Here is a 55,359-nt window from a genome sequence, read left to right as displayed (position 1 = left end):
GATCTCGCGCAGATCGTCTACACCTCGGGCACCGAATCGCTACCCAAGGGCGCGATGCTGACCCATGAAGCCGTGATGTGGCAGTATGTCAGCTGCATCATCGATGGCGGCATGAACGTGGAGGACAAGTTTCTGCACGCCCTGCCGCTCTATCACTGCGCCCAGCTCGACGTCTTTCTGGGGCCGCAGATCTATCTCGGCGCCTCCGGCGTCATCACCGGCAAGCCGGCTGCCGACAACATTCTGGCGCTGATCCAGGCGCATAAGATCACGTCCTTCTTCGCACCGCCGACGATCTGGATCGCGATGCTGCGCTCGGCGAATTTCGACAAGACCGATCTGTCGACGCTGCAGAAGGGCTATTACGGCGCCTCGATCATGCCGGTCGAGGTGTTGCTCGAGCTTCAGCGCCGCCTGCCCAACGTCAAGTTCTGGAATTTCTACGGCCAGACCGAGATCGCGCCGCTCGCGACCGTGCTGCGTCCGGAGGACCAGCTGCGCAAGGCGGGCTCTGCGGGCAAGCCCGTGCTCAATGTCGAGACGCGCGTGGTCAATACCGCGATGGAGGACGTCAAGGTCGGCGAAGTCGGCGAGATCGTACATCGCTCGCCACATCTGCTCTCCGGCTATTACAACGATCCCGTCAAGACCGCGGCGGCGTTTGCGGGCGGCTGGTTTCACTCCGGCGATCTCGCCACGGTCGACGACGAGGGGCACATCACCGTGGTCGACCGCGTCAAGGACATGATCAAGACCGGCGGCGAGAATGTCGCCAGCCGCGAGGTCGAGGAAATGGTCTATCGCATCCCTGAGGTCTCCGAGGTCGCCGTAGTCGGCCTGCCCGATCCACGCTGGATCGAGGCGGTGACCGCCATCGTCGTGGTCAAGACCGGCGAAAAGCTGGACGAGGAAGCCGTCATCAAGCACTGCGCCGGCCAGATGGCGCATTTCAAGGTGCCTAAGCGCGTCATCTTCGTGGATGCCTTGCCGAAGAATCCGAGCGGTAAGCTGCTCAAGCGCGAGCTGCGCCAGCGCTTCGTCGGCGGCGAGACGCTGGACAAGGCGGTGCAGAAGAGCTTTGGCACCTGAGACGGAGCGCTTCCCATGAGAGCCCTGGCAGGTCGCGCGCGACACGTTGCGCCGCGGCCGCCGTACGGCGCTGCGACTTAGTATTTCTTCACCGCAGCCCCGAATGCCAGCCACAGTCCCATCGAGGCGAGGCCGAAGCCGCCGAGCAGCAGGAAGGTCGGCCCGTAGCCGATCCATTGCGCGATCCAGCCGCCGATCGCGGGGCTGAAGCTGGCGCCGACGCCCTGGACCGTGATCACGGCGCCCTGGCCGAGATTGATGCGGCCGGTGCCGTTGAGCGCGCGTGCGACCATGCCGGGAACGGCGACCGTCTGCAGCCCGGTGCCGATGCCGTCGAGCACCTGCATCGGCACCACGCCCCACCATCCCGTGACGAAAAAGGCGAGCACGCCGCGGATGGGCAGGAACATGAAGGACACCAGGATGATCGGCCAATAATTGCGCTTGCTCGCGGCCTTCATTGCGATCAGCGACGTCACGATCATCACGCCCTGCGCGATCACGACGGTGGTCGCAACGAAGCTCGGGCCGTTGGCCTGTCCCTCGGCGACCGCAGCGAGTCCGTAGAGCGGCACGATCGCGGCATTGCCGAGATGAAATACCGCGAGTGCCAACGCCAGCACCAGCAGCGCCCGGTGCTTGAGCAGCATCGTCATCGCATCCGGCGGTGCCTTGGAGTCGTCTTCCTTGCTGCCGCGCGCGGCGCGATCGTCGATCGCCTTGGCGGGGATCATCATCACGCAGGCGATCGCGATGGCGCCGAACACGGCCGCCAGAACGAAGACAGCGAAGTAGCCGTACTTGTAGCCGAGATAGCCCGACAACGCCGCGCCGACCATGTTGCCGGCGTGGTTGAACGCCTGGTTTCGCCCGTTGAGCGCGTTGAAGCCCTTCTGCTTGGCGATGCCGAGCGTGATGCCGGTGACCGCCGGCACGATGGCGGCGCTCGCCAGCGATTGCGCGACTTGCGAGAACGTCACCGCCCAGAAATTTTGCGAGATCAGGATGATCGCGGAGGCGAGAACGACGCAGATGCCGGGAATAACGACCCATAGCCGCTTGTTGCGGCTGGAATCGATGAAGCCGCCGATCGGCGTCGTGATCAGCATGCCCGCGACATTGCCGATCGTCATCGTCGTGCCGATCAGTCCGGTCGCCCAGCCGCGCTCCTGGAGGAAGACGCCGACGAACGGACCGATGCCCGACTGCATGTCGGCCATGAAGAAGTTGAGCGCGAACAGGGGCCAGAGGCGGGACGGGGAGGGGGACCGCGATGTCATCGAAACTCGAACATGCTCTTCGTGTGTCGTGATCCCTTGGGCCAATCGCTCCGGCGTTGATCTGAACGTAACGGGCGCTCGTGGCATTGGTTCCAGTCACACCCTGCGGCTCGTCGACCTTGCCGAGGGCTCGTCCGCGATGTCATCCTGCGATCTTCCCACGGAGCCCGAGCCATGCCTCTCTGGACCTGCGAAACCTGCGGCGCGCAATTCCCGAACGGTGGAAATCCGCCCGCCTCCTGCGTGATCTGTGAGGACGAGCGGCAGTTCGTGAACTGGAAAGGGCAGACCTTTCTCACGCGCGAGGAGCTTGCGCGCGCGCACCGATTGGTGAGGCGCGACGATCTCGGCCTCACCGGCATCGGCCTGGAGCCGAGCTTCGCCATCGGCCAGCGCGCGCTGCTGGTGCCGCAAGGCGATGGCTGCGTGATGTGGGATTGCGTTCCGCTGGCAACCGATGACGCTATCGAATATGTCGCGGCGCTCGGCGGACTGAAGGCGATCGCGGTCTCGCATCCGCATTATTACGGTGCGGTCGCCGACTGGAGCGACACCTTCGGCGGTGTGCCGGTCTATCTGCATGCCGACGATCGCGCTTTCGTCACGCGGCCGCATTCCTCGATCGTGCACTGGACCGGCGAAAGCCACCGCATCTCCGACGATTTGCTGCTGCTGCGCACCGGCGGTCATTTCGCCGGTGCCACCATGCTGCACTCGGCGCGGAGTGCGGAGGGCAGGGGCGCGCTGCTCGCCGGCGACATCGCACAGGTGACGATGGACCGCCGCTTCGTCAGCTTCATGTACTCCTACCCCAACTACATGCCGCTCAACGCCGCAGCGGTGCGGCGGATCGCGGCAGCCGTCGAGCCGCTCGCCTTCGATCGCATCTATGGCGCGTGGTGGGGGCGCAATATCGCCAGCGGCGCCAAGGCCGCCTTCGCGGCCTCGGTCACGCGCTATCTGGCGGCGATTGCCTGAAGCCGGATTTATCTTGCCGGCTTCGAATAATTGTACTATAAGTACAGTTATAGATCTGCTGCAACGGCGCAGCCGCGGGTCCGGCACGATCGATGCATCGTGCAGCCACGGCATTTGGCGGCCGCGTGAGCGGGAGTTGGACGCATGACGGCGCAGCGCGACTACGAGATTTTCGAGGCCGGCGACGTCACGCTGCAGTCCGGGACGGTCTTTCCCGCGATGAAGCTCGCCTACAAGACCTATGGCACGCTAAGTCCCGCGAGGGACAACGTCATCCTCTATCCGACCTCGTTCAGCGCGCAGCATTTCGACACCGAATGGCTGATCGGGCCCGACGGCGTGCTCGATCCCACGCGTTACTTCATCATCATCCCGAACCTGTTCGGCAATGGCCTGTCGTCCTCGCCGTCGAATACCGCGCCGCCGTTCCCCGAAGTGACCTATCACGATGCGATCGCGGTCCAGCACCGGCTCCTCACCGAGCGCTTCGGTATTTCGAAGCTGGCCCTGGTCTATGGCTGGTCGATGGGCGGCATGCAGGCCTATCACTGGGCGGCGCTGCATCCTGACATGGTCGAGCGCGCTGCGGTCGTCTGCGGCAGCGCGCGTTGCGCCCCCTACAACTACGTCTTCCTCGAAGGCGTAAAGGCCGCGCTCACGGCCGATCCCGCCTTCCGCGACGGCCGCTTCGCCGAGAAACCCGTCGCCGGTTATCGCGCCATGGGGCGCGTCTATGCCGGCTGGGCGATGTCGCACGGCTTCTATCGCGACGAGCTCTGGCGCGAGGCCGGCTTCACCTCGCTGGAGGATTATCTGGTCCGCACCTGGGACGCGACCTTCGCGCGGCGCGACGCCAATGATCTCCTGGCGCAGATCGGCATCTGGCAGAACGGTGATATCAGCCGCTGCACGACCTTCGCAGGCGATCTCGATCGCGCGCTGGCGGCGATCAAGGCGCACATGCTGCTGATGCCGGGCGCGACCGATCGCTATTTCGACGTCCGCGACAACGAGGACGAGCTCGGCGGGCTGGTGAACGCGAGATCGGCCGTGCTGCATCCGATCCCATCGCTACACGGCCATCGCGCCGGCAACCCCATCGGCAATCGGCCCGACCAGGCCTTCATCAAGGCCGAGATCGCGGCACTCCTCGCCAAGTGACGTCGCCAAGTGACCTCGCCAAGTAACACAGGCATCGAACATGACTGACGCGACCGTTTCCGAGCCCGGCCATCGCCTGAAGCCGCTGAGCCCGACCATGCTGCGGGAATTGTCGGTGCGCTCCAACCTCAGGGGCGCGGCGCAGAGCCTTGGCCATTATGGCATGATCGCGCTGGGCGGCGCGCTGATCTGGAAGGTCTCGTCGACATGGGGCGTGCTCTGGGCACTGCCGCTGATGGCGCTGCAGGGCTACGTCGTCGCCTTCCTGTTCATGGCGGTGCACGAGACCGCGCACAAGACCGCGTTTAGAAGCCGCGGCCTCAATCTCGCCGTGGGCCATCTCTCGGCCTTCATCATCGGATTGCCCTACGAATATTACTGCCTGTTTCACTGGGATCATCACCGCTACACCCAGGATCCGGCCAGGGATCCCGAGCTGGTCGTCGGGGTGAAGCCGACATCCGACACACAGCTCGCGCTCGCTTATAGCGGCCTGCTCCAGGTCGCCGGCCGGCTCCGGCTGATGCTTGGCCATGCGGTCAGCGGCAAGGTCACCGTGCCCTGGATTCCCGAGAGCAAGCGCGCCGTCATCGTGCGAGAGGCGCGAGTCTATGCCGTGCTCTATGCCCTGCTGCTCGCGCTGTCCCTGTGGTTCTCGTCAGCGCTGCTGCTGTGGATCTGGATCGTCCCGCTCGTCATTGGGCAATTCTTCCTGCGACCTTACCTCTATGCCGAGCACACCGGCTGCGAGCGCACCCGCAGTGCGTTCCAAAACACCCGGACCACCTACACCGCAGCGATCGTCAAATGGATCGCATGGAATATGCCCTACCACGTCGAGCACCACGCCTATCCCTCGATTCCCTTTCACGCGCTGCCGAAGCTGAACGAGATCGTCGACGGCGAGATCGTCTATCGCGGCCGCGGCTATATCAGGACGACGCGCGAGACCTGGGCCTGGTTTCGCCGAGAGCGGCGGCAAGCCGGACAGGCGGACGCGCGCCCGTGACGGGCTCCCTTTGCCAACTTCCGATAGCAAGCTTTACGACGTGTTCATCGCACTTGCGGATGGCGCCGACCATCTCCGCTGCCGTCCCGCTGCGCATTGCTGGAATGCCTTCAAAATCAATCGCTTGGGCTCCTGCGAAAACGTGCCTAATGAATTCTTCCAGATCAGGAAAGTTTTATTCGTCTTGTCTTCATAACCAAGCGAGGCCGCTGCTCTAGCGTTGCAGCCATCAACGCCACAGAGGTCTGGAGAGATTGGTGATGAATGCGACGCGAGGCCGGCTTCTGGTGGTCGACGACGATCTGGTGCAACGACTTCTGATCGCCAAGATCGGGGCGAAGCTCGGCTATGAAACGGTCGTCGCTCCCTCCTATGAGGCTGCAACCGAGCTTCTGGCGCGCGAGGCCTTCGAGATCATGGCGCTCGACCTGTCGCTCGGCGAGCGCGACGGGGTGGAGCTGCTGCGCTTCGTCGCTGAACGGGGCCTGCGCGCGATGTCGATCGTGATCATCAGCGGCTGCGATGATCGCATCATGAAGGCCACCCGGCGGGTCGCGAACGGCTTGAAGCTGCCGATCAGCGGATGCCTGACAAAGCCGCTCGATCTGAACCGCTTGCGCAGCGCGCTCGAATTGCCGCAGCGCGCGCCGCTGGCGGCGACGTCGGCCCCCCGGCAGCTGCGGATCACGCCGGAGCGAATCATGCGCGGCCTCGTCAACCGCGAATTCTTCGTGGAATTTCAGCCGAAGATCGCGCTCGAGACCGGACGGGTCGTCGGCGCCGAGGCGCTCGCACGCTGGCGCAGCGCCGAACTCGGCATCGTCTCACCCGTGATCTTCATTCCGGTCGTGGAGCAGGCCGGCCTGATGCGCGAGGTGACCGATTGCATCCTGTCATCGGCGATGTCGCAGGGCCGCAAGCTGATCGAGCGCAATCCCGGCTTCACCATCGCGGTCAACATCTCGGCCTCGTTGATGTCGGATCTGACCCTGCCCGACCGGATCGAGGAGATCCTGCGCGGTGAAGGCATCTCGCCGACATCGCTGACCGTGGAGATCACCGAAACCTCGGCGATGGCCGACATCGATCGCGCCAACGACATCCTGGTGCGGCTGCGGATCAAGAAGATTAGCACGGCGATCGACGATTTCGGCACCGGCTATTCGTCACTGGCGGCCCTGGCGCGGCTTCCGTTCAGCGAATTGAAGATCGACCAGTCCTTCGTCAAGGGCTGCGAATCCGACGACGACATGATGAAGATCGTCGATGCCTCCGTGGCGCTTGCGAAGGCGTTCAACATGAAGGTAGTCGCCGAGGGCGTCGAAAGCCCGCAAGCACTCGACATCATCCGCCGGATTGGTTGCGACGTCGCCCAGGGCTTCCTGTTTGCTCCATCGCTGCGTCGCTCGCGCGCCGAACGATGGATCACCGAGCGCAACTCTCTTGCGGACGAGCAGGCCGCTTCCATGCCGCCGACGGCTCTCGCAAGCTGAGGCGACGAACCCCGGTCGCTGAGCGGCCGGGGTTGCGCCAGTCGATGCAGACGGGCTCAGTACATCCCGTAGGCGCAGACGTTCACGACGCGCACGCGCAGGCCGTGACGGGTCTGGACCAGGCGCTCCTGGTAGCAATTGCTGACGCCGGTGTTGACGTAGATCCCGCCATAGCCCCAACCCGGGCCCCAGCCATGACCCCAATGATGGAAACCGTGAGCCGAAGCGGCGGTGGGGGCGAGAGCGGCAACGCCGAGCGAGCCGGCGGCGATCAGACCAAGAGCAAGCTTACGAAACATCTTCATTCTCCATTTTGGCACTAAGGCCATTGTTGCGTCCCTGCATTTCGGTCGAGACGAGATGCGATCGCGTTCACACGCAAGGGAGAGAATCGTGTTTCAGGATTGTTTCGTGGACTGCGGCAAATTGTGCCGCGGCCAGGCTTTTCACGCCACCCGATAGCGCGCAGCCATTGCTTGCGTCATCTCGGCCATCCTGTCGCGCAGATCGACCGGCTCCAACACTTCGGCCTCGGGGCCGAGCCGCAACAATTCGGCCGCAGCGTGCCAGGATGTCTTGCCGACCGGCACGCGCGCAATGCGCCAGCCATCGGCATCGGCGGTCTCTTCCAATCGCGTGCGCGCCTTGACGTAGGGCTGGCTCAGCGCGTCGAGCAGCTTGACACCGAACGGCGACAGCCGGACGACTGCGACATTCGGATGCATCTCCGCTTCGAGGCGAAGTGTCGCGGCCTGCCAATAGGCGGCCAGATCGAAATCGGCAGGCCGATCGAAGCGGTCGTCGAGCGCCGTGCAGTCGAGCACGCGCGCGACGCGATAGGTGCGCACGCTGCCGTCGACCTGCCCTGCGAGATACCAGCTGCCGCCCTTCAGCACGAGGCCGAGCGGGGCGAGGCGGCGCTGCTTCTCGGCGCGCCAGCTCTGGTAGCGGATCCTGATCAGCGTGCCGCGCAGCACCGCGCCGGCGATTGCGCGCAGATGCTTCGGCTCTTCCGCCTCGCCGAACCAGCCCGGCGCATCCAGGTGGAATCGCTCCTGCATCCGGCTCGCATCCTGGCGCAGATGGGCTGGCAGCGCCGCCAACAGCTTGTTCTGCGCGGCGATCATCGCCGCGTCGAGCCCGAGCGCCGCGGCGGGACCCGGGAGCCCCGCGAGGAACAGCGCGCCGGCCTCGGTCTCCGATAATCCGTTCAGCCGCACGCGATAGCCGTCGAGCAGCCGATAGCCGCCGTCGGCGCCCCGGTCGGCATAGACAGGAACGCCGGAGGCCGCGAGCGCATCGACGTCGCGATAGATCGTGCGCACCGAGACCTCGCAGGCCTCAGCGAGCTCGGGCGCGGTGACCTGCCCCCTGGCCTGGAGGGTGGTGAGGATCGACAGCATCCGGCTCGCGCGCATGCGCCCTTAAACCATACCTGACACAGGATGTCAGGTATGGCCGGGTAGAGATACCCGGCCAACCGGCCCCTTCAGGAGACCTGCCATGACCGACCCGAACCGCATCACGCTGTATTACTCGCCGCAGAGCCGCGCCACCGGCACGCGGGTGCTGCTGGAGGAGCTGGGGGCGCCCTACGATCTCCACGTCCTCAACATGAAGGCGGGCGAGCAGCGCCAGCCCGCCTATCTCGCCATCAATCCGCTCGGCAAGGTCCCTGTGATCCGCTACGGCGAGGCGCTCGTCACCGAGCAGGTCGCGATCACCATCTACCTCGCCGATCTCTTCCCGCAGGCAGGTCTGACGCCCGCGCTGACCGATCCGCTGCGCGGTCCGTACTTGCGCTGGATCGCCTATTACGGCGCCTCGTTCGAGCCGGCGCTGATCGACAAGTTCATGCAGCGCGAGCCGGCGCCGATCACGCAATCGCCCTATGCCGATTACGGCACCATGCTCGGCGCGCTCGAGGCGCAGTTGTCGAAGGGGCCATATCTGCTCGGCGAGCGGATGACGGCTGCCGATGTGCTATGGGGCGTGGCGCTCAGCTGGACCATGATGTTCGGCATCGTGCCGAAGAAGGACGTCTTCGTCCGCTATGCCGAGCGCATGACCTCGCGCCCGGCGTTCCAGCGGATCACTGCGGCGGATGAGGAGATGGCCGCGCAGCATGCCAAGTCGGCTGGGGCCTGAGCGCGCGCCTCAATCTCCGCTGTCGTTCCGGATCGGCGCGCGCTTGGGGTGCGCTTGCCCGGACGACGGCGGGGGCGATTCAAAACCTTGGCGCACGCTTCTCCGCAAATGCCTTGATGCCTTCCTTGATCTCGGTGCCGCGCATGCTGTCGCGGTGGCGCTGGTCGGCAGCCTTATCGTCGAGCTCGCCGCGGGCGAATTCGTTGATCGCGCGCTTCATGCCGCGCATGGCCTGCGGCGCGTTGCCGGCGAGAATGCCCACGAGCTTGTCGACCTCCTCGTCGAGCGTCTCTTCCGGCACCATGGCGGTGAGATAGCCGATTCGCAGCATCTCCGGCGCGCTGATCTTTTGTGCGGTCAGGAACAGTCTTTTCGCGTTGTCGACGCCGAGCCGGGTGACATAGCGCTTGATGCCGCTTGGGTAGTAATGCAGCCCGAGCCGCGCCGCCGGCATGAACATCTCGGCGCTGTCGACGCCGATGCGGAAATCGCAGGCGAGCGCGAGATCGGTCGAGCCGCCATAGACGCCTCCGTTGAGCCGGCAGATCGTCGGCAGGCCGAGATCTTCCAGCCGGTTGACGACCACTTCGAAGGCAGAGCCCGCGCTTTGCTGCTCGGTTGCGCTGACGGCACGCTCGGCAACCGAGTTGAGGTCATAGCCGGCCGAGAAGGCGCGCCCGGTGCCGGTCAGCACCAGCACGCGGATGGCTGGATCGGTCTCCACCAGATCGAACAGCCTGACCAGCTCGTCGAGATCCTCCGCCTGGAGCCGGTTGAGATGCTTGGGCCGGTTGAGGCGGATGGTGGCGCGCGCGCCGTCGATTTCGAGCACGGGGCTGGATGCCGCGTCGGCTGTGTCCGACATTCTTGTCTCCTTGTTAATTGTTTTCCAGCGCGCGGCGCCTTGCTTCCGCGTCGATGGTCTCGGCGAGATCCGGGTGCCGTGCCATCAGCACGCGGAAATCGACGAGGTCGAGCACCAGAAGCCGCGACACTTTCGTGGTCGAGACGTTGGCGCCGCGCTTGTTGTTGCCGAGCAGGGCCATCTCGCCGAAGAAGGCCCCTTCGCCAAGCTGAACCTTCTTGCCGGGCAGCTCGACCTCGACCTCGCCGGCGGCGATGAAATACATGCAATCGCCCGGCGTCCCCTTGCGGATGATCATGGTGCGCGCCGGTAGCTCCATGGTCCGCAACATGTGAGTGACGTCGGCGATCGCAGCCGGTCCAAGCGCCGCGAAGAACGGCACCTTGCTGACGGATTCCCAGGTTTTGAGGAAATTGTCGCGCCGCGTCTCGGCAGCGAATCCAGTCGCCAGGATACCAGTCCAGAGGCCGAACACGCCGAGGCCGGAGATCATCACCGCGGCCGCCACCAGGCGCCCGAGCGGCGTGACCGGTACGACGTCGCCATAACCCGTCGTCGTCAGTGTGACGACGGCCCACCACATGGCGGCGGGGACGCTGCCGAACGTCTGCGGCTGCACGTCCCGCTCCAGGAAATATTCGGCGACGGAGGCGAGGAAGACCACCATCAGGAAGATCACGAGCACGCTGACCAGCGGCCCCGATTCCAGCACCAGGACGCGGCGAAGCTGCCGCAGGCCCGGAATGCCCGGGACCACCTTCAGCACCCAGAGCACGCTGAGCAGCCAGGCCGTCCCGGGCTCGATGCCGAGGAGAAGCGCGACCGGCACGGCCAGCGCGCCGATCGCGTCGACAATGCCGGCGGAGGAGGACACATAGAGCGAGAGCCGCCCCTGTTGTCCCATGTGGCGCAGCCGGACCAGCCATTCGAACACGAAATAGCCAAGGCACGCCCAGAGCAGCGCGCTGATCCAGCTGTGCAGCTCATCGGCCCGCTTGTCCGACAGCAACACCATGCCGAGCACGCCGATACCGACCGCGACATACGCCGCCTTGGTCATGTTGCGGCCGGCCGTGGCGGCCGCGAACTGGGCCAGAGCGGAAATCAGCGGCTTGAACATGCGGGAAGGCGGCTCGGTCTGGGCACTGTTGGACAACTCTTCGGGCACCGGCTGGGCGCCGGCGCCAAAGTGCCCGCCCGGGCGAGGGCCGTCAACGACGCGGGCAGGCCGCGTGATCGGCGCCGCTGCGCCGGGCCCGCCGGTCCCTGCCGCCGTCGTTGCGGGTGATCTACTTGAAATGTGGCGGCTCGTCGTAACCGCGGCGGCTGCTGAAGAATAGCAGAACCATCAGCCCGACACCGACCAGGACGGAAAAACCTGCGCCGAGGGCCAGTGCCACGTAGCCTTCCGTCGGAATCGGCTCGCCCTCGACCGCCATTGCGGAATAGGCGAAGTAGCCGGCCGCCGCCAACATCCCCAGAAGGAGAATGATGAGCAATGCTCGCATGCTGCAGTCTCCGGTTGTAACCGCGAACCAACGGTTGCAGATCACGGCGGTTCCAGACGGCCGGCTAACGATTTGGCAGGAGCGGCCTCACTCTCGTGCCCGGGCGCAGCACCTCAACGCCTTCGCCATTGCGGCTTGTCCGGAACAAGAGATCGATGATGGCCCGACCGGTCAGGCCTCTCAGGCGCTCTGGGCGGTCTTCACCACCACGACATTGCTGTCGTCGTGCTGGGCAGGGCCGGCGTCGCGCGCCGCCTTGTCGGCCTCGCTCGCATGACGTTTGAGATAGTCGCGGCGCATGCCGATCTCGTCGCGGACGAATTCGTAGCCGAGCTTGAAGGTGTCGAGCCCGTCGGTACTGATGGTACCGTCTCTGAGGCCGATGACGGCGCCGCGCAAGATGCCCTCCAGCTCGTCCTGGAGGCATTCGAGCTGATCCAGGGAGTGGGCATGCTCGATCCGCTCGCCGATGTCGAGAATGGCGGTCGAGAGCTCGCTGGCCTTCTCCGGCGCAATGCGCGTGACCTTGGCGTAGATCGCGGCGAAGATCGAGCCGATGACGCTGAGCGCGGCGGCGCCCAGATACATCAAGTCGCTGTACTTATCCATGAACGACTTGGTGTCGTCGTTGATGTAGTCGGCCGCCCCCTGATGCGCCATGACGAAGGCGTCCTTTTCGACGGAGGCCGGCTCGATCCTGGTGGCAAAGCCGTTGTCGAGCCCGAGCGCGGATTTGTTCTCGTAAACGGTGCGTGCGAGCTCGCCTGCCGTGGTCGGAGACATCCTGGATTGTGCGACCAGCAGCCATTCGAGCCCGATCGTGTCGAGGTCGTCGTCGGGAATTTGCGGCGAGGTCGACAGCGTGCCTGCCGTCAGCGTCTCGCTGGAAATGCCGGGAAGTCTACGCGCCAGCGCCTTGGCCTCGTCGATCGCGTTGAGGGTAAAGCCGCCGCGCCTGGCGAGCTGCTCATAGGCCCTGTCCCGCACCGCCCTGGAGGCATGGACGATGGCGATCACCGCGCCAAAGCCGTTCGATGGCGCAAACAGCTTGTCCAGCGTTGCGCCCTGCGGCGCCAACTGGATCTTCGCGGCGTCCGGACCATTGGGGATGTCGAGGATGCTGCGGACGAAGGCGACGGAGGACTCACTGTCGGCGAGAACGGCGACCTTTTTCTTCTTCAGCTCGGCGATCGACTTGATCTTCTTGTTGCCGGGACCGAGCAGCAGCACGAGATCGTGTTCGAGAATCGCGAGCGCGCGGGCCCGCAGCGGCACCTTGGCGTCGGTGCGCAGGACGGCAAGGTCAGCCTGCTTACGGTCGAACTGTGCGAGCGCCCTGGCGTTGTCGACGTTGTTGACGATCTTGATCCGGAAGCGCGAGGCGTTGGCCTTCAGCACGCTGGCGAGCTTGGCCGCGAACAGGGCCTCGTCGCTGTTGGGGGCTCCGACGGCAAAAGTCAGCGTTTCCGAATTGTGCAGCAGGGTGCGGCCACCCCAGACCGTGGCGAGCGACAACAGCAGGGTCAGCACGACGTAGAGGACGACCTGCTGCTGATTGGTCTTGATCACCTTGGGGCGCCGGGGCGGCGGCTCGATCAATGGCGAGGTGGGGCCTTCAGTACTCATGGCAGCACTCTGGCCTTATTCGGTGGCGGGGCTCGCAGGCGAGATCGCGGCGAGCGTCCTGCAATTCGTAAACGTCTGAAAAAAGAACGATATTCTCTACTTCAATGATAGCGCGGCGGTTGCGGAAAGCAAATTTCGAGCCGACGGTAACCTTACGCGACGCGTCCGCGGCGATTGGTCATCCTATCACCAGTTAGCCACACTTGACGATTTTCCGGTTCCCCCCGGCTGCATTCCGCCGCGGGAGATGTCATAAATCGCTCGTCCCGGCGATTTGACCGGTCCAGAACTGGTCCAAGAAGAAGTTGCGCTGAACGCTCCAGTTATTCTTGTCACGTCAATGAGGGCGTCAGCTTTGTCGTTTCCACCCATGTCATCGGCGGTTCCGGTCGAAGCGCTCATTGGCTGGATGTTGCTGCTCACCTTCAAGCACGTCATCGCAGATTTCGTGCTCCAGACCGCCTGGATGGCGCACGGCAAGGACCAGAAGCACGGCTGGGCACTGCCGCTTCTGGTGCACTGCCTCGTTCACCTTGCGGTTGCGCTGCCGCTGATCCTGATCGTGGCGCCGAAATTCTGGTTCGTGGCGCTGATCGACTTCGTGATCCACATCACGATCGACCGTGCCAAGGGATTCGTCTCGGCGAATTTCGGTGTCGACCTCGCGCATCCCTGGTTCTGGACCTTGATCGGCGTCGACCAGGCCCTGCACCATCTCACCGGTTTCGGGCTCTCCATCTTCATGGCGACGAACTGACTGCTACGCAGTCATTCCGGGGCTCGCGAAGCGAGAACCCGGAATCTCGAGATTCCGGGTTCGGTCCCGCGGACCGCCCCGGAATGACGGAGTCACAATCTTCATGCTCCAACTCCTCCAACATAATGGACGGCGCCTCTGATTCGCGGTCCACGCGCAAGCACCCCGGGTGACTACCGGGCAGCGTGGTTAACCTTTCATTAGCGAATTGCGCTGCATTTTCTTCCCACGAGGGAGAACTGCAATGTTTTCAAGCCGCGACGTCTTTGAAAGCGATTTCTGCCCGGTCCGCGACGAGCTCCTTGGCGAGATGTATCGCGCCAGCGAGAGCGGCCTGCCGAGGCTTGTTGAGAGTGTTTCCCCTGACGTCCGCGCCAGGCTGGCGTTGTTCTGCTACCGCCGCAGCCACCTGCACTCGCTGGCGGTTGCGATCGCAGCGAGCTGCAGCGAGCGCGACCTGATCGAGAACGGTGGCCGCGTCGGCTCGACGCTCCATGCGTTGTCGCGCCAAGCCACGGCGAAATCCTCGCCGTCACTGTCGGGCGGCCGCAAGCCGATCACGCTGTCGACCAAGCCGCTCTCGGTGCTCGCACCGCTCGAGGACGAGTTCGACGACGAGATCAGCGAAGCAGTTCCCGCCTAAGCGCTCGCGATCACAGGCAGTCCGAACTTCCGCCGCGCCATCGCGCATTCGGCATCGCCCGGCATGCAGGTGCGGCACACCTCCGGCCGCATCGCATAGATACCGCACGCGGTCGCTTTCCCGATTTCCCCCTGCAGGGCCGCGCAGCGATCGCCGTCGCAGCGCATGCCGGATTGGCGTTCGTTGACCAGCGTCTCCGGAATTGCCGCCAGCTCCTCGTCGCTCTCGATCGAGAATCGCGGCCAATTGGCCGAATAGCCGCAGCACGCACCGCAGCTCTGGCAACAGCTCGACAGATCGATGGGGGAGCTCTCCTGCATCCTCGTCACGTGCCCTTCATGTATCCTTGGGCGGACCCCAGACCAGGCTCTGCCGCCATCTGGCGCGCAGCACGTCGCGTCGTTCAGGATATTTCTCGTCGAGGTAGCTCGCCTCTACCACGCGGTCGGTCCGGAAGCTGCGGAAGTCGCTGCGCAGCTCGCACCAGGCTGCAAGCAGCCGCACGGCTTCGAGATAGCCGATCGAGATCGGCCAGATCATGCGCTCGCTGGCGCGGCCCTGCTCGTCGCGATAGCGCAGCATGATCTTCTTGCCCTCGTGGATCTGGGTGCGAGTGCGCACCATGTCCAGGCGGTCCGGCTCCCTGTTCCAGCTCGGGCGCGCGCGGCTCGCCGGCTCCAGCACGAAGGGACGCAGGCGCTCGGGCACGGTGTCGGCGATCTTGGCCATCAGATCTTCGGCCGCGCGCGCCAGCGCCGAATCGGCGTGGCCGGCGACCCATTGCGCGCCCAGCACGGCCGCCTCGATCTCGTCGGGCGTCAGCATCAAGGGCGGCAGGTCGAAACCCTTTTCGAGGATGTAGCCCATGCCGGCTTCGCCGCGGATCGGCACGCGCTGGCCGATCAGCGTTGCGATGTCGCGATAGATCGTGCGCTTCGAGGTCTCGAGCTCCGCCGCGATGGCATCCGCCGTCAGCGGCTTACGCGTGCGCCTCAGCACCTGGATGATCTGAAACAGCCGGTCGGCGCGTCTCATGACAATTCTCTTATCGGTGGTCTTTCAGAAAGTGGCGCGCGGCTGCTGACAGGATGTTGGCAGCAGGGGAGTTCTATACCGGGACAACACAGCGACTGAAGAGGATTTGTCCATGATCATTCCAACCCGTTTCGGCCCGGCCGTTCCGATGCTGCGGGCACAGGCGTGGTCCGCATCGGTGGTCGGCCGCCTCGTTTCGCTCGATCTCATGGCCGTCGACCTCCGGTTTGCCCTCGCAAGCCTGGTTGAACGCTCGCTGACCCAGGCCGCGAACGCGCTGGTCCGCCACGTCATGGGCCGCGCCTGGCGAGGGGCCCGTTTCGCAGAAGATATCACGGCTGCTGCCACCATGGTGGCAGCAGCAGGTCACTAGGTTCCCAAACCTCGCAGGTCCAGGAGAGATCGCATGATCACGCTTTACGGCTTTGGCACCGGCTTCGGCCTGCCTGAAATCAGTCCCTTCGTCACCAAGACCGAGGTGCAGCTCAAGATGGCGGGACTGCCCTATCGAAAGGAACGGGCGATGCCGCCGGCCTCGCCGAAGGGGCAACTGCCGTTCATCGACGACGGCGGTGAGGCGGTGGCTGATTCCACCTTCATCCGTGCCCATATCGAGCGCCGCTACGGCTTCGATTTCGATGCCGGTCTCACGCTGGGCGAGCGTGCGCAGGCCTGGGCGTTCGAGCGGATGGTCGAGCACCATATCTACTGGGCGCTGGTCGGGGCGCGCTGGGTCGATCCGGTCAATTTCGCCAAGGGGCCTGCGCATTTCTTCGATGGCGCACCGGAGCACAACCGCGAGAAGCTGCGCGAGGACGCGCAATTCCGCGTCGCCGAGAACTATCTGCTCTCGGGCCTCGGCCGCCACGCGCCTGATGACGACGTCGACCTCGCCGTGCGCTCGCTGTTCGCGCTGTCGGTGCAGCTCGGCGACAAGGCGTACCTGATGGGCAACAAGCCCTGCGGCGTCGATGCCACCGCCTTCGGAATGCTCGCGGGGATCCTGACGCCCTTCTTCGAATCCGCCCTGCGCCAGCGCGCCGAGGGCTTTCCAAATCTCACCGCTTACGTCGACCGCATGATGGACACGTACTACCCCGAGTTCGCCTGGATCCCGCTGCGGCAGGCGGCTTGAGGCTTGCTGCGATGAATCTCCGCTCGCGCCCCGAAAGAGGTGCGTTCCCTCCCCCCTTGTGGGGGAGGGCTATCGCATATGACTTGTTGCGGTGGCCTGCGCGCACGCCTCGTCCTTCGAGACGGCGCTTACGCGCCTCCTCAGCATGAGGCTAATCGGCGTCAGTGCCCGTTGAAACTGCAGCCACGTACTCAGTCCTCATCCTGAGGAGCCCGCCTAAAGCGGGGCGTCTCGAAGGATGGCCGCAGGGAAAAGCTCTCAAATGCGATAGCCCTGCCTTGTGGGGGAGGGCTAGGAGAGGGGTAGCCCAGCAAAGGGTGCTGCTTGATGATGGTGTATGGAGGCGGGTGCGTGACGGAAGGAATCCCCGTGTGGCACCCCCTCCCTACCCTCCCCACAAGGCAGAGCAATCGCATATGGTGTGCGCGATGCGGCGGCAGTGGCAGTCGGCTCCCTCTCCCGCTTGCGGAGGAGGGCTGGGGTGGGGGCTGTCTCCGCATTGGGATTGCTAGAAATTGCGGAAGATGCCCCGAGTGGCGAAAACCCTCACCCGCCGCGCTCTGCGAGCGCGTCGGCCTCTCCCGCAAGCGGGAGAGGCGGAGCAAGCCCGCGGTCCTCGCGAAATCCATATGCGATTGCCCTGCCCCACAAGGGGGAGGGAACGGAGAGCGCGGTGTTGTTGGCCCTGCGTAGGATTTGATTTCTGCTTCGCGGCACTCGCTCTTGCTCGCCCAAACGAAAAGAGCCGGCCCATCGGGCCGGCTCTCGTCGTCTCAAGAGTCGCGCCGCCCTCACTTCACCAATGAGTACTTGCCGTCCTTCACCGTGAGCAGGATGCGGGCGCGTTCGTCGACGCCGTAGCGATCCTTTTCAGTGAAGTTGTAGACGCCCTGGCTCGCCGCGAGGTCCTTCTCCGACAGCAGCGCCTGACGGATGGCTTCGCGGAATTCCGGCGTGCCGGGCTTGGCCGTCTTCAGCGCCACGGGCACGACACGCTTCAGGATCTCGAAGGCGTCGTAGGAATGGCCGGCGAACTGGCTGCGGCTGTTCGGGCCGTACTTGGCCTCATAGGCCGAGTTGAGTGCGAGGCCCGGCTTCTTGGTGAGTGCGCTGTCCGGTTGATCCTCCGGGTCCATCACCGGGCCCGAAGCCATCAGAACGCCCTCCGCCGCTTTGCCGGCGATGCGGATGAAGTCCATGCTGGCGGCACCATGAGTCTGGTAGATCAGGCCCTTGTAGCCGCGTTCGCGCAGCTCGGTCTGCGGCAGCGCGGCCGCAGTGCCGGAGGCTCCGACCAGGATCGCGTCGGGATTGGCGGCAACCAGCTTCAGCACCTGTCCGGTCACCGACGTGTCGGGACGGGCAAAGCGCTCCTCGTCGACGATGGTCATGCCCATCGGCACGGCCTGGGCCTTGAGGTCGTTGAACCAGAGGTCGCCATAGGAGTCGGAATAGCCGATATAACCGAGCGTCTTCACGCCCTTGGCCTTCATGTGATCGTACAGCACCTTGCCGACGATCGGAATCGGCTGCGGCATCGCTACCGACCATTTCATGCGCTCGGGCGTGATCGGGAAGGGCGCCAGGCCAAAGTGCGGAATGCCGGCTTCATTGGCGACGTTGGAGACCGCGATGGTCGGCGGCGTCAGCGCCGAGCCCATGATGATGTCGGCCTTGGATTCGGTCACGAAACGGCGGGCGTTGGTGGTCGCGGTGGTGGGGTCGCCGCCGTCATCGAGCACGATCACCTTCAGCGGCACGCCGCCGATTTCCTTCGGCACGAATTCCAAGGCGTTACGCTCGGGAATGCCCAGCGCCGCGCCGGGCCCGGTCGTGGTGGTGGTGATGCCGATGGTGATTTCGCTGGTCTGGGCGAGCGCGGGCAAAGCCGGCAGGACGAGCGTCGCCGCGGCAATCGCGGCAGTCAGGTAAAAGCGTTTCATCTATTCCTCCCTTGACGTTTTCTTTGAAAGCAGAAATCCGGGGGTAATTCAGCCCCGTCTTTTGGTGATGCGGCGATTTAGCTTCCCGTAAATTTGGCTACCATTTCCGCCGGGAATGGTGCCGATTTCAGCTTGTCGGGGTTAACGGGATCGCGGCCGACCAGCACGCGGGTCTCAAAGCCTTCAATCGCCAGCGCCTCGCCCTTGTAGACGTTGTGCTTCACCTCGAAGCTCGAGCGCTTGATGCTCTCGATCTTCGTTTCGATGGTGATCCAGTCGCCATAGGTCGAGGGGATGTAGAATTTGGCCCGCGTGTCGACCATGGGGATGCCCACCAGGCCGTATTTGCGGACCAGATCCTGCTTGGAGAAACCGGCGACCTCGAACAGGATCGAGGTCGAATCGTCGAACATCGCGAAATAGCGCGGGTAGTAGACGATGTTGGCGGGGTCGCAATCGCCCCACTGGATCTGGACCTCGCGCCGGTTCACGAACATGTATCGCGCCTTACTTCGGCGCCATGCGCAGCGAGCCGTCGAGGCGCACCACTTCGCCGTTCAGATACGCGTTCTCGACCATGTGCAGCGCGAGCGCGGCGAATTCGTCGGCCTGGCCGAGCCGGCGCGGGAAGGGGATCGCGGCAGCGAGCGAATCCTGGGCTTCCTGCGGCAGGTTGGCGAGCAGCGGGGTCAGGAACAGGCCGGGTGCGATGGTCAGCACGCGGATGCCGAACTGCGCCAGCTCGCGCGCGATCGGCAGCGTCATGCCGACGATGCCGCCCTTGGACGCCGAATAGGCGGATTGGCCGATCTGGCCGTCATAGGCGGCGACGGAGGCGGTGTTGATGATGACGCCGCGCTCGCCCGTGGCCTGCGGCTCGAGCTTGGACATCTCGGTGGCGGCGAGGCGCAGCATATTGAAGGTGCCGATCAGATTGACCTTGATCACCTTGTCGAAATCGGCGAGGGCCATCGGGCCGTCGCGGCCGACCACGCGCTTGGCGACGCCGATGCCGGCGCAATTGACCAGCACGCGGGCCGGACCGTGGGCCTTGCTAGCCTGCGCGATCGCAGCTTCGGCCGAAGCGGCATCGGAGACGTCACAGGTGATCGCAACGCCCTTGATCTCGGCAGCGACCGTCTCGGCAAGCTTGGTATTGAGATCGCAGACCGCGACTTTGGCGCCCTGCGCCGCCAGCTTCCGCGCGGTGGCCGCGCCCAGTCCCGATGCGCCGCCGGTGACGATGGCTGCCTGATCCTTCAACAACATGGCGTTCTCCTATAGCGGTGATTTCTTATCCGACCGATATCACACGGTTGGACGGATTGGCAGCGTAGAGCTCCTCGATCAATTCGGCGCGATGCTCGAGCACCGCGCGCTGATTGATCGAGCCCTTGTCGGTGACCTCGCCCTTGTCGATCGAGAGCGGCTCGTCCATCAGGATGGCGCGCGTGATCCGGGTCGAGGAGCCGGTGGCCTGGCTGAGGAAGCGGGTCAGCCGCTCGCGGAAGGCTTCGCGCACCAGCCGGTCGCGCGTCGCGACGACGAGGTCGTCGGTCGGCAGCGTCGGGTTGATCAGCCGGCAGCCGTCGAGGTCGAGCACGACGAGGGCGGAGATTTCGTCGCGGTTGATGCCGGCGATGACGACGTCTCGCACCAGTGGCGCGCAGGCCGCCGTGAGGCGCGCGCGCAACGGGCCGACGCTGACCCAGGTGCCGCTGGCGAGCTTGAAGTCTTCACCGACACGGCCGTCGAAATCGAATCCGGCGTTGAGATCGTCGGGGTCAGACGGCTTGAGCGCATCGCCCATCTTGTAGAATCCTTCCTCGTCGAAGGATTTCGCGCTGATGTCGGGCTGCCGCCAATAGCCGGGCATGACGTTTGGCCCCTTGGCGCGCACCTCCAGCTTGCCGTTGTTCGGCACCAGCTTGGCGTCGTTGCCGGAGACGGGAAGGCCGACATGGCCGGAGCGGCTGGTGCGCGGGTTGACCGACATGAAGAACGGCGCGGTCTCGGTCGCCCCCAAGCCGGTCAGCATCGGCACGCGGTAGCCTTTCTCCTTCACCGCGAGCTCGTCGAGGCTGTCCCAGATGAATGGCGAGAGCGCGGCGCCCGAGAAGAACATCGCGTGCAGCCGGTCGAAGAATTTTGCCCGCAGGCCCTGGTCGTCGCGCAGATAGGGCAGCAGCGATTCATAGCCCTTGGGCACGTTGAAATAGACCGTCGGCGAGATCTCCTGGAGATTGCGCACGGTCTCCTCGATGCCACCGGGCATCGGCTTGCCGGCGTCCAGATACATCGAGCCGCCATTGTAGAGCGTCAGTCCGATATTGTGATTGCCGCCGAAGGTGTGATTCCAGGGCAGCCAATCGACGATGACGGGCGGCTCGTCCTTCAGGAAGGCGAGCGTCTCGCGCAGCATCACCTGGTTGGCGCAGATCATGCGCTGGGTGTTGATGACGGCCTTGGGATTGCCGGTCGAGCCCGAGGTCAGCAGGAATTTCGCGATCGTGTCGGGGCCGATCCGGCCGTGGACCTCGTCGAGGTCACTGCGAATCGGCGTCGCCATCAGGTCGGCGAGCAGGGTGACGTCGCGGCCCGGCACGCCGCCATAGGACGTGGCGATCTCGGTGCCGAGCGAGACATTGGCGGTGAGCGCGTCGGCGAACTTGTCGGCGTCCTCGGCGAAGACGAGCCCGGGCGTCAGCAGCTTCATCAGGTAGGACAGCTTGCCGTAGTCCTTCGACACCAGCGAATAGGCCGGCGACACCGGGCAGAACGGAATGCCGGCATAGAACGCGCCGAAGGCAAGCAAGGCGTGGTCGATCGAGTTGCCGGAGAGGATGACGACCGGCCGCTCCGCGGACAGGCCGCGCGCAATCAGGCCCGATGCAATGTGCCGGCTCGCTATGAGAAGCTCGGCGTAAGTCAGCTTGCGCCAGCCGCGCCCGCCTTCGCGCTCGGCCATGAAGACGCGGTCCGGGGTCGTCGTCGCCCAGTGATGCAGGCGATCGGTGATGCGCACGGGATAGTCGCCGAGCGGCTGCTTCGGCCTGAGATAGATGGTGCCGTCGTCGCGCCGCTCGATGTTGACGGCGGGATCGCCGAACGAGATGGGTCGCAGCGGAGAAGTGCTCGCGCCGCGCTCCATGCTGGAAGAGGACGGCTGCGCGCTCATGACTTGGGCTTCACCTTCGCGGTCTTGTGTTCGAGGAATTCGCGGATCCGTCGTTTCGCCTCCTTGTCGCTCTGCGCCACGGTCGCCATCAGCGACTCCATCAGCAGGCCGGTCTGCGGATTGGCCTCAGCGATCATCGGCAGCGCCTGAAGCACGGCGAAATTCGTCAGCGGCGCGTTGGACGCGACCTTGGTCGCAAGCTCCATCGCCTTGCCGAGCGCGTTGCCGGTTTCCGTCACATATTGCGCGAAGCCGTAGGAGGCGCCTTCCGTCGCGCTGTAGACGCGGCCGGTCAGCATCATGTCCATCATCCTGGCGACGCCGATCAGCCGCGGCAGCCGCACCGAGCCGCCGCCGCCGACGAAGATGCCGCGCTGTCCCTCCGGCAGTGCGAAATAGGTCGAGGGCTCGGCGACGCGGATATGCGCCGAGCAGGCCAGCTCCAGCCCGCCGCCGATCACGGCGCCCCTCAGCGCCGCGATCACGGGCACGCGGCTGTACTGGATGCGGTCGAACACCCGGTGCCACATCTGGGAATGCAGCAGGCCGCCGGTCGCGTCATGCTCGGTCAATTCGGAGAGATCGAGGCCGCTGGAGAAATGATCGCCGATGCCGTGGATGACGACCGCGCCGATATCCTCGGGCAGGGACGCGAAACATTCGCCGATTTCCAGGATGATGCCGTCGTTGAGCGCATTGCGCTTGGCCGGCCGGTTCAGACCCACGGTCAGCACCCGGTCCACCCTCTCGATCTTCAATAGCCCGGAGGCACCCGCCTCAGCGGTCTCGGCGTTTCCCTGTGTCATTTGCGTCCTTGTCAGAATAGTTATGTTGTATAACGATTTCTGGGGGAGTCAAGGAGGGGGCGCTCAATGCGCGGGCATGGCCGCATCCTTCGTCATTGGGGGCAAAGCGAAGCGATCAAGTCTATTCCGTGCAGGCGGGTCTGGATTGCCTCGTCGCTTCAGTGCAGGATTGCCTCGCAATTTTGTCACGAGCTCCTCGCAAGGACGAAGTCACACCACCTTGCGACCTGTCCGACACGTCAAGCGGCGTCGCTCATCAGCTTCTTCGCCGCCTGCGCGAGCAAGCCCGATCGCGTGTAACCGTGGGCTTCGGCATATTTGTCGATCTGCTCCAGCACATCGCCGGGCAGGGTGACATTGACACGCACGATCTTGGGCTGCTCGTTCTTCACCGATACCAAAATGGCGACGCCGGAGCGGTTCTCCGGATCCGACATGATCTCCTCAAGTGACGACGGCTCCGGAATCGCCTCTCCGTCGTTCGCCATGCCTTCGAGATGAAACGCTAGCGCTTCTTCGGCCATGTCGCGCGCCTGGTCGAGCGTAGTTCCTGCGGTCACGAGGCCCGGCAGATCGGGAAACGAAACGCCGAAATCGCTGTCGGCATCCTTGTGAATCAGACCGATGTAATGGCGCATGACGCTCACCTCAGCTTCAAGCCGGATTGCTGTTCAAGGCTCTTCAGTGTCCCGAGCGGGACATCCCGCTTTGGATGAGGGACCGTAACGCGGCCCTTTTTCGTGGGGTGCTTGAATTGGACGTGGCTGTCTTTTTGAGCCACTTGGACCCAGCCATCCCTCCGAAGGGCCGAGACAATTTCCCGGCTATTCATTGTGTGTATTTATACACATCGAGCAGAAACTGTCAATCTTGAGCTCACATCACCTGATGCACGTCGATTACCACCCGGTCCGCGTGCCGCGCGGCTGAGCCCACGAAAATGTGCTCCATCAGCCAGCGATACTTCGCGTGCCCCGTCTCGAATTTCGGCACGGTGCGGAAATAGATCAGCTTGGGGTCGACCGGCTCGCCGCGCTTGAGCTTCTGCAGCAGCTCGACGGGCCCGAAGCGCATGCCCCTGTTCTCGACATAGACGATCGCGCCGTCGCCGGTCTCGAAGGCGTACTTGGCTTCGAGATCAATCAGCTCGTTCGGGCGAATGGTCTGGAAGTCGGCACCGAACGGCAGCACCTTGCCGGAGATCGCGCCCGTCACCTCGCCGCCGATGATCGGAATGATGCGGCGCACACCGATCCCGGTCTCGCCGGCGCTGACGACGTCGCCGATGCGGGCGGTGATGGTGAAGACGTATTTGGTTTCTAACGTTGGCGTGGTCATCGCTTCACCTCTTCAGTTCGCCATCATCCGCGTCGGCAGCCAGGTCGCCAGCAGCGGGAAGGCGATCAGGATCACGAGGCGGATCAGGTCGGTCACCACGAAGGGGATCACGCCCTTGAAGATCGTGGAGAAGGAGACGTCCTTCACCACGCTCTTGATGACGAAGACGTTCATGCCGACCGGAGGATGGATCAGGCCGAGCTCGACGGTCATGACGATGATGACGCCGAACCAGATCGGGTCGAAGCCGAGATGCGTGATGACGGGGAAGATGATCGGCACGGTGAGGATGATCATTGCCATGGCGTCCATCAGGCAGCCGAGCACGAGATACATCACCATGATCAGCGCCAGCACGCCGTAGCTGCCGAGGCCGAGGCCGGTGAGGAATTCCGTCACCTTCTGCGGCGTCTGCGTCACAGTCAGGAAATAGCCGAAGATCAGCGCGCCGATCAGCACGGTGAAGACGGCGGCCGCGGTGCGCGTCGCCTGCAGCAGCGAGGCGAGGATCTTCTCGCGGCCTAGGCGGCCCGTCAGCACGCCGATGATGAAGGCGCCGGCGGCGCCGACGCCGCCGGCCTCGGTCGGGGTGAAGCGCGGCAGGAAGGGCAGGCCGTAGAGGCCGCCGATCACGAACACGAACAGCAGCACCGGCGCCCAGATCTCCTTCAGGCCCGCAAAGCGCTCGCGCCACGGCGTCACCTTGCCCTTGGGCAGGAAGTCCGGGCGGAAATAATCAATCAGGAAGATCGTGATCATGTACATCGACATCGCCAGCAGGCCCGGGATGATGCCGGCGATGAAGAGCTTTCCGATGTCCTGCTCGGTGATGATGCCGTAGACCGCGAGCACGGTGGAGGGCGGCAGCATCGCGCCCAGCGTGCCGCCCGCCGCGATCACGCCGGTGGCGAACGATTGCGGATAGCCGAAGCGGCGCATCTCCGGATAGGCAACGGCGGAGAAGGTCGCGGCGGTCGCGACCGACGAGCCGCAGATCGCGGCAAAGCCGCCGCAGGCGCCGACGGTGGCGATGCCGAGGCCGCCGCGCAAATGGCCGACGAAACCATTGGCGGCGCGGAACAGCTCGCGGCTCATGCCGGAATTGGACACGAACGAGCCCATCAGCAGGAACATCGGGATGACGCCGAACGTGTAGTCGGTGACCGTGCGCATCGAGGTCTGGCCGACCAGCTTCAGCGCCGCATTGCCGTTGACGAGATAGGCGAAACCGGAGACGCCGACGAGGCCCATGGCCATGCCGACGGGCACGCGCAAGAGCATCAGGAGAAATAAGGAAACGAAGCCGATTAAGGCGACGGCATCGGTGCTCATGATTACTCCGTCGCCTTCAATTTGGGATCGTGCATGTCTTCGGGATGGAATATCAGCCGGTAGGTGCGGATCGCGATCAGCAGCACGGCGGAGACGTCGCCGATCCAGGCGATCGCGAAGAACGGCCAGGTTGGCATGTGCATGTCGAAGGTCTGGACGTTGTCGTTGTAGGTGCCGCGCACCTTGTCGAACAAAGTCCAGGTCTGCACCGTCACCACGAACAGCAGCACCAGAGTGGCGAACACGTCGATCCAGCGCTGATAGCGCGGCCCGACATTGCCCCAGACCAGATCCACCGTGATGTGGGTGCCGCGATAGGAGGTCGCCGCGATGCCCCAGAAGATGAGGATGCCGAGCAGCATGCGGCCGATGTCGAAGCTGTCGGGGATCGAGTAGTTCAGTGTGTTGCGCAGCAGCACCGACAGGAAGATGTCGAGCGCGACGATGCCGACGAAGCCGGCCGCGATCCATTCGATCGAGTCGATCACGCGATCCATCCAGGAGCGCTTCATGGTGGAAGATTCCTATCTAAATCCAGCGAAGCCGGGTTCAGTTTGTCCGCGACGGAGGTGCGCTCCCTTCCCCGCTTGCGGGGGAGGGTTGGGGAGAGGGTGCTTCCACAATCGAGAGCCCCCAAGAGGAGAGAGCCCTCACCCGCGGCTTCGGCGCGACCTCTCGCAAGCGGGAGAGGTGCAGTGAGCGCGTGGCCGCTGCTGCGCCTCACTCCGCCAGCGCGTTGTACTTCTTCAGCGACGCCTTGAGCTCGGTCAGCGCCGCGTCCGGATCGGCGCCAGCTTTCTTGGCGCCGTCGGCCCAGGTCTTCACCAGCGGCTCGGCGGCCTTCTTCCAGGCGGCGGTCTGCTCGGCCGTCAGCTTGTAGACCTCGTGGCCGGATTCCGCCTTCACCTTGTCGATGCCGGCGTCTTCGAACTTGCCCCAATGCTCGCCGACCGCGCCCGCCATCTCGACCGAGCAGTTCTTGTCGATCGCGGCCTTCTGCTTGTCGGACATCGCGTTGTACTTGTCCTTGTTGATCACGAACACGAAGGTCGTGGTGTAGAGCGGCGCCTCCATGTCGTACTTGGTCACCTTGTCGATGCCGAACAGCACCAGGGAGCCCCAGGGGAAAGTGACGCCGTCGGCGACGCCGCGCTCGATGATGTCGCGCACTTCCGGTGCCGAGGATTGCACGTTGGTGCCGCCGAGGGCTGTGACGAAGTTCGCCATGGTGGCGTGCGCCGGGCGGATCTTCATGCCCTTCACGTCTTCGGGGTTGACGATCTTCTTGGTCTTGGAATGGAAGGAGGAGGGCGAGTGGACGAAGGCGAGGCAGTATTTGACGTCCTTCATCTCCTTCTCGGCATATTTGCGATACCAGGCGTCCAGCCCCATCGAGCCGCCCTTGGCGTCCGAGATCAGGAACGGCAGCTCGCCGGCGCCCACGATCGGGAAGCGGCCGGGCTGATAGCCGGGATTGACATAGGTGACGTCGGCGATGCCGTCGCGCGCCATGTCGTAATGGTCGAACGCCTTGCCGAGCTGCTGGGCGGGAAACACCTTGCCCTTGATGGTGCCGCCGGAATCCTTCTCGACCGCCGCGGCCCAGTCTTCCAGCGACTTCTGCAGCGGATGCGAGGCCGGCACCCAGTGCGAGATCTTCAGATCGAAGGTCTTGTCCTGCGCAAACGCAGGCGTCACGCTTGCTGCCAGCAGCAACGCCAGACAGGCTTTCCTCATCACGTCTCTCCCTGTTGTCGACGGCGGGCTTCGATGGCCCGGTCTCATTAATTAACATGTTATCTAAATGGCGGACGTGTTCAAGCCGGAACTGGCGCGCACCTCTGTCGCATCCTCACCGTCAGCCCTGTTGCATGGATTCGTCGCCGCTCGCGGCGACCCGCGCTCCCCTTTTGCCCAACCGTTATATGGTATAATTATCCTGCGCGCCTTGAAGCGACAAGCGGGCCGCGACGAAAGCCTACAGGATCGGGAGGAGCAAGTATTGCGGACAAAGGTCGCAATCATCGGGGCCGGGCCGGCCGGATTGTTGCTTGGGCAATTGCTGCACGCTTACGGCATCGACAATGTCATTCTGGAGCGGCAGAGCCCGGATTACGTGCTTGGGCGTATCCGCGCCGGCCTCCTGGAGGAGGGAACCGTCGCCCTGCTCGACCAGATCGGCGCGGGGACCCGGGCACATGCCGAAGGCCTGGTGCACGAAGGCATCGAGCTGGCTTTTTCCGGCCGCCGTCACCGCATCGACATGAAGGGCGCGACCGGCAAGACGGTCATGATCTATGGCCAGACCGAGGTCACGCTCGACCTGATGAATGCGCGCAAGGCCGCGGGCCTCGTCTCGGTCTACGAGGCCAAGGACGTCCAGCCGCATGATTTCGATGGCGGTCACCCGCGCGTAACTTACGTCAAGGATGGCGTTACCCACGCGATCGACTGCGACTTCATCGCCGGCTGCGACGGTTTCCACGGCGTCAGCCGCGCCAGCGTGCCGGCCTCGGCGATCGAGGAGTTCGAGCGGGTCTATCCGTTCGGCTGGCTCGGCATCTTGTCGGATACCCCGCCGGTCAGCCACGAGCTGATCTACTCCAACCACGCCCGTGGCTTTGCGCTCTGCACCATGCGCTCGATGAAGCGCAGCCGCTATTACGTGCAGTGCTCGCTGGATGACCATGTCGAGCAATGGCCCGACGACCGCTTCTGGGACGAGCTGAAGCGCCGGCTCGATCAGGAGGCCGCCGACAGCCTCGTCACCGGTCCCTCGATCGAGAAGAGCATCGCGCCCCTACGCAGCTTTGTTGCCGAGCCGATGCGCTTCGGCAGGATGTTCCTGTGCGGCGACGCCGCCCACATCGTGCCGCCGACCGGCGCCAAGGGCCTGAACCTCGCCGCCAGCGACGCGCATTATCTGTCGAGCGCCCTGCGGGAATTCTACGACGAGAAATCGAGCGCCGGCATCGATGCCTATTCGACCAAGGCGCTGGCGCGCGTCTGGAAAGCCGTGCGCTTCTCCTGGTGGATGACCTCGATGCTGCACAAATTCCCCGACACCGGCACGATCGGCGCGCGCATCCAGCTCGCCGAGCTCGACTACGTCACGCAGTCGCAGGCGGCGATGACGTCGCTGTCGGAGAATTATGTGGGGCTGCCGTTCTAGGGCGGACAACGGTGCCGTGGGGTGGGCAAAGGCGCAAAGCGCCGTGCCCACGATCCTCCTATCATCGCGAAAGCGCGTGGGCACGCTTCGCTTTGCCCACCCTGCGGGATCGGTGCCTTGCGACACCATCCATTTCAAACACCCGCGCAAATCCCGTTTAAAACTTTGTAGGCGGTGAAACTGTCATCCACATCGCGTTCAATGGCGGCAGCCAACGACACGCGAGACAGCCATGACCTCCACCGACATCCCCGCCGGCTTCGAGCCGCTCTTTCGCAAGAGCCCCCTCACCGAGCCCTGGGAGCCACTCTACGCGAAGACGACGGACAAGGCCGTCATCATCGGCCTGCGGCTGGCGAAGCCGCACACCAACGGCCGCGGCCTCATCCATGGCGGCCTCATCACCGCGCTCGCCGACAACGCCCTGGGCTATAGCTGCGCGCAGGCGACGGGCTGGACCATTTCGTTCGTGACGGTCTCGCTCTCGGTCGATTTCGTCGGTTCTGCCGAGATCGGCCAATGGTGTTCGATCGAGAGCGACGTGATCAAGACCGGCAAGACGATCTGTTTCGCGCAGTGCCTGATCAAGGCCGACGACGTCGTGATCGCGCGGGCGAGTGGCACGTTCCGCGTTGTGCCGAAGAAGGGGTAACTCTCGTGCGGCGGGCCGCAGTGTGACCTTTGCTCCGCCGTTGCGAGCGCAGCGAAGCAATCCAGAGTCTTTCCGCAGTGGCAGTCCTGGATTGCTTCGCTGCGCTCGCAATGACGATGTGGAGATAGCGGTGCGGCACACTTAGCACGCGTATCTCGGACGCACCGCGTCCGGGACACGAGACCTACCCGAAACGCCACTCCGTCGTCTCCACCACGAGATCGATGAACGCGCGCACCTTCGCCGAGAGCAGGCGCGAGGTCGGATAGACGATGTGGATCGGCAGCGCCGGCTGCTCATATTTCGCCAGCACGATCTTCAGCCGTCCGCGCTTCAGCCCCTCCGCGGCCTGATAGGCCAGCACCCTTGTCACGCCGCCGCCAGCCTCGGCATATTGCAGCGCCGCGTCGGCGCTGTTGCTGGTGAAGCGCGGCGCCGTTATCACCTCGACCTCGCGGCCGTCTCGGATGAAATGCCAGCTGGCGGACGGGCCGAACTGGATGGTCTGGTGCTCGGCCAAAGCCTCCGGCGTCTTCGGCTCGCCATGGCGCTTGAGATAGCCGGGCGAGGCCACCACGATCCGCCGCATCTCGCCGACCTGGCGCGCCACCAGCGAGGAATCGGCGAGGTGACCGATCCGCACCGCGGCGTCGACGGCATCCTCGACGAGGTTGACGAGATGGTCGGACAGCCGCAATTCGCAGGCGACCTCGGAATACCGCTTGAGATAGGCGGTCATGACCGGCCCGACATGCAGGCGGCCGAAGCCGACAGGCGCCGATACCACGAGCCGTCCGCTCGGCCGGTTGCGCTCCTCCCGCGCGGAGCCGTCGGCCTCCTCGACATCGGCGAGGATGCGCCTGATACGTTCGAGGTAGCGCGTGCCGACGTCGGTCAACCTCACCTGCCGCGTCGTTCGCTGCAGCAGCCGCGCGCCGAGATGCTCCTCCAGGGCCGCGATCATCCGCGTCACCGCCGAAGGGGACAGCCGCAGCTTGCGCGCCGCCGGCGCGAAGCCGCGCAGATCGGCGACGGTGACGAAGACATGCATGGCTTCGAGGCGGTCCATTGCAATTATTGCATATATCGCAATTATGAAGTGTCAAGCGAGCAGATTGTTCTAGCCGCCGGAAAATCCATCTTTGGTGGCGAAGACGCAGCGATGCGCCGGAATTTCAGGAGACGTTCCGATGACAGCAGTTCGCACCTACGCCAGCGACGTCGCGTTCTCGCCGGCGGTGAAGGCGATCCAGGCCCGCAAGGGCTCACGCGAGGCCTATGCGCGGAGCGAGCAACGGGGCTGGCGCACCGAGGTCGACGACAGCCTCTCGGCCTTTCTGGCCGATGCCAACAGCTTCTATTTCGCCACCGCCGCGGCCGACGGCCAGCCCTATATCCAGCACCGCGGCGGCCCGAAGGGCTTCCTCAAGGTGCTGGACAAGCAGACGCTGGCTTTCGCCGACTATGCCGGCAACCAGCAGTTCATCACGCAAGGCAACCTGTCGGAGAATCCAAGAGCCTACATCTTCGTGATGGACTACGCCCATCGCCGCCGGGTGAAGATCTGGGGCGAAGCGCGAATCGTAGAGGACGACGAGGCGCTGACGACATCGCTGATGCCGAAGGGCTACCGTGCGCGGCCGGAGCAGGTAATCCTGTTCAAGATCGCGGCATGGGACACCAACTGCCCGCAGCACATTCCGCAGAAGTTCGATGCGGCAGATGTCGCAGCCGCGCTGGCGGCAAGGGACGCGCGGATTGCTGAGCTGGAGGCAGAGGTCGCGGTGTTGAGGGGGGACAAGAGGACAAGAGTTCCGTAACCCCGCGCTCACTTACCCTCCCCAGGAGGGGGAGGGCTATCGCATATGAGAGTGATGTCGCGTGCGGCCCTCCTTCGAGACGCCCGCCTTGGCGGGCCCTCAGGATGAGCACCGAGTGCGTTTCGCTGGTTTCGACGGGCTCCGATGCCGCTTAGCCTCGTCCTGAGGAGACCGCTAAGCGGGCGTCTCGAAGGACGAGGCGCGCGCTCAGCTCGTGCAAAGAGCCACATGCGATTCCCCTGCCTGGAGCAGGGCTGTCGCATATGGATTTCGCGAGGCCGCGGGCTTGCTCCGCCTCTCCCGCTTGCGGGAGAGGCCGACGCGCTCGCAGAGCGCGGCGGGTGAGGGTTTTCGCCACTCGGGGGCATCTTCCGCGATTTCTAGCAATCCCAATGCGGAGACAGCCCTCACCCCAGCCCTCCCCCGCAAGCGGGAGAGGGAGCCGACTGCCACTGCCGCCGCATCGTGCTCACCATATGCGATTGCCCTGCTGCCTGGAGGGGGAGGGTAAGCGTTACAACGCACTCGCGCCTTCGTGCTGGAAGCCGAGATAGCTCGCCGCCACCCGCTCGTTCGCCGCGATGTCGCTGGCCTTGCCGCTGAGCACGAACTCGCCGAGCTCCATCACATAGGCCTGGTCCGCGATCTTCAGCGCGGCCTGCGCGTTCTGCTCGACCAGCAGCACGGAAACGCCGCTGGCACGCAGCTCGGTGACGATGCGGAAAATGTCGGCGACGATGATCGGAGCAAGGCCGAGGCTCGGCTCGTCCAGCATCAAGAGCTTCGGCTCGCCCATCAGCGCGCGGCCCATCGCCAGCATCTGCTGCTCGCCGCCGGAGAGCGTGCCGGCGAGCTGCTTGCGCCGCTCCTTCAGCCGCGGAAACAGCGTGTAGACCCGCTCGATCGAGGCCTTCGCCCTGCTGCGCTCGATGCGGAAGGCACCCAGCTCGAGATTGTCCTCGACATTCATGGTGACGAACAATTCGCGGTGCTCGGGAACGAGGCCGAGTCCCATCGCGACGCGGTCCTCGATGTCGAGCCGGGCGAGATCCTGCCCCGCAAAGGCGACGCGGCCTTTCAGCGGCAGGATGCCCATGATGGCGGACAGCAGCGTGGTCTTGCCGGCGCCGTTGGCGCCGACGATGGTGACGATCTCATTCGCGCCGACCTCGAGCGAGACCGAGCGCACCGCCTCGACCTTGCCATAGGCGACGTGGGCGTCGGTGACGGACAACAGCGCGCTCATGCCGCCACTCCGAGATAGGCCTTGATCACTTCGGGATTGGTCTTGATCGTGGCGGGTGTGCCTTCCGCGATCTTGGTGCCGAAATCGAGCACCACGATGCGGTCGGCAAGGTTCATGACGAAGCCCATGTCGTGCTCGACCAGAAGGACGGACATGCCGCCGTCGCGCAGCTCACGCAGCAGCGCAGCTAAACGCTGCTTCTCCATGTGGCGGAGGCCCGCGGCCGGCTCGTCGAGCAGCAGCAGCATCGGATCGACGCAGAGGGCGCGTGCGATCTCGACGATGCGCTGCTGGCCGAGCGAGAGCGAGCCTGCGAGCTGGTGCATCTGCTCGGTGAGGCCGACGCGCTCGATCTGGCGCGCGGCTTCCGCGAGCAGCTTGGCCTCGTCGGCGCGGTCGAGCCGCAGCATCGAGGAGATCGGCCCGGCATGGCCGCGCAAATGGGCGCCGATCGCGACGTTCTCCAGCACGGTCATGTCGGGGACCAGCTTGACGTGCTGGAAGGTCCTGCTGATGCCGAGCTTGACGATCTCCTGCGGCGGCGCCTTGTCGACCTTCTTGCCCAGCACCGAGACCGAGCCTGATGTTGCCGACAGCACGCCGGTGATCAGGTTGAAGGTCGTGCTCTTGCCGGCGCCGTTCGGGCCGATCAGCGCGACGATCTCGCGCGCCTGGACATCGAAGGAGACGTTGTTGACTGCGACCACGCCGCCGAACTGCTTTCGCGCCTTTTCGACCTGGAGGAGGATGCCGCCCTCGCCGGGCGTGCGGGTGCGCTGCTCGAGCTTCAGGGAGGTGTCGGGCTTCTTGCCATTGGTGCGCTCCGGCAGGAAGGAGATCAGCCAGGGCCAGAGCCCGCCCGGCGCAAGCTGCAGCAGCGCGACCAGCATGATACCGAACACGACGGTCTCGACCTGCCCCGAGCCGGGCAGGATCAGCGGCAGGTAGCTCTGCAGCACCTCCTTCAGCACCACGACGATCGCGGCGCCCAGGACGCCGCCCCAGACATAGCCGGCGCCACCGACCACCGCGATGAAGAGATATTCGATGCCGGCCTGCGCGCCGAACGGCGTCGGGTTCACCGCGCGCTGAAGATGCGCATAGAGCCATCCCGAGAGGCCGGCGAGAACGGCGGCGTGGATGAACACCAGCAGCTTGGCGCGCGGCGTGTGCACGCCGAAGGCTTCCGCCGCGACATGGCCGCGGCGCAGCGCGCGGATGGCGCGGCCGGTGCGGGAATCCAAGAGGTTCATGGTCAGCAGCGCCGAGAGGATCACAGCGACCCAGATCGCGTAATAGATCGAGCCGGGCGAGAGCATCTTGAACGCGCCGATCGACAGCGGCGGAATCGCCGAGATGCCGTCGTTACGCCCGAGGAATTCAAGCTTGCTGAACAGGTAGAACAGCCCCAGCCCCCAGGCCAGCGTGCCGAGCGGCAGATAATGGCCGGAAAGGCGGACCGTGATCAGGCCGAGCAGCACCGCCAGCGATCCGCTGACCACAAGCGACAGCGGCAGCGTTAGCCAGGGCGACAGGCCGTAGGCGGTCGACAGCACTGCGGTGGTGTAGGCGCCGAAGCCGACGAAGGCCGCCTGTCCGAACGAGGTCAAGCCGCCGACACCCGTCAGCAGCACGAGCCCCATCGCGACGAGGGCGGCGAGGCCGATATTGTCGAGCAGCACGATCCAGAATGGCGGCATGCCGGGAACAAACGGGATCGCCGCCATGAGAAGCGCAAAGACGAGGATGGGAAGCCGGCTCTGCATCGCCTTTAGTCCTTCTCTTCCTCGACCGCGGGCGCGGCGAGCGAGCGCAGCAGCAGCACGGGGATCAGCAGCATGAAGACGATCACCTCCTTGTAGTTCGAGGCATAGAAGGACGAGAACGCTTCGACGATGCCGACCACCAGCGCTGCGACGGCGGTGAGAGGATAGCTGACGAGCCCGCCGATGATCGCGGCGACAAAGCCCTTCAGGCCGATCAGGAAGCCCGAGTCATAGTAAAGCGTCGTGATCGGCACGATCATGATGCCCGACAGCGCGCCGATGACGGAGGCCAGCAGGAAGGCGATCTGCCCCGACAGCGTGGTGCGGATGCCGGCAAGCCGTGCGCCCAGCCGGTTCACGGCGGTCGCGCGCAGCGCCTTGCCGTAAAGTGTCAGGCCGAAGAACAGCCATAGCCCGACGATGAAGGCGACGGTGATGGCGTAGACGGTGATGCTCTGGCCGGTGAAGCGCAGCGCGCCGGCGGTGAAGGCGCCGGACAAGACGGCAGGTCCGCGCTGGCCTTCGGCGCCGAAGAACAGGAGGCCGAGGCCCTGCAGCGCGAGGTGGACGCCCACCGACGCGATCAGCAGCACCAGCACCGAGGTGTGCGCCAGCGGCTGGAACGCGATGCGGTAGAGATAGAGGCCGATCATCGCGACGATCACCAGGGACAGCGCGATGCAGATCGCGACCGGTGGCTTCTGGGTGGCGAAGTACAGGGTCAGCGCCAGCACGAAGGCGGGCAGCACCATGTTGACGATGACGCTGCGCACCACCAGCCGCGCATGCAGGGCCTTGCGGGCTTCGAACAGGTCGAAGGCGAAGGCGCCGATGCCGAGCGCCAGCGCGAGCTTCGCCGTGCCCGGCATCTGGCCCGCGGCCAGCGAGGCATAGGTCAGTGCGCCATAGGTGACGAATTCGCCCTGGGGAATGAGGATGACGCGGGTGACGGCGAATACCAGCACCAGCGCCAGGCCGAGCAGCGCGTAGATCGCGCCATTGGTGATGCCGTCCTGCACCAGGAACAGCATGATGGTGGTATTCAAGACCGGACGCTCCCCCTAAAGATTACGAACCGGTCCCCTCGATTGCGGTGGACGGTCCGCTCACAGCCATTGAAAAACGCATGCGATATTTGATATGGTCCATAACAATTATCAAATATAACTTCAAGGGTGGGGACGACCCGTCCCAAACTTAGCGGGATTACGAGCACGAGGCGATGACCGTTTCCAAGACCGCTGAAAAGTCCTCCGAAAAGTCGGCCGACGCAGCCAAGGGCCGCAAGGACGCAAGCGAGCCGCAGGCGGAAGCTCTCCAGCTCGGTGAGCTCTCCGAGCAGCTCGGCTATGTCCTGAAGCGCGCGCAGCTCAAGGTGTTCGAGAACTTCCTGCGCTGCATGACCTCGCTCCAGCTGACGCCGGCGCAGTTCTCCGTGCTGCTGCTGGTCGAGAAGAATCCCGGCCGTAACCAGACCGAGATCGCCTCCACCCTCGGTATCCTGCGCCCGAACTTCGTCGCGATGCTCGACAATCTCGAGAGCCGCGATCTCTGCGCCCGGATCCGCTCCACCAACGACCGCCGCTCCCACATCCTGGTGCTGACCGACAAGGGCAAGGCCGTGCTGGCCCGCGCCAAGAAGCTCGTCGCCACCAAGCACGAAGCCCGGCTCAACGATCTGCTCGGCCAGGCCAACCGCGAAGCGCTGATCGGGATGCTCGCGAAGATCGCCAACGAGTTTTGACCCGTAACCCTCCCCTGGAGGGGGAGGGTCGCTACGCATGAGCGAAGCGAGATGCGTAGCGGGGTGGGGTGACAGTCTCTCGGCATTGAGTAGTGCCCGAGTGGAGAGATCACCCCACCCCGCTCGCGCTGCGCGCGATCGACCCTCCCCCTCCAGGGGAGGGTAAGCGCCTCAATCCACCAAAATCACCCTGATACCATTCACGTTCGTCAGCGTCGGGCCGGGCTGTAGCAAATCGCGCGTGGCCTGGAAGAACGTCGTCGCGTCGTTGTTGTCGAGATAGGCCTGCGGCTGCAGCCCTTGCGCCTTCATCCTCGCGAAGGTCGCGGCATCGATCAGCGCGCCACACGCGTTCGGGGGGCGTACTCCGGACCACATCGAACGGGAATGATGCGTCGCATCTAGAAGATGATGCTTGAAACGTCATTCTGTGCGCTCTAAGCTTGATAAATCAAGCGCTGTAACTGCCACGGACAGTCTGCCCCGTGATCACCGCCGCGCAGCTTCGAGCAGCCCGTGCCTTGCTCAGGATCGACCAGCGCGAACTCGCGCAGCGCTGTTCGCTGTCGCTGCCGACGATACAGCGCATGGAAGCCTCCGAAGGGGTGATCCGCGGCAATGTTGATTCCCTCGTGAAGCTGGTCGAGGCGCTGTCGGTTGCCGGCATCGAGCTGATCGCCGAGGGAGCCGTGTCGAGCGCCGGGGGCCGCGGTGTACGGCTGAAGTCTCCACCCTCGAGCGCAGGCGGCCAATAGCGATGACGACGCGCGCGCAAATCATGATCCAGGAGCGGTTATGATCGGCGTGGCGCTATGGTCAGTGGCGGCTCTGCTGGCGCTGGCGCCTGCGGGGGTCGTGCTATCGATGCACCCGCGCGGCTCGATCATCCTCTACGGCGGATGCTTGATCGCCACATCGACGCTCTGTGCCACGGCGCTGTCGGAGCTGCTCTATGTCCCTCATCTGACGCCGAGCGCGACACTGCCGATCGGCCTGCCCTGGCTCGGTGCGCATTTCCGGCTCGATGCGCTGTCCGCCTTCTTCCTCATCGTCGTCAATCTCGGCGGCGCTGCCGCGAGCCTGTTCGCACTCGGCTACTTCAGGCACGAGGACTCTCCCGGCCGCGTGCTGCCGTTCTTTCCTGCCTATCTCGCGGGGATGAACGTCGTCGTGCTGGCAAACGATGCCTTCAGCTTCTTGGTCGCCTGGGAATTCATGTCGCTGACCTCCTGGGCGATGGTGGTGTCGCATCACCGCGAGGCCGAGAATGTCCGCGCCGGCTATGTCTATCTCTTGATGGCAAGTTTCGGCACGCTGGCGCTGCTGCTCGCTTTCGGCTTGCTCGCGAGCGGCGCGGGTTACGATTTCGATGCCATCCGAGCCTCGCATCCTTCCGCGGCGCTGAGCGGCGCGGTGATGATCCTCGTGCTGCTGGGCGCCGGCTCCAAGGCTGGACTGGTGCCGCTGCACGCCTGGCTGCCGCTCGCCCATCCCGCGGCGCCCAGCCACGTCTCCGGCCTCATGAGCGGCGTCATGACCAAGGTCGCCGTCTACGGCTTCGTGCGCATCGTCTTTGATCTCCTGCCCGAACCGGTGTGGTGGTGGAGCATGGTGGTGCTGCTGGTCGGCGGCCCGTCGGCGACGCTGGGCGTGCTCTATGCGCTGATGCAGCGCGATATCAAGCGCGTGCTCGCCTATTCAACGATTGAGAACATCGGCATCATCTTCACCGGCCTCGGGCTGGCGCTGGCTTTCAAGGCGGAAGGGCTCGACTGGGTGGCGGCGCTCGCTTTCACCGCGGCGATGCTGCATGTATTCAATCATGCGCTGTTCAAGAGCCTGCTGTTCTTCGGCGCCGGCGCGGTGCTGGGAGCAACCGGCGAGCGCGACATGGAGAAACTCGGCGGGCTGATCCATCGCATGCCGAAGACGGCGTTCGCGGTGCTGGTCGGCTGTGTCGCGATCTCGGCGCTGCCGCCATTCAACGGCTTCGTTTCGGAATGGCTGACCTTCCAGGCAATCCTGCTCTCGCCGCAGCTGCCCTCCTGGGGCCTCAAGCTGATCATTCCGGCGGTCGGCGGCTTGCTGGCGCTCGCGGCCGCCTTTGCCGCGGCCTGCTTCGTCAAGCTCTATGGCATCAGCTTCCTCGGCCGGCCACGTTCGGATGTCGCGGCATCAGCACATGAGACCGACCACTTCTCGCTGACCGCGATGTTCGTGCTTGCCGCCTTCTGCCTCGTTGCCGGCATCCTGCCGGGGTTGTTCATCGATGCGCTGGCGCCGGTGAGCAAGGATATGGTCGGCAGCATCATGCCGCATCAGGTCGGATTGCAGTGGCTCACCATCGTGCCGATCGCGGAAAGCCGCAGCTCCTATAACGGCCTTCTGGTGTTCCTGTTCGCGGCACTCTGCGGCACGTCGGCGGCGACGGCCATTCATCGTTTCGCCTCCGATCGCTTGCGCCGGGCGCCGGCCTGGGATTGCGGCTATCCCGATCCGAACCCGGCGATCCAGTACTCGGCCTCCAGCTTCTCGCAGCCGATCCGCCGCGTGTTCGGCAGCGTGATCTTTGCCGCACGCGAGATCGGCGAGATGCCGCCGCCGTCCTCGCCGGCTCCTGCGCGGCTCCGGGTCGAACTGCACGATCTGATCTGGGATGTGCTGTACGCGCCGATTGCGAAGCTCATCGGCTTTGCGACGGACCGCATCAATGTCCTGCAGTTCCTCACCATCCGCCGCTACCTGACACTTGTCTTCGTCGCGCTGATCGTGCTGCTGCTGGTGGTGGCCCTATGAACGCGCTGAGCGACATCCTCTCCCAGGGCGCCCAGATGTCGTTGGTGCTGGGGGGCGCGCCGCTGCTGACGGGTTTCGTGCGGAAAGTGAAGGCTCGGCTGCTGCGCCGGCGCGGGCCGCCGCTGCTCCAGCCCTATCGCGACCTCATCCGCCTGATGCGCAAGGATGTCGTGCTCGCCGACAACGCATCCTGGCTGTTCCGTGTCATTCCCTATCTGATGTTCGCGGGCACCTGGGTCGCCGCCTCGCTGGTGCCGACCTTCGGCAATGGCCTGTTGTTCTCCTGGACCGCCGATCTCATCGCCATCATTGCGCTGCTCGGCAGCGCCCGTTTCTTCCAGGCGCTCGCCGGCATGGACGTCGGCACCGCCTTCGGTGGCATCGGCTCCAGCCGCGAGGTCATGATCGCCTCTCTCGCCGAGCCCGCGATGCTGATCACAGTGTTCTCGGTCGCGATGATCGCCGGCTCGACGCAGCTCTCCAACGTGGCCGAGTTCATGGGCTCGGATGTGGTCGGGCTGCGTGTGTCCCTTGGCATGGCGTTTGTCGCGCTGACTATCGTAGCGCTGGCGGAGAATGCCCGTATCCCGGTCGACAACCCCGCCACCCATCTCGAGCTCACCATGGTACATGAGGCCATGGTGCTGGAATATTCGGGACGGCATCTCGCGCTGATCGATCTGTCGTCGCAGCTCAAGCTCCTGCTTTATGTCTCGCTGATCGCCTGCGTGTTCCTGCCATGGGGGACGGCGACTGCGGACGCGGGCGCCGCGAGGCTCGTCTTCGGCGCGCTGCTCTATTTCGGCAAGCTGACGGTACTTGGCTTCCTGCTCGCCTTGTTCGAGACGTCGATTGCCAAGATGCGCGTGTTCCGGATTCCGGAGTTCCTGGGCGCGGCGCTGATGCTGGCCCTGCTTGCCACCCTGTTGCGCTTCGTGTCGGGGAGCCTCTGAGAGATGAGCAGCCTGCAATTCGACATCGCCCATCTCCTCGCCGGCTCCCTCGTGCTGGCGAGCTTCATGATGCTCTATCAGGATCGGCTCTACGCGCTGCTCAACGTCTATGCGCTGCATGCCGGCGTGCTGGCGCTATCGGTGGCCTGGCAGGCCTATGTGCAGCATGCGCCGCATCTCTATGTCACGGCGCTGATCGCGCTGGTCTTCAAGGCCGTCATCATCCCGGTGGCGCTGCACCGGATCATCAAGCGGCTCGGCATCCACCGCGAGATCGAGAATGTGATCGGCATCGGGCTGACCATGATGGCCGGCATCGGCCTCGTCGCGCTGTCGATGGTGGTGATGCTGCGGGTGACGCCGAGCGCTGATGCGCTCGCGCGCGAGGACCTTGCCTTCGCACTGTCGGTGGTGCTGCTGGGGCTCCTGATCATGGTTACGCGACGCAACGCCGTGAGCCAGGTCGTCGGATTCATGTCGCTGGAGAACGGCCTGGTGCTGGCGGCAACCGGTGCCAAGGGCATGCCCCTGGTGGTCGAGATCAGTGTCGCCTTCTCGGTGCTGATCGCCTTCATCGTGATCGGCGTCTTCCTGTTCCGCATCCGCGAGCGTTTCGACAGCGTGGACGTGCAGGAGCTTGATCGTTTTCGCGGAGAGCGGCGATGAGCATCGACGGGCTCAGCGCCATCCTCCTGATCCCGGCCCTCTCGGCGGCGGTGCTGGCAATTTTGCCCGGCTACCGATTGACGGCGAAGCTGAATGTAGCGGCATCGCTCGCGACCTTCCTGACATCGCTCTCGCTGTTCGTGGTCGAACCGGTATCGGGGCAGTATCTGCTGATGGACGATCTCAACAAGGTCTTCATCGTGTTGACCACCTTCGTCAGCCTCACCACATCGGTGTTCAGCGCAAGCTACATCCAGCATGAGATCGAGATCGGGCGCCTGGCGCCGGCGTTCCTGCGCTTCTATCACGCGATGTATCAGACGCTGATGTTCGCGATGAACCTCGCGCTCGTCGCCAACAATATCGGCTTGATGTGGGTCGCGGTCGAGGTGGCGACGCTGACGACCGTCTTGATGGTCGGCATCTACCGCACCCATGAGGCGCTGGAGGCAGCTTGGAAATATTTCATCCTTGGTAGCGTCGGCATCGCGCTCGCGCTGTTCGGCACGATCCTGGTCTATATGGCGGCGCGCCCGGTGGTCGGCGAGGGACTCGACGGCATGGTGTGGACGGTGCTGGTGAAGCACGCCGCACAGTTCGACCCGGCGTTGCTCAACGTCGCCTTTGCCTTCCTCCTGCTCGGCTACGGCACCAAGGTCGGTCTCGCGCCGCTGCATGCTTGGCTTCCGGATGCGCATGCCGAAGGCCCGACGCCGATCTCGGCGGTGCTGTCCGGACTGTTGCTCAATGTCGCGCTCTATGCGCTCCTGCGCTTCAAGATGATGCTCGCGGTCAACTCGGCGGCGATCGCGCCGGGTCCGTTGATGGTGACCATGGGCCTGATCTCGGTGATCTTCGCGGCGCTGATGCTGTACCGTCGGCGCGACATCAAGCGGATGTTCGCCTATTCCTCGATCGAGCATATGGGCATCATCGTCTTCGCCTTCGGCATGGGCGGGCCGCTCGCGAATTTCGCAGGGCTGTTGCATATGACCATGCATTCACTGACCAAATCGGCGATCTTCTTCGCGGTCGGCCATATCGCACAGGTCAAGGGCACGCAGAAGATCGCCGATATCAGCGGGCTCACGGTGACCAATCCGGCGCTCGGCTGGGGCCTGATGCTCGGCGTCATCGCCATCGTCGGGCTGCCGCCGCTCGGTATCTTCATGAGCGAGTTTCTCGTGGTGAGCTCGACTTTTGCCCGCGCGCCGTGGCTGACCGTCATCCTGGTGCTCGGCATCATCATCGCGCTCGGCGGGCTCTTGTTGCGGATCGGCGCGGTGATGTTCGGCGAGCCCAAAGGCAAGACCGCGCCCGCGGAAGCCTCCTACGTGCCGATGTTTACGCACCTCGGATTGGTGCTGATGGCCGGCATCTATCTGCCGCCGGTGCTGGTCACCGGCTTCCAGAACGTCGCGAAGCTTCTGGGGTAAGCCATGGGCATTCTCGACAGCATCTCCCACATTCATACGGTGGCGTCGCATCGGCCCTGGCCGCGCGCGGTCGTGACGGAGGCGGGCTGGCAGGCGGCGATCGATCGGTTGGTCGAGGGAAGCCTCACACTGCTCGGCTTCTGGGGCGAGCCGACCGCGGTGCATATGGCGATGCTCGATGGAGGCTCGGCCGAGATCGCCGTCGTGACCTACGCGTGTACGGCCGGCACGTTTCCAAGCGTCGCCAGCCGTCATCCGCCGGCGCTTCGGCTGGAGCGTGCCATTCATGATCTGTTCGGGCTTGTTCCAGCCGTCGCTGACGATCTGCGGCCATGGCTCGATCACGACGCCTGGGGCGAATCCTATCCGCTCTCGGGCCGCAACGCATCGCGCGACGTGCGGCCATACCAGTTCCTGCCGGCCGAGGGCGAGGCATTGCACCAGGTGGCGGTCGGCCCCGTCCATGCCGGGATCATCGAGCCCGGCCATTTCCGCTTCACCGCCAATGGCGAGCATGTGGTGCGACTGGAGCAGCGGCTCGGCTATACCCACAAGGGAATCGAGCAGCTGATGCAGGGCGCGAGCCTCGAGGCTGCGGCAAAGCTCGCCAATCGCACCTCCGGCGACAGCGCCGTCGCCTATGCCTTCGCCTTCGCGTGTGCCGTGGAAGCGGCGCTGCAGATCGAGGCGCCCCGGCGAGCGACGCTCCTGCGGGCGCTGATGGCCGAACTGGAGCGCCTGGCCAACCATCTGGGCGACATCGGGGCGATCTGCAACGACGCTTCGTTCGCGCTGATGCATGCGCAGACCGGCATCTTGCGTGAGCGCTGCTTGCGCGCTGCGAATGTCGCGTTCGGTCATCGCCTGGTGATGGACGTCATCGTGCCCGGGGGTGTGGCGCGTGACATCGCGCCGGACGGCATTGCTGCGTTACGCGCGTTGCTCGCGGAGCTGCGAAAGGTCTTTCCGCGCTTGATCGAGCTCTATGACAACACGGCGTCCTTGCAGGACCGCACCGTCACCACGGGCATCGTGAAGGCGGAATATGCGCGCCGGTTTGGCGCCGGCGGCTATGTCGGCCGCGCCTCGGGCCGCGATTTCGATGCGCGGCGGGCGATGGCCTACGCGCCTTACGATGCCTTGTCGTTCGAGGTGCCAATACTGGAGGTCGGCGACGTCAACGCGCGGGTCTGGATCCGAATCCGCGAGGTCGAGCAGAGCGCCCAACTGATCGAGCAGATCCTCGACCAACTCGGGCCGGGAGAGTGCGAAACCGCGCTGCCTCCCAGGAGCGGTCACGGTGCCTGTGAGGGGATGGCGCTCACCGAGGCCTTCCGCGGCGACGTTCTGGTGTGGTTGCGGCTCGATGGCGAGTTGCGCGTCGAACGCTGCCACCTGCGCGACGCCTCGTGGTTTCAATGGCCGCTGCTGGAAACCGCGATCGAGGGCAACATCATTGCCGACTTTCCGCTCTGCAATAAGTCCTTCAATTGCTCCTATTCGGGCGGGGATCTCTAGGCCATGCGCAAGACCCTGCTCGAAAGCCTCACCCATGGCTCGCTGACGGAGCCCGCGCCGGCGCCGGACGAGTCGGCGCTGGCGGAGCTTGCAACGAAAGTCGACCGCGCTGCCCAGGCCAGGCTTGGGCGTTCTCTTGCCATTCGCGAGGTCGATGCCGGGTCCTGCAACGGCTGCGAGCTGGAGATCCACGCGCTGTCCAACGCGTTCTACGACATCGAACGTTTCGGCCTGCGCTTCGTTGCCTCGCCGCGCCATGCCGACGTGCTGCTGGTCACGGGTCCGGTCACGAAGAACATGCGACAGGCGCTCGAGCGGACCTACAACGCGACGCCCGATCCGAAATGGGTCGTTGCAGTCGGCGGCTGTGCGATCGATGGCGGCATTTTCAGAGGCAGCTACGCCTGCGTTGGCGGCGTGTCCGAAGCCATTCCGGTGGATTTGCACATCAAGGGCTGTCCGCCGTCGCCGACCGACTTGTTGAAGGGCCTGCTCGCGCTGCTGGAGCACGTCGGCGGCAAGCGATAGGCATTGCCGTCATTCCGGGGCGATGCGCAGCATCGAACCCGGAATGACGGAAACGATCGTCAATCCACCAGGATCACCCTGATATCATTCACATTGGTCAGCGTCGGGCCCGGCCGCAGCAGGTCGCCGGTCGCCTCGAAGAACGCCGTGGCGTCGTTGTTGTTCAGGTAGGCCTGCGGCTGCAGCCCTTGCGCCTTCATCTTTGCGAACGTCGCCGCATCGATCAGCGCACCGGCGGGATCGGTGGGATGGCCGGCGCCGCCGTCGGCGCCGTCGGTGTCGCCGGCCAGCGCCGAGATGCCAGCCGTGTCCTTCAAGAGCGATGCCAGCGCCAGCGCGTATTCCTGGTTCGGTCCGCCGCGCCCGTTGCCGCGCAGGGTGACCGTGAGCTCGCCGCCGGAGAGGATCGCGAGCCGCCTGCCTTGCGCGCGGGCCTGCAGCGCCAGCCTGGCGTGATCGGCGGCGACCTCGCGCGCCTCGCCCTCGAGGTCGGCGCCGAGATCGACCGTCTCGTAGCCGGCCTCGCGTGCGAGCTGCACTGCGGCATCGAGCGACTGCTTGGGCCGCGCGATCAATTCGAAATGCGCGCGCGCGAAAGCGGCATCGCCGGGCTTGCAGCTCTCGTTGTCGGGATCGTCGAGCGCGCCGCGGACGGCGTCGTCGATGTCGAGCCTGTATTTCGCGACGATCGCGCGTGCGTCGGCCAGCGTGGTCGGATCGGGCACGGTGGGGCCGGAGGCGATCGCGGACGGATCGTCATGCGGCACGTCCGAGATCGCGAGCGTGACGATCTCGGCGGCATTCTTGCCGGCGCGCGCCAGCCGGCCGCCCTTGATCCGCGACAGGTGCTTGCGCACGACGTTCATCTCGCCGATCGGCGCGCCCGAGCGCAGCAGCGCCTTGTTGACCGCCTGCTTCTGCGCAAAGCTGATGCCGTCCACCGGCGCGATCCAATTGGCCGAGCCGCCGCCGGTGAGCAGCACCAGCAACAGATCGTCCGGGCCGGCTTCGGCCGCGAGCGCGAGCGTATCGGCGGCGCCCTTGAGGCCGGCCTCGTCGGGCACGGGATGCCCGGCCTCGACCACGCGGATGCGGCGCGTCGGCACGCCGTAGCCGTGACGCGTGGTGGCGATGCCGAGGAGGCGTTCAGGGGCGAGCCCCAGTGTGTCCAGATAGTGCCGCTCGGCCGCCGCGGCCATGGCGCCCGCGCCCTTGCCGGCAGCCAGGCAGATCACGCGCCCTTTGGGCGCCGGCCGCAGGTGCGGCGCCAGAATCGTGCTGGGATGGGCGGCGGCAACGGCGGCGTCGTAGAGCGCGCGGAGCAGGGGGCGTCGATCGGTCATGACGATGGCCTTGAGCAAACTCTTGAGCAGACTAGAGCGATGGCGAGGACGTCGCCATTCCCCTGCCTAGCGCATCGGATGCAAAAGGGTAAGCAGGCTTTACCATCATTCGATTGTGCAATCGCGTGATGATAATGGGCGCATAAGCAAAAGCCCCCTGCGCGATCGGCGCAGGGGGCCCAATCGTCCGGACTTTGCAGCTGCTAGCCGCCGGCGTCGGCGCTGATCACCTCGCCGAACAGATCCCATTTGTCGCCCTTGAACTTCATCAGCTGCAGCGAGCTGATCGGCGCGAAGTCGTTCGGCCCGGTGTTGATCTTGATGCCGGGCAGCAGCACTTCAGTGCGGAAGTCCTTCAGGCTCGCCGCCTGCTTCATGACGTTCTCGCGCGTAAGATTGTCGCCGCACTTCTTCAGCACTTCGACCAGCGTCTGCGCGACGCCATAGCCGACGATGGTGCCGCCGTCGAGCTTGTCGCCCTCGGGGAAGTACTTCGTCATGAAGTCCAGGAACGCCTTCATGCCGGGATCGTCCTTCCACTGCGGATCGGAGACGTCCTTCAGATAGGCGGCCGAGATGATGTCCTGCGAATTCTCGAACCCGGCGGGCTTGATCACGCTGCCGACCGAGGCCGAGACGTTGTTGAGGAAGTGGGTCGGCTTCCAGCCGATTTCGGAGATCTTCTTGATCGCCTGTGCCGCAAACTTCGGCGTGGTGATGTTGACGAAGACGTCGGCGCCGGTGGCTTTCAGCTTGACGATGTGGTTGTCGATGGTCGGCTCCGAAGTCTCGTAGCTTTCCTCCAGCACGATCATGCTCGCGGCCTTGGCTCCCAAGCCATCCTTCAGGCCCTTCAGATAGTCCTTGCCGTAATCGTCGTTCTGGTAGAGCACGCCGATCTTGGCATTCGGCATGGCCTTGAGGATGTACTTCGCGTAGATCTGCGTCTCGCTTTGATAGTTCGGCTGCCAGCCCATGGTCCACGGGAAGTTCTGCGGATCGTTCCACTTGGTGGCGCCGGTGGCCACGAACAGCTGCGGCACCTTTTTGGAGTTCATGTATTTCTGGATCGCGGAGTTCGGGGGCGTGCCGAGCGAGTTGAAGATGAACAGCACCTCGTCGCTCTCGACCAGCTTGCGCGCCTGCTCCACCGTCTTCGGGGGCGAGTAGGCGTCGTCATAGGAAATGAAATTGATCTTGCGGCCGTTGATGCCGCCCTCTTCGTTGATCTTCTTGAAATAGGCGGCTTCGGTCCGCCCGATGATGCCGTAGGCGGAAGCCGGTCCGCTGTAGGGCATGATGTTGCCGATCTTGATCTCGGTGTCGGTTGCGCCGGTATCGTATTTCTTCTGGGCCGATGCAATCGAGGTCGAGGCCGCAATGAGCGCGAGCGCCAGTGACGCGGCCGCAAGTTTGCCGGTGACAGCGGGCATTCCAATCTCCCTATTTTTCTTGGTGTGTGTACGTCCCTTTTCTTGGCTTGACTGTTTTTGGTGACGCGACCGCAATTCAATACGATTTGCCCGAAAGCTTCAAGGAAAAGCCCCTGCGGCAAAGCCGCAGGAGCTGCGTCTTTAGTCGATTGAGGGGCATCTTTAGCGGCTGGTTAACATCAACCGCCGATGTCCCCGCTCAGGATCTCGCCGAATCGTTCCCAGTGCTCGCCCTTGAAGCGGATTAGTTGCAACTGCGAGAGCGGCGCAAAGTCGGTGGCGGAAGTGTTCACCTTGATGCCGGGCAGCAGGCCGGCCGGCTCAAAGTCCCTAATGCTCGCAGCCTGCTTCATGACGTTCTCGCGGGTCAGATTGTCCCCGCAGGCCTTGAGCACGTGCACGAGGCCCTGGCTCACGATGTACGCATACATTACCGAAGCGTCGGCGCGGTTCGCCTCGGGATAGTACTTGTCCAGGAACTCGTTCCAGGCGATCATCGCCGGGTCGCTCTTCCATTGCGCGTCGGTCGGGTCCTTGAAGTACTGCGACGAGATGATGTCCTGCGCATTTTCGAAGCCGGCCGGCTTGATGACGCTGCCGATCGAGCCCGAGACGTTGTTGAGGAAATGCAGCGGCTTCCAGCCGATCTCGGCATTCTTCTTGATCGCCTGCGCCGCGAATTTCGGCGTCGTGATGTTGAAGAACACGTCGGCCCCGGTCGCCTTCAGCTTGACGATGTGGGAGTCGATGGTCGGCTCCGAGACCTCGTAGCTTTCCTCCATGACGATCATCGAGGCCTTGGCGCCGAGTCCGTCCTTGAAGCCCTTGAGATAGTCCTTGCCGTAATCGTCGTTCTGGTAGAGCACGCCGATTTTGGCGTCCGGATGGTTCTTCAGGATGTACTTGGCGTAGATAATCGCCTCGCTTTGGTAATTCGGCTGCCAGCCCATGGTCCATGGGAAGTTCTGCGGGTCGTTCCACTTGGTGGCACCGGTGGCGACGAACAACTGCGGCACCTTCTTCTGGTTCATGTATTTCTGGATAGCCGAGTTCGGCGGCGTGCCGAGCGAGTTGAAGATCAGTAATACCTCGTCGCTCTCGACCAGCTTGCGCGCCTGCTCCACCGTCTTGGGCGGCGAATAAGCGTCGTCATAGGTGACGAAGTTGATCTTACGGCCATTGATGCCGCCTTCGGCGTTGATCTTGCGGAAGTAGGCCTCCTCCGTCTTGCCGATCACGCCGTAGGCGGAAGCCGGGCCGCTGTAGGGCATGATGTTGCCGATCTTGATTTCGCTGTCGGATGCGCCGGTGTCATATTTCTTCTGCGCGGACGCTGTCGTGGACAGGGTGGCAGCCAGCACGAGGGCGGCCGAGAAGGCCCCCAATCGCACATGCATTGCAGGCATCTTGCTCTCCCTAGGTCGGTTTGAATGTGTCGATTGTTGTTGTTGGGAGCGATCTTTGCGCACCGCTCCGGCACGCATTGAATACCCTTCTCAGGTGCCCAGCAAGGCGAACGCCCCGCCGGCGCCGTCACGGCGAGGTGGTTCTTTTTTCGAGGGAATGCGGAATATTCCGGCGCGCGAGATGAGGAGCGCCGTCACTCAGCTGCGCACAAATTGTCTTGGGAAATAGACGCAATTTTCAATTGCGCATACTTCAATGCCCGATCTCGCTGGAGATGACGTCGCCGAACAGCTCCCATTTCTTGCCCTTGAAGCGCATCATCTGCAGCTGCTCGATCGGGGCGAAATTGTCCGGCGCTGTATTGATCTTGATGCCGGGCAGCAGCGTGTCGGGTGCGAAATCCCTCAAGGAGGCCGCCTGCTTCATGACGTTCTCGCGGGTGAGCTCGTCGCCGCACATCTGCAGCACCTTCACCATGGTCTGTGCGGCGGCGTAACCGAACACGACGCCGGCATCGAGCTTGTTGGCCTTGGGGTCGTATTGCGCGACGAAATTATAGAACTTCTTCATGCCGTCATCCGCATTCCACTGCGGGTCGGAGCCGTCCTTGGTGTAGCTCGCCGACAGGATGCCCTGGGAGATCTCGAAGCCGGCTGGCTCGATCACGCCGCCGACCGAGGCCGAGACGTTGGAGATGATGTGGACCGGATGCCAGTTGATCTCCGCCGCCTTCTTGATCGCCTGCGCTGCGAATTTCGGGGTGGTGATGCTGATGAAGACGTCGGCGCCCGAGGCCTTCAGCTTCACGATGTGCTCGTCGATCGCGGGCTCCGAGGTGTCGTAGGCCTCCTGCAGCACGATCATCGAGGCTTTGGCGCCGAGGCCGTCGCTCAGTCCCTTCAGATAGTCCTTGCCGAAATCGTCGTTCTGGTAGAGCACGCCGATCTTTCCGTCCGGCTTCTCCTTCATGATGTACTTGGCATAGATGCGCGCCTCGCTCGCGTAGCTCGGCTGCCAGCCCATGGTCCAGGGATATTGCTTGGGATCGTTCCACTTCGAGGCGCCGCTCGCCACGAACAATTGCGGCACCTTCTTCTCGTTCATGTATTTGCGGATGGCGCTGTTGGTGGAGGTGCCGAGCGAGCCGAAGATCAGCAGCACCCCGTCGCTCTCGACCAGCTTGCGCGCCTGCTCAACCGTCTTCGGCGGCGAATAGGCGTCGTCATAGGAGATGAACTTGATCTTGCGGCCGTTGATGCCGCCCTCGGCATTGACCTTGTTGAAATAGGCCTCCTCGGCCTTGCCGATCGCGGCATAGGCCGAGGCCGGGCCGCTATACGGCATGATATTGCCTATTTTAATCTCGGTATCGGAGGCGCCGCTGTCGTACTTCTTCTGCGCCAGTGCCGGGCTGCTCATCGCAGTGCACAACGCGAGCGCGGCCCACACGGCCGCAACCTGAAAACGAACGGCGGTCATTGTTCTCCTACCCCGGATTGGATCGGCGTCGCATTGAACAAGATTGGCGCCAGCCGTCAACAAAAAGCCCCCGCGATCGCTCGCGGGGGCTCTGGAGGCTTGGACTATCGCGTCAGGCGTGTCACTCGGAGGCGACGTCGCCGCTGATGATCTCGCCGAACAGTTCCCACTTCTCACCCTTGAAGCGCTGCATCTGGAGCTGGGCGATCGGGGCGAAGTCGGTCGCGCTGGTGTTGATCTTGACGCCGGGCAGCAGGGTGTCCGGCGCGAAGTCCTTCAGGCTCGCGGCCTGCTTCATGATGTTGGCGCGGGTGAGATCGTCACCGCACATCTCCAGCACCTTGGCCAGCGTCGACGCAGCGCCGTAGCCGTAGACCATGCTGGTGTCGGACTTGTCGGCGCCGGGCATGTACTTGTCGACGAACTCGTTCCACTTCTTCATGCCGGGATCGTTGGCCCACTGGGGATCGGTGGAGTCCTTGGCATAGGCCGCCGACAGCACGCCCTGCGCGGCTTCGAAGCCGGCCGGCTTCATCACGCTGCCGACCGAGATCGACACGTTGGTGAGGATCTGAAGCGGCTTCCAGCTGAGCTCGGCGGTCTTCTTGATGGTCTGGGCCGCGAACTTCGGCGTGGTGTAGATCAGCAGCACGTCCGGGTTGGCCGCCTTGATCTTGACGATGTGGCCGTCGATCGAGGGTTCCGACACCTCGTAGCTCTCTTCCATGATGATCATGGAGGAAGCCTTGGCGCCGAGGCCGTCCTTGGTGCCCTTGAGGTAGTCTTTGCCGAAGTCGTCGTTCTGATAGAGGATCGCGATCTTCGCGTCGGGCTTCTCCTTCATCAGCCATTTCGCGTAGATCTGCGCTTCGCTCTGGTAGGAGGGCTGCCAGCCCATGGTCCAGGGGAAGTTCTTCGGGTCGTTCCACTTGGTGGCGCCGGTCGCGACGAACAGCTGCGGGATCTTCTTGGCGTTGAGATATTTCTGGATCGCGGTGTTCGAGGGCGTGCCCAGCGGATTGAAAACGAGCAGAACCTCGTCGCTCTCTACCAGCTTGCGGACCTGCTCGACGGCCTTCGGCGGCGAATAGCCGTCGTCATAGGTGACGAAGTTGACCTTGCGGCCGTTGATGCCGCCCTTGTCGTTGATCATCTTGAAATAGGCTTCTTCGGTCTTGCCGATGATGCCATAGGCCGACGCCGGGCCGCTGTACGGCATGATGTTGCCGATCTTGATCTCGGTATCGGACGCGCCGGTGTCGTATTTCTTTTGGGCGAGTGCTGCGCCGGAGATGAGAGTGATGGCCGCCGTTGCCGTGACCAGCGCGGCGGCTCGCAGTGTTCTTCCAAAATACAATTCGGTCTCCTTGGTTAATTCAACGGATCTTCAGTTCTTCTTGAGCTTCCCGACCAGTTGCTGGCCGAGGATCGCAGCCTGCCTTGCGCCATGCGGCACGAGGTAGATGACGAGGAACAACAGCACGCCGAACACCGCGCCGGAGAGGCCCTTGGAGATGCTCTCCGCCATGTTCGGCACGAAGATGATGAACGCCGCGCCGACGAACGAGCCGGGCAGCCAGCCGACGCCACCGACGACCATGCCGAGGAACAGCGAGATCGCCAGCGTGATGGTGTAGCTGTCGGGTGCGACGAACTGCACGGCGATGGCGCCGAGCGAGCCGGCAACGCCGGTGATGCCGGCGGACACGCCGAAGGCCAGCGTCTTGTACAGCGCGACGTTGACGCCCATCGAGGAGGCCGCGATCTCGTTGTCGCGGATCGCCATGAAGGCGCGGCCCGAGCGGGAGCGCAACAGGTTCACCGAGAAGATGTAGATCGCGATCGTTACGACGAGGGTGAAGTAATACAGCCACATGTCCTGCGACATCGGCAGACCGAACGGCGCGTCGGGTTTGGTGACGACGAGACCCTGCACGCCGCCGGTCCAGTGCTCGAGAAAGTTCAGCTTCAGGAGCTGCGGCATCGCGGTGGCGAGTGCGAAAGTCGCGAGCGCGAGATAGACGCCCGACAGCCGCAGCGCCGGCTTGCCGAACAAATAACCGAATCCGAAGCAGACCGCGGCGGAAATCGGAATGGTCAGCGCGTAATTGATGTTGGCGTGCTCCATCAACACCGCGGTCGTATAGGCCCCGACGGCGTAGAAGGCGCTCTGGCCCAGCGAGAACTGGCCCGAGCCGCCGGTCAGGATGTTCAGCGCCAGCACCGCGAGCCCGTAGATCAAGAGCATCGTCATCTGGAAGATGATGAAGTTCTTGACGAAGGCGGGTGCGATGAGTAGCGCCGCCAGCACCACCAGCGAGGTGCCGGTGCCTAGCGTCATGGCGCGCTTCGGAACGGCCTCGACCGCCTCGTGGCCTTCTGCAACGACTTCTTCTGCAGCGCTCATGATCAAACTCGCTTGACGATGTGCCGGCCGAACAGGCCAGCGGGTTTGACGACCAGGACGGAGATGATCAGCGCGAGCGCGATCGGGAGTTTCAGTTCGTTGCCGACGCCGGGGATGTAGGTGCCGGCGAGATTCTCGAAGATGCCGACCAGGAAGCCGCCGACCACGGCGCCGAACGGGCTCGACAGCCCGCCGAGCACCGCGGCGGCAAAGCCGTAGATCAGCACGCCGCCCATCATGTTGGGCTCAAGGAACACGACCGGCGCGATCAGCATGCCGGCGATCGAGCCGATCGCGGTCGCCATGCCCCAGCCCAGCGCGATCATCCAGCTCGTGTTGATGCCGACGAGGCGCGCCGATTCAGGCACCGAGGCAGCGGCGCGCATGGCGAGACCGATGCGGGTGTACTGGAAGAAGAAATACAGCCCCAGCAGCAGCAGCACGGTAACGCCGATCATGCCGGCCTGGTGGGTCGAGATCAGCTGGCTGCCCAGGAACGGCGAGGAGCCGAACGGGGTCGGGTACTGCTTGATGGTGAAGTCCCAGATCAGGCCGGCCGAGGAGTTGATGATCGCGAACAGCGCGATGAAGCCGGCGACGTTGGTCAGCACCGGTGCTTTCGCAAGCGGCTTGAACAGGATGCGCTCGATCGCGATGCCGGCGACGAAGGAGAATGCCAGCGTGATCACGAAGGCGGCCCAATAGGACACGCCCCACTGCATCAGCTGCCAGGAGATGAAGGTCGAGAACATCGCCATCTCGCCCTGCGCGAAGTTGAGATGATCGATGGCCTGGTAGATCATGACCACGGCGAGCGCCATGCAGGCGTAGATCGCGCCCGTGGCGATGCCGGCCAGGACCTGGTTGGTGAAAAGCTCCATTGTCCCGGCTCCTAGAGTCTGACGGCTTCGTGGTGAACTGGGGCGAGGTCGAGGATCCACCTCTCCCCGCAGGGGAGAGGTCGATTTGCGCAGCAAATCGGGTGAGGGGCCGCAGCTCCGACTTGAGACCGTAACCCCTCACCCGGCGCTACGCGCCGACCTCTCCCTTTGGGAGAGGTGGACTGAGTACGCCGATCCGTTATTGCCATCATCCGCTCCCTCAGTAGCCCAGATAGGATTTGCGGATTTCTTCGTTGTTCGCGATGTCCTTGGCGTTGCCCGACATCACGATGCGTCCGGTCTCGATCACATAGGCCTGGTCGGCAAGCTCGAGCGCGAGCTGGGCGTTCTGCTCGACGACCAGGATCGACACCTTGTCCTCGCGGTTGATCTTGCCGAGAATGCCGAACAGATCACGCACCACGAGCGGCGCGAGTCCGAAGGACGGCTCGTCCAGCAGCATCAGGCGCGGCCGCAGCATCAGCGCGCGGGCGACCGCGAGCATCTGCTGCTCGCCGCCCGAGAGCGTGCCGGCCTGCTGGGTGTGCCGCTGCTTCAACACCGGGAAATGCGCATACATGCGCTCGATGTCGGAGACGATGCCGGCGCTGTCCTTGCGGGTGATGGCCCCGAGCTGGAGATTCTCCTCCACGGTCATGGTGGTGAAGGTGCCGCGGCCCTGCGGCACATGGGCGATGCCGAACCGCACGATGCTCTCGGTCGAGCGGTTGTTCAGCGGCTTGCCGTCGAACTCGATCGCGCCGGTCGAGCGCACCATGTTGCAGATCGCGCGCAGCGTGGTGGTCTTGCCGGCGCCGTTGGCGCCGAGCAGCGTCGTCAGCGAGCCCTCGTTGAGCGAGAAGGACAGGCCATGGAGCGCCTGGACCTGGCCGTAATAGGCGCGCAGGTCCTTGACGTTGAGCAGCGTCGTCATTGGTCCTTGCTCCCGAGATAGGCCTTGATGACGTCGGGGTCCGCCTGCACCTGGGCAGGGGTGCCTTCCGCGAGCTTCTTGCCGAAATTCAGCGCGACGACGTGGTCGGCGATCGACATCACGAGGCCCATGTGATGCTCGACCAGCAGCACCGTCATGTGCCGCTCGTCACGGATTTTGCGGATGAGGTCGCCGAGCACATAGACTTCCTCGTGGTTGAGGCCGCCGGCAGGCTCGTCGAGCAGCAGGATCTTCGGGTCGGCCGCCAGCGCACGCGCCAGCTCGACGCGCTTCTGCGTGCCGAAGGGCAGGCCCGATACGATGGTGTGGGCGACGTCCTCGAGATCGAGATAGGCGAGGATCTCGTGCACCTTCTTGCTGACGCTGGTCTCGCTGCGCCGGACCCACGCCAGTTTCAGGGAGTCGCTGATGATGTCGCTGGAGGTCTTCGAATGGGCGCCGACGCGGACGTTGTCCATCACCGAGAGGTTCGGAAACAGCGCCACGTTCTGGAAGGTGCGGCCGATGCCGATCTCGGCGATCCGGTGCGGCGGCCGCGACAGGATGCTGACGCCATCCATCAGGATGTCGCCGGACGACGGCTGATAGAGCCGGGACAGGCAATTGAACAGCGTGGTCTTGCCGGCGCCGTTGGGGCCGATCAAGCCGAGGATCTGGCCCTTGTGCATGTCGAAGGACACGCCGTTGAGCGCGACGATGCCGCCGAACACGACGCTGACGTCGCGAACCGCGAGCAGGGGCGATATCCCCCGCGCGAGCTGTGCCTGCGTCATCTCGTCTCGCCCACGCGATTGAGTGAGCAAAGGGGCGATGCGAACCGCTCCCGACGACGACAAAGGCTATCTGATCCCCTCGGCCACACGCGCAACTTTTCCTCCTGGTTTCAGCTTTTTGCTGACTTCTTTTTTGGAATGCGGCATCAGACCCCCGAGTGCCGCTTCGATGTTCCTTACCATCGTGAGCAGACGCGGTCCAATGTCGTTGATCAAACGCTCTTCCGTGAAGCGGAATGCGGGCGCGCCGCAATTGAAAGCGTAAGGTCCGGTTCCGTCGTTGAGCTTGAGCGCGACGCCCGCGGCGCCGATGTCGTCGTGCCAGTCGCCGACCGAAATCGCAAAACCGTATTTCGCGACGGTTTCTCCGGAGCGTTCCAGTCCGTCGCGCATCTTCGGCCAGCGGCTGCCGTAATGTTCGCGCAGCAGGCGCGACAACTCCGCGCGATCCTCGTCGTCGAGCGCCCAGAAATAGGCCCGGCCCATCGCACTGGTTGCAATCGGCACGCGAGAGCCGACGTCAAGTTGAACGCCGACCGTCTCGCTGCCGCGGCTTTGCCCGAAATATATCATGCTGTGACGGTCGCGGCCGCCGACTGCGACGGCGCCGCCGGTCGCGCGCATCACCTCCTCGCGGAACGGCTCGGACAAATGCCGAACGCCGAGATTGGCGAGCGCGGCGTAGCCGAGCGACATCGCAGCGGGCGTGAGCTGGTACTTCTCGAAGCGGGGAACCGGCGCAAGATAACCGAGCTTGGTCAAGGTGTAAGTCAGCCGCGACACCGTCGGCTTGGGTAGGTTGGTGCGCGCCGCAATCTCCTGATTGCCGAGCAGGCCGTCATTGGGGTGGAATGCACGCAATACGTCCAGTCCGCGGGAAAGCGCGACGACGAAATTCCGATCGGTCGCAGTCTTCTTTCCTGTACGCTTCATCCCTGATCTGCTTCTTGCGCGGAGTCGTTGACAAGCCACGTGCTTCAAAATAACCCTGCCGTCAAGATGCGGAATTAAATTCCGCACCGCGAAATCGAACAAAAGTTAATCCCCACCAAGGAGGGAA

55 protein-coding genes and 1 pseudogene (1 of these 56 cut by a window edge) are annotated in these 55,359 nt (G+C 64.2%); 21 read left to right on the top strand and 35 right to left on the bottom strand.

The window, feature by feature from the left end:
* Window positions 1–1,089 carry the 3' portion of an acyl-CoA synthetase gene (locus P6U31_RS32975; RefSeq protein ID WP_407185782.1) on the top strand. The gene continues 525 nt to the left of window position 1, outside the view, so the window shows 1,089 of its 1,614 coding nt (coding positions 526–1,614); its start codon lies beyond the left edge, outside the window; the stop codon is at window positions 1,087–1,089.
* 77 nt (window positions 1,090–1,166) lie between these two features.
* On the opposite strand, the gene P6U31_RS32970 is transcribed toward P6U31_RS32975, so the two are convergent.
* Window positions 1,167–2,369 carry an MFS transporter gene (locus P6U31_RS32970; protein ID WP_407185781.1) on the bottom strand — a complete coding sequence of 401 codons (1,203 nt, stop codon included), beginning with the start codon at window positions 2,367–2,369 and terminating at the stop codon, window positions 1,167–1,169.
* A 174-nt stretch (window positions 2,370–2,543) separates the two neighbouring features.
* Between P6U31_RS32970 and P6U31_RS32965 the strand changes: the two genes are divergently transcribed.
* The 4 genes from P6U31_RS32965 to P6U31_RS32950 all read left to right on the top strand — a co-directional run bounded on the left by P6U31_RS32965 (window position 2,544) and on the right by P6U31_RS32950 (window position 7,010).
* Window positions 2,544–3,347, top strand: coding sequence for an MBL fold metallo-hydrolase (locus P6U31_RS32965; RefSeq protein WP_407185780.1), 804 nt, complete (start codon window positions 2,544–2,546; stop codon window positions 3,345–3,347).
* Between the two features lie 144 nt (window positions 3,348–3,491).
* Window positions 3,492–4,508: an alpha/beta fold hydrolase gene (locus P6U31_RS32960; protein WP_407185779.1), complete on the top strand. Its 1,017-nt coding sequence runs from the start codon at window positions 3,492–3,494 to the stop codon at window positions 4,506–4,508.
* Between the two features lie 40 nt (window positions 4,509–4,548).
* Complete coding sequence (locus P6U31_RS32955; RefSeq protein ID WP_407185778.1) at window positions 4,549–5,517, top strand: fatty acid desaturase; 969 nt, start codon at window positions 4,549–4,551, stop codon at window positions 5,515–5,517.
* 260 nt (window positions 5,518–5,777) lie between these two features.
* Window positions 5,778–7,010, top strand: a complete 1,233-nt coding sequence (locus P6U31_RS32950; RefSeq protein ID WP_407185777.1) for an EAL domain-containing protein — start codon at window positions 5,778–5,780, stop codon at window positions 7,008–7,010.
* A gap of 56 nt (window positions 7,011–7,066) precedes the next feature.
* On the opposite strand, the gene P6U31_RS32945 is transcribed toward P6U31_RS32950, so the two are convergent.
* Window positions 7,067–7,309, bottom strand: a complete 243-nt coding sequence (locus tag P6U31_RS32945) for a hypothetical protein (protein ID WP_407185776.1) — start codon at window positions 7,307–7,309, stop codon at window positions 7,067–7,069.
* Window positions 7,310–7,456: 147 nt separating this feature from the next.
* On the bottom strand, window positions 7,457–8,428 hold the full coding sequence (locus tag P6U31_RS32940; RefSeq protein WP_407185775.1) for a helix-turn-helix transcriptional regulator: 972 nt from the start codon (window positions 8,426–8,428) through the stop codon (window positions 7,457–7,459).
* A gap of 85 nt (window positions 8,429–8,513) precedes the next feature.
* Between P6U31_RS32940 and P6U31_RS32935 the strand changes: the two genes are divergently transcribed.
* Window positions 8,514–9,158, top strand: coding sequence for a glutathione S-transferase family protein (locus P6U31_RS32935; RefSeq protein ID WP_407185774.1), 645 nt, complete (start codon window positions 8,514–8,516; stop codon window positions 9,156–9,158).
* A gap of 79 nt (window positions 9,159–9,237) precedes the next feature.
* On the opposite strand, the gene P6U31_RS32930 is transcribed toward P6U31_RS32935, so the two are convergent.
* From P6U31_RS32930 to P6U31_RS32915, 4 genes are all read right to left on the bottom strand, one after another.
* The gene (locus P6U31_RS32930; protein ID WP_407185773.1) at window positions 9,238–10,023 is read right to left on the bottom strand and encodes an enoyl-CoA hydratase/isomerase family protein; all 786 of its coding nucleotides are present in this window, start codon (window positions 10,021–10,023) and stop codon (window positions 9,238–9,240) included.
* Between the two features lie 13 nt (window positions 10,024–10,036).
* A complete protein-coding gene (locus P6U31_RS32925) occupies window positions 10,037–11,143 on the bottom strand; it encodes a cyclic nucleotide-gated ion channel (RefSeq protein WP_407190023.1) in 1,107 nt (368 codons plus the stop codon).
* Window positions 11,144–11,312: 169 nt separating this feature from the next.
* Complete coding sequence (locus P6U31_RS32920) at window positions 11,313–11,531, bottom strand: hypothetical protein (protein WP_128928062.1); 219 nt, start codon at window positions 11,529–11,531, stop codon at window positions 11,313–11,315.
* A 180-nt stretch (window positions 11,532–11,711) separates the two neighbouring features.
* Entirely contained in the window at window positions 11,712–13,157 is a 1,446-nt protein-coding gene (locus P6U31_RS32915; protein WP_407185772.1) for a TAXI family TRAP transporter solute-binding subunit, read from the bottom strand.
* Between the two features lie 409 nt (window positions 13,158–13,566).
* On the opposite strand from P6U31_RS32915, the gene P6U31_RS32910 reads away from it, so the two are divergent.
* Together P6U31_RS32910 and P6U31_RS32905 are read left to right on the top strand one after the other, a co-directional pair.
* A complete protein-coding gene (locus P6U31_RS32910; RefSeq protein WP_407190022.1) occupies window positions 13,567–13,914 on the top strand; it encodes a DUF3307 domain-containing protein in 348 nt (115 codons plus the stop codon).
* Window positions 13,915–14,158: 244 nt separating this feature from the next.
* Entirely contained in the window at window positions 14,159–14,557 is a 399-nt protein-coding gene (locus P6U31_RS32905) for a hypothetical protein (RefSeq protein WP_407185771.1), read from the top strand.
* On the opposite strand, the gene P6U31_RS32900 is transcribed toward P6U31_RS32905, so the two are convergent.
* Window positions 14,554–14,877, bottom strand: a complete 324-nt coding sequence (locus P6U31_RS32900; protein WP_407190021.1) for a YkgJ family cysteine cluster protein — start codon at window positions 14,875–14,877, stop codon at window positions 14,554–14,556. The genes P6U31_RS32905 and P6U31_RS32900 overlap by 4 nt on opposite strands.
* Window positions 14,878–14,893: 16 nt before the next feature.
* The gene (locus tag P6U31_RS32895) at window positions 14,894–15,592 is read right to left on the bottom strand and encodes a helix-turn-helix transcriptional regulator (RefSeq protein ID WP_407185770.1); all 699 of its coding nucleotides are present in this window, start codon (window positions 15,590–15,592) and stop codon (window positions 14,894–14,896) included.
* Between the two features lie 112 nt (window positions 15,593–15,704).
* Here P6U31_RS32895 and P6U31_RS32890 point away from each other — a divergent pair, with 112 nt between their 5' ends.
* Window positions 15,705–15,965, top strand: a complete 261-nt coding sequence (locus P6U31_RS32890; RefSeq protein WP_407185769.1) for a hypothetical protein — start codon at window positions 15,705–15,707, stop codon at window positions 15,963–15,965.
* A gap of 33 nt (window positions 15,966–15,998) precedes the next feature.
* A complete protein-coding gene (locus tag P6U31_RS32885) occupies window positions 15,999–16,727 on the top strand; it encodes a glutathione S-transferase family protein (RefSeq protein WP_407185768.1) in 729 nt (242 codons plus the stop codon).
* Window positions 16,728–17,518: 791 nt separating this feature from the next.
* Here P6U31_RS32885 and P6U31_RS32880 read toward each other — a convergent pair.
* From P6U31_RS32880 to P6U31_RS32830, 11 genes are all read right to left on the bottom strand, one after another.
* Entirely contained in the window at window positions 17,519–18,670 is a 1,152-nt protein-coding gene (locus P6U31_RS32880; RefSeq protein WP_407185767.1) for an ABC transporter substrate-binding protein, read from the bottom strand.
* A 77-nt stretch (window positions 18,671–18,747) separates the two neighbouring features.
* Window positions 18,748–19,167, bottom strand: coding sequence for an acyl-CoA thioesterase (locus P6U31_RS32875; protein WP_407185766.1), 420 nt, complete (start codon window positions 19,165–19,167; stop codon window positions 18,748–18,750).
* Between the two features lie 10 nt (window positions 19,168–19,177).
* Window positions 19,178–19,939, bottom strand: coding sequence for an SDR family NAD(P)-dependent oxidoreductase (locus P6U31_RS32870; protein ID WP_407185765.1), 762 nt, complete (start codon window positions 19,937–19,939; stop codon window positions 19,178–19,180).
* Between the two features lie 25 nt (window positions 19,940–19,964).
* Window positions 19,965–21,848 carry a feruloyl-CoA synthase gene (locus tag P6U31_RS32865; RefSeq protein ID WP_407185764.1) on the bottom strand — a complete coding sequence of 628 codons (1,884 nt, stop codon included), beginning with the start codon at window positions 21,846–21,848 and terminating at the stop codon, window positions 19,965–19,967.
* Complete coding sequence (locus tag P6U31_RS32860; RefSeq protein ID WP_407185763.1) at window positions 21,845–22,654, bottom strand: crotonase/enoyl-CoA hydratase family protein; 810 nt, start codon at window positions 22,652–22,654, stop codon at window positions 21,845–21,847. Before P6U31_RS32860 ends, P6U31_RS32865 begins: the two co-directional genes overlap by 4 nt.
* 239 nt (window positions 22,655–22,893) lie before the next feature.
* Window positions 22,894–23,292 (bottom strand): type II toxin-antitoxin system HicB family antitoxin, encoded by a 399-nt coding sequence (locus tag P6U31_RS32855; protein WP_407185762.1) that lies wholly within the window; start codon window positions 23,290–23,292, stop codon window positions 22,894–22,896.
* Window positions 23,293–23,297: 5 nt separating this feature from the next.
* On the bottom strand, window positions 23,298–23,486 hold the full coding sequence (locus P6U31_RS32850; RefSeq protein WP_407185761.1) for a type II toxin-antitoxin system HicA family toxin: 189 nt from the start codon (window positions 23,484–23,486) through the stop codon (window positions 23,298–23,300).
* Window positions 23,487–23,530: 44 nt separating this feature from the next.
* Complete coding sequence (locus tag P6U31_RS32845) at window positions 23,531–23,992, bottom strand: DUF3237 domain-containing protein (protein WP_407185760.1); 462 nt, start codon at window positions 23,990–23,992, stop codon at window positions 23,531–23,533.
* Between the two features lie 12 nt (window positions 23,993–24,004).
* Window positions 24,005–25,324, bottom strand: coding sequence for a TRAP transporter large permease (locus P6U31_RS32840; RefSeq protein ID WP_407185759.1), 1,320 nt, complete (start codon window positions 25,322–25,324; stop codon window positions 24,005–24,007).
* A gap of 2 nt (window positions 25,325–25,326) precedes the next feature.
* Window positions 25,327–25,836 (bottom strand): TRAP transporter small permease, encoded by a 510-nt coding sequence (locus P6U31_RS32835; protein ID WP_407185758.1) that lies wholly within the window; start codon window positions 25,834–25,836, stop codon window positions 25,327–25,329.
* A 208-nt stretch (window positions 25,837–26,044) separates the two neighbouring features.
* Window positions 26,045–27,061: a TRAP transporter substrate-binding protein gene (locus tag P6U31_RS32830; protein WP_407185757.1), complete on the bottom strand. Its 1,017-nt coding sequence runs from the start codon at window positions 27,059–27,061 to the stop codon at window positions 26,045–26,047.
* Window positions 27,062–27,326: 265 nt separating this feature from the next.
* On the opposite strand from P6U31_RS32830, the gene pobA reads away from it, so the two are divergent.
* Entirely contained in the window at window positions 27,327–28,496 is a 1,170-nt protein-coding gene (gene pobA / locus P6U31_RS32825) for a 4-hydroxybenzoate 3-monooxygenase (protein ID WP_407185756.1), read from the top strand.
* 232 nt (window positions 28,497–28,728) lie between these two features.
* Entirely contained in the window at window positions 28,729–29,148 is a 420-nt protein-coding gene (locus P6U31_RS32820; protein ID WP_407185755.1) for a PaaI family thioesterase, read from the top strand.
* Window positions 29,149–29,332: 184 nt separating this feature from the next.
* On the opposite strand, the gene P6U31_RS32815 is transcribed toward P6U31_RS32820, so the two are convergent.
* A complete protein-coding gene (locus tag P6U31_RS32815) occupies window positions 29,333–30,217 on the bottom strand; it encodes a LysR family transcriptional regulator (RefSeq protein WP_407185754.1) in 885 nt (294 codons plus the stop codon).
* A 121-nt stretch (window positions 30,218–30,338) separates the two neighbouring features.
* On the opposite strand from P6U31_RS32815, the gene P6U31_RS32810 reads away from it, so the two are divergent.
* Window positions 30,339–30,968 carry a pyridoxamine 5'-phosphate oxidase family protein gene (locus P6U31_RS32810; RefSeq protein WP_407185753.1) on the top strand — a complete coding sequence of 210 codons (630 nt, stop codon included), beginning with the start codon at window positions 30,339–30,341 and terminating at the stop codon, window positions 30,966–30,968.
* Window positions 30,969–31,482: 514 nt separating this feature from the next.
* On the opposite strand, the gene P6U31_RS32805 is transcribed toward P6U31_RS32810, so the two are convergent.
* From P6U31_RS32805 to P6U31_RS32795, 3 genes are read right to left on the bottom strand one after another with little or no spacing between them, the layout of a single operon-like run.
* Window positions 31,483–32,214, bottom strand: coding sequence for an ABC transporter ATP-binding protein (locus tag P6U31_RS32805; protein ID WP_407185752.1), 732 nt, complete (start codon window positions 32,212–32,214; stop codon window positions 31,483–31,485).
* A complete protein-coding gene (locus P6U31_RS32800) occupies window positions 32,211–33,980 on the bottom strand; it encodes an ABC transporter permease subunit (protein WP_407185751.1) in 1,770 nt (589 codons plus the stop codon). Before P6U31_RS32800 ends, P6U31_RS32805 begins: the two co-directional genes overlap by 4 nt.
* 5 nt (window positions 33,981–33,985) lie before the next feature.
* The gene (locus P6U31_RS32795; protein ID WP_407185750.1) at window positions 33,986–35,026 is read right to left on the bottom strand and encodes a branched-chain amino acid ABC transporter permease; all 1,041 of its coding nucleotides are present in this window, start codon (window positions 35,024–35,026) and stop codon (window positions 33,986–33,988) included.
* 176 nt (window positions 35,027–35,202) lie between these two features.
* On the opposite strand from P6U31_RS32795, the gene P6U31_RS32790 reads away from it, so the two are divergent.
* Entirely contained in the window at window positions 35,203–35,724 is a 522-nt protein-coding gene (locus P6U31_RS32790) for a MarR family winged helix-turn-helix transcriptional regulator (protein WP_128928036.1), read from the top strand.
* Between the two features lie 171 nt (window positions 35,725–35,895).
* Here the strand turns inward: P6U31_RS32790 and P6U31_RS32785 are convergent.
* Window positions 35,896–36,084 (bottom strand): annotated as a pseudogene (locus P6U31_RS32785) (MOFRL family protein); the annotation flags it as partial.
* Between the two features lie 125 nt (window positions 36,085–36,209).
* On the opposite strand from P6U31_RS32785, the gene P6U31_RS32780 reads away from it, so the two are divergent.
* Genes P6U31_RS32780 through P6U31_RS32750 form a run of 7 tightly spaced genes read left to right on the top strand, consistent with a single transcriptional unit; the run spans window position 36,210 to window position 43,621 of the window.
* Window positions 36,210–36,479 carry a helix-turn-helix domain-containing protein gene (locus tag P6U31_RS32780; protein WP_128928035.1) on the top strand — a complete coding sequence of 90 codons (270 nt, stop codon included), beginning with the start codon at window positions 36,210–36,212 and terminating at the stop codon, window positions 36,477–36,479.
* A 40-nt stretch (window positions 36,480–36,519) separates the two neighbouring features.
* The gene (hyfB, locus tag P6U31_RS32775) at window positions 36,520–38,520 is read left to right on the top strand and encodes a hydrogenase 4 subunit B (protein ID WP_407185749.1); all 2,001 of its coding nucleotides are present in this window, start codon (window positions 36,520–36,522) and stop codon (window positions 38,518–38,520) included.
* Complete coding sequence (locus P6U31_RS32770; RefSeq protein WP_407185748.1) at window positions 38,517–39,473, top strand: respiratory chain complex I subunit 1 family protein; 957 nt, start codon at window positions 38,517–38,519, stop codon at window positions 39,471–39,473. The genes hyfB and P6U31_RS32770 overlap by 4 nt, the downstream gene beginning before the upstream one ends.
* 3 nt (window positions 39,474–39,476) lie before the next feature.
* Window positions 39,477–40,139, top strand: a complete 663-nt coding sequence (locus P6U31_RS32765) for a hydrogenase-4 component E (protein ID WP_407185747.1) — start codon at window positions 39,477–39,479, stop codon at window positions 40,137–40,139.
* A complete protein-coding gene (locus P6U31_RS32760) occupies window positions 40,136–41,575 on the top strand; it encodes a hydrogenase 4 subunit F (protein ID WP_407185746.1) in 1,440 nt (479 codons plus the stop codon). Before P6U31_RS32765 ends, P6U31_RS32760 begins: the two co-directional genes overlap by 4 nt.
* Before the next feature lie 3 nt (window positions 41,576–41,578).
* Window positions 41,579–43,093: an NADH-quinone oxidoreductase subunit C gene (locus P6U31_RS32755; RefSeq protein WP_407185745.1), complete on the top strand. Its 1,515-nt coding sequence runs from the start codon at window positions 41,579–41,581 to the stop codon at window positions 43,091–43,093.
* Between the two features lie 3 nt (window positions 43,094–43,096).
* Window positions 43,097–43,621: an NADH-quinone oxidoreductase subunit B family protein gene (locus tag P6U31_RS32750; RefSeq protein ID WP_407185744.1), complete on the top strand. Its 525-nt coding sequence runs from the start codon at window positions 43,097–43,099 to the stop codon at window positions 43,619–43,621.
* Between the two features lie 59 nt (window positions 43,622–43,680).
* On the opposite strand, the gene P6U31_RS32745 is transcribed toward P6U31_RS32750, so the two are convergent.
* The 10 genes from P6U31_RS32745 to P6U31_RS32700 all read right to left on the bottom strand — a co-directional run bounded on the left by P6U31_RS32745 (window position 43,681) and on the right by P6U31_RS32700 (window position 55,232).
* Window positions 43,681–44,964: a glycerate kinase gene (locus P6U31_RS32745; protein WP_407185743.1), complete on the bottom strand. Its 1,284-nt coding sequence runs from the start codon at window positions 44,962–44,964 to the stop codon at window positions 43,681–43,683.
* Between the two features lie 203 nt (window positions 44,965–45,167).
* Entirely contained in the window at window positions 45,168–46,397 is a 1,230-nt protein-coding gene (locus P6U31_RS32740; protein WP_407185742.1) for an ABC transporter substrate-binding protein, read from the bottom strand.
* A 179-nt stretch (window positions 46,398–46,576) separates the two neighbouring features.
* On the bottom strand, window positions 46,577–47,803 hold the full coding sequence (locus tag P6U31_RS32735; protein ID WP_407185741.1) for an ABC transporter substrate-binding protein: 1,227 nt from the start codon (window positions 47,801–47,803) through the stop codon (window positions 46,577–46,579).
* A 253-nt stretch (window positions 47,804–48,056) separates the two neighbouring features.
* Window positions 48,057–49,283, bottom strand: a complete 1,227-nt coding sequence (locus P6U31_RS32730; RefSeq protein ID WP_407185740.1) for an ABC transporter substrate-binding protein — start codon at window positions 49,281–49,283, stop codon at window positions 48,057–48,059.
* Between the two features lie 121 nt (window positions 49,284–49,404).
* The gene (locus P6U31_RS32725; RefSeq protein ID WP_407185739.1) at window positions 49,405–50,640 is read right to left on the bottom strand and encodes an ABC transporter substrate-binding protein; all 1,236 of its coding nucleotides are present in this window, start codon (window positions 50,638–50,640) and stop codon (window positions 49,405–49,407) included.
* A gap of 30 nt (window positions 50,641–50,670) precedes the next feature.
* Window positions 50,671–51,690, bottom strand: a complete 1,020-nt coding sequence (locus P6U31_RS32720) for a branched-chain amino acid ABC transporter permease (RefSeq protein ID WP_407185738.1) — start codon at window positions 51,688–51,690, stop codon at window positions 50,671–50,673.
* 2 nt (window positions 51,691–51,692) lie between these two features.
* Window positions 51,693–52,571: a branched-chain amino acid ABC transporter permease gene (locus P6U31_RS32715; RefSeq protein ID WP_407185737.1), complete on the bottom strand. Its 879-nt coding sequence runs from the start codon at window positions 52,569–52,571 to the stop codon at window positions 51,693–51,695.
* Between the two features lie 220 nt (window positions 52,572–52,791).
* Window positions 52,792–53,505 (bottom strand): ABC transporter ATP-binding protein, encoded by a 714-nt coding sequence (locus P6U31_RS32710; RefSeq protein ID WP_084810310.1) that lies wholly within the window; start codon window positions 53,503–53,505, stop codon window positions 52,792–52,794.
* Window positions 53,502–54,299 (bottom strand): ABC transporter ATP-binding protein, encoded by a 798-nt coding sequence (locus P6U31_RS32705; protein WP_407185736.1) that lies wholly within the window; start codon window positions 54,297–54,299, stop codon window positions 53,502–53,504. The genes P6U31_RS32710 and P6U31_RS32705 overlap by 4 nt, the downstream gene beginning before the upstream one ends.
* Window positions 54,300–54,365: 66 nt before the next feature.
* Complete coding sequence (locus P6U31_RS32700) at window positions 54,366–55,232, bottom strand: IclR family transcriptional regulator (protein ID WP_407190020.1); 867 nt, start codon at window positions 55,230–55,232, stop codon at window positions 54,366–54,368.
* Window positions 55,233–55,359: the final 127 nt, after the last annotated feature.

It is taken from the genome of Bradyrhizobium centrosematis, from assembly GCF_045571495.1.
Lineage (GTDB): Bacteria > Pseudomonadota > Alphaproteobacteria > Rhizobiales > Xanthobacteraceae > Bradyrhizobium > Bradyrhizobium centrosematis.
Note: the sequence above shows the minus strand (reverse complement) of the source record. Positions and strands in the feature narration are given on the sequence as shown.

Excerpts from the sequence above, each read along its gene's own strand:
- P6U31_RS32940 (WP_407185775.1), bottom strand. The coding sequence starts at position 8,428 with ATGCGCGCGAGCCGGATGCTGTCGATCCTCACCACCCTCCAGGCCAGG.
- P6U31_RS32770 (WP_407185748.1), top strand. The coding sequence starts at position 38,517 with ATGAACGCGCTGAGCGACATCCTCTCCCAGGGCGCCCAGATGTCGTTG.
- P6U31_RS32810 (WP_407185753.1), top strand. The coding sequence starts at position 30,339 with ATGACAGCAGTTCGCACCTACGCCAGCGACGTCGCGTTCTCGCCGGCG.
- P6U31_RS32740 (WP_407185742.1), bottom strand. The coding sequence starts at position 46,397 with ATGCCCGCTGTCACCGGCAAACTTGCGGCCGCGTCACTGGCGCTCGCG.
- P6U31_RS32705 (WP_407185736.1), bottom strand. The coding sequence starts at position 54,299 with ATGACGCAGGCACAGCTCGCGCGGGGGATATCGCCCCTGCTCGCGGTT.
- P6U31_RS32815 (WP_407185754.1), bottom strand. The coding sequence starts at position 30,217 with ATGGACCGCCTCGAAGCCATGCATGTCTTCGTCACCGTCGCCGATCTG.
- P6U31_RS32970 (WP_407185781.1), bottom strand. The coding sequence starts at position 2,369 with ATGACATCGCGGTCCCCCTCCCCGTCCCGCCTCTGGCCCCTGTTCGCG.
- P6U31_RS32900 (WP_407190021.1), bottom strand. The coding sequence starts at position 14,877 with ATGCAGGAGAGCTCCCCCATCGATCTGTCGAGCTGTTGCCAGAGCTGC.
- P6U31_RS32895 (WP_407185770.1), bottom strand. The coding sequence starts at position 15,592 with ATGAGACGCGCCGACCGGCTGTTTCAGATCATCCAGGTGCTGAGGCGC.
- P6U31_RS32925 (WP_407190023.1), bottom strand. The coding sequence starts at position 11,143 with ATGTTCAAGCCGCTGATTTCCGCTCTGGCCCAGTTCGCGGCCGCCACG.
- P6U31_RS32805 (WP_407185752.1), bottom strand. The coding sequence starts at position 32,214 with ATGAGCGCGCTGTTGTCCGTCACCGACGCCCACGTCGCCTATGGCAAG.
- P6U31_RS32835 (WP_407185758.1), bottom strand. The coding sequence starts at position 25,836 with ATGAAGCGCTCCTGGATGGATCGCGTGATCGACTCGATCGAATGGATC.
- P6U31_RS32830 (WP_407185757.1), bottom strand. The coding sequence starts at position 27,061 with ATGAGGAAAGCCTGTCTGGCGTTGCTGCTGGCAGCAAGCGTGACGCCT.
- P6U31_RS32745 (WP_407185743.1), bottom strand. The coding sequence starts at position 44,964 with ATGACCGATCGACGCCCCCTGCTCCGCGCGCTCTACGACGCCGCCGTT.
- P6U31_RS32800 (WP_407185751.1), bottom strand. The coding sequence starts at position 33,980 with ATGCAGAGCCGGCTTCCCATCCTCGTCTTTGCGCTTCTCATGGCGGCG.
- P6U31_RS32860 (WP_407185763.1), bottom strand. The coding sequence starts at position 22,654 with ATGACACAGGGAAACGCCGAGACCGCTGAGGCGGGTGCCTCCGGGCTA.
- P6U31_RS32960 (WP_407185779.1), top strand. The coding sequence starts at position 3,492 with ATGACGGCGCAGCGCGACTACGAGATTTTCGAGGCCGGCGACGTCACG.
- P6U31_RS32870 (WP_407185765.1), bottom strand. The coding sequence starts at position 19,939 with ATGTTGTTGAAGGATCAGGCAGCCATCGTCACCGGCGGCGCATCGGGA.
- P6U31_RS32700 (WP_407190020.1), bottom strand. The coding sequence starts at position 55,232 with ATGAAGCGTACAGGAAAGAAGACTGCGACCGATCGGAATTTCGTCGTC.
- P6U31_RS32920 (WP_128928062.1), bottom strand. The coding sequence starts at position 11,531 with ATGCGAGCATTGCTCATCATTCTCCTTCTGGGGATGTTGGCGGCGGCC.
- P6U31_RS32915 (WP_407185772.1), bottom strand. The coding sequence starts at position 13,157 with ATGAGTACTGAAGGCCCCACCTCGCCATTGATCGAGCCGCCGCCCCGG.
- P6U31_RS32965 (WP_407185780.1), top strand. The coding sequence starts at position 2,544 with ATGCCTCTCTGGACCTGCGAAACCTGCGGCGCGCAATTCCCGAACGGT.
- P6U31_RS32885 (WP_407185768.1), top strand. The coding sequence starts at position 15,999 with ATGATCACGCTTTACGGCTTTGGCACCGGCTTCGGCCTGCCTGAAATC.
- P6U31_RS32755 (WP_407185745.1), top strand. The coding sequence starts at position 41,579 with ATGGGCATTCTCGACAGCATCTCCCACATTCATACGGTGGCGTCGCAT.
- P6U31_RS32790 (WP_128928036.1), top strand. The coding sequence starts at position 35,203 with ATGACCGTTTCCAAGACCGCTGAAAAGTCCTCCGAAAAGTCGGCCGAC.
- P6U31_RS32910 (WP_407190022.1), top strand. The coding sequence starts at position 13,567 with ATGTTGCTGCTCACCTTCAAGCACGTCATCGCAGATTTCGTGCTCCAG.
- P6U31_RS32850 (WP_407185761.1), bottom strand. The coding sequence starts at position 23,486 with ATGAATAGCCGGGAAATTGTCTCGGCCCTTCGGAGGGATGGCTGGGTC.
- P6U31_RS32730 (WP_407185740.1), bottom strand. The coding sequence starts at position 49,283 with ATGACCGCCGTTCGTTTTCAGGTTGCGGCCGTGTGGGCCGCGCTCGCG.
- P6U31_RS32880 (WP_407185767.1), bottom strand. The coding sequence starts at position 18,670 with ATGAAACGCTTTTACCTGACTGCCGCGATTGCCGCGGCGACGCTCGTC.
- P6U31_RS32950 (WP_407185777.1), top strand. The coding sequence starts at position 5,778 with ATGAATGCGACGCGAGGCCGGCTTCTGGTGGTCGACGACGATCTGGTG.
- P6U31_RS32865 (WP_407185764.1), bottom strand. The coding sequence starts at position 21,848 with ATGAGCGCGCAGCCGTCCTCTTCCAGCATGGAGCGCGGCGCGAGCACT.
- P6U31_RS32905 (WP_407185771.1), top strand. The coding sequence starts at position 14,159 with ATGTTTTCAAGCCGCGACGTCTTTGAAAGCGATTTCTGCCCGGTCCGC.
- P6U31_RS32820 (WP_407185755.1), top strand. The coding sequence starts at position 28,729 with ATGACCTCCACCGACATCCCCGCCGGCTTCGAGCCGCTCTTTCGCAAG.
- P6U31_RS32760 (WP_407185746.1), top strand. The coding sequence starts at position 40,136 with ATGAGCATCGACGGGCTCAGCGCCATCCTCCTGATCCCGGCCCTCTCG.
- P6U31_RS32720 (WP_407185738.1), bottom strand. The coding sequence starts at position 51,690 with ATGAGCGCTGCAGAAGAAGTCGTTGCAGAAGGCCACGAGGCGGTCGAG.
- P6U31_RS32765 (WP_407185747.1), top strand. The coding sequence starts at position 39,477 with ATGAGCAGCCTGCAATTCGACATCGCCCATCTCCTCGCCGGCTCCCTC.
- P6U31_RS32935 (WP_407185774.1), top strand. The coding sequence starts at position 8,514 with ATGACCGACCCGAACCGCATCACGCTGTATTACTCGCCGCAGAGCCGC.
- P6U31_RS32735 (WP_407185741.1), bottom strand. The coding sequence starts at position 47,803 with ATGCCTGCAATGCATGTGCGATTGGGGGCCTTCTCGGCCGCCCTCGTG.
- P6U31_RS32930 (WP_407185773.1), bottom strand. The coding sequence starts at position 10,023 with ATGTCGGACACAGCCGACGCGGCATCCAGCCCCGTGCTCGAAATCGAC.
- P6U31_RS32710 (WP_084810310.1), bottom strand. The coding sequence starts at position 53,505 with ATGACGACGCTGCTCAACGTCAAGGACCTGCGCGCCTATTACGGCCAG.
- hyfB (WP_407185749.1), top strand. The coding sequence starts at position 36,520 with ATGATCGGCGTGGCGCTATGGTCAGTGGCGGCTCTGCTGGCGCTGGCG.
- P6U31_RS32955 (WP_407185778.1), top strand. The coding sequence starts at position 4,549 with ATGACTGACGCGACCGTTTCCGAGCCCGGCCATCGCCTGAAGCCGCTG.
- P6U31_RS32945 (WP_407185776.1), bottom strand. The coding sequence starts at position 7,309 with ATGTTTCGTAAGCTTGCTCTTGGTCTGATCGCCGCCGGCTCGCTCGGC.
- P6U31_RS32840 (WP_407185759.1), bottom strand. The coding sequence starts at position 25,324 with ATGAGCACCGATGCCGTCGCCTTAATCGGCTTCGTTTCCTTATTTCTC.
- P6U31_RS32890 (WP_407185769.1), top strand. The coding sequence starts at position 15,705 with ATGATCATTCCAACCCGTTTCGGCCCGGCCGTTCCGATGCTGCGGGCA.
- P6U31_RS32855 (WP_407185762.1), bottom strand. The coding sequence starts at position 23,292 with ATGCGCCATTACATCGGTCTGATTCACAAGGATGCCGACAGCGATTTC.
- P6U31_RS32845 (WP_407185760.1), bottom strand. The coding sequence starts at position 23,992 with ATGACCACGCCAACGTTAGAAACCAAATACGTCTTCACCATCACCGCC.
- P6U31_RS32875 (WP_407185766.1), bottom strand. The coding sequence starts at position 19,167 with ATGTTCGTGAACCGGCGCGAGGTCCAGATCCAGTGGGGCGATTGCGAC.
- P6U31_RS32715 (WP_407185737.1), bottom strand. The coding sequence starts at position 52,571 with ATGGAGCTTTTCACCAACCAGGTCCTGGCCGGCATCGCCACGGGCGCG.
- P6U31_RS32750 (WP_407185744.1), top strand. The coding sequence starts at position 43,097 with ATGCGCAAGACCCTGCTCGAAAGCCTCACCCATGGCTCGCTGACGGAG.